The sequence below is a fragment of the Roseovarius sp. MMSF_3281 genome (genome assembly GCF_030733685.1).
Classification (GTDB): Bacteria; Pseudomonadota; Alphaproteobacteria; order Rhodobacterales; family Rhodobacteraceae; genus Roseovarius.
This window is the reverse complement of record NZ_JASHIM010000026.1, coordinates 1-49,331: the sequence shown is the minus strand read 5'-3', so window position 1 is coordinate 49,331 and position 49,331 is coordinate 1. Positions and strand designations below refer to the sequence as shown.

The following is a 49,331-nucleotide window of genomic DNA, read 5'->3' as shown; positions in this document are numbered from 1 at the left end:
GCCCCTCGCGCTCCCCGGAGTACTTGGGGAAAGATGAAATCAGGGACAGGTCAGCGCCGCGTTCAGACTGTCGCGGCCAGCATATTCCGCTATCGGACGGGCTTTGAGCTTTCCGCCCATCAGCCGCGTTGCCGTGATAAACGACCAATCGCCATTGGCGGTGATGATCTCGGGGGCAACCTCGGTAAGGTGTGTTTCCACCGTGATCACCTCGGGCGCGTCATCGCCGTCAAGGTCGGCCAAGCGGGGCGCTGTATCCTCGACACCGAGGGGGCGAGAAATGTCATGGCCAGGCGGCGACCATCGGCAAACCAGGGGCGCAGCGCGCTCCATTCCACCGCATCGCCCAAGACCCCATGGCATAGCGCGTGGCGGGCGCGACATGCCCGGCCTTGGTGATGACCTGGGCACTGGCCTAGGCGCTGGCCCCCTGCGCCAGTAGCCCAAGGCACAACGCCAACCACGCGCGGCAGGCGGGCGCCCGCCCCTCGCGCAACGGAAAACGCCGCGCCTTGGGGCGCATCAGATCTGTTTTTCGGGCATCTGCACGACAAGACCGTCCAATTCATCGGTGACCTTCAACTGGCAGGTCAGGCGCGAACGTTCGGGATCGGGCTCATAGGCGAAGTCCAGCATGTCTTCTTCCATGTCGTCCATGGCCGGGAGCTTTTCCACCCAGGCCGCATCGACATAGACATGGCAGGTGGAACAGGCACAGGCGCCACCGCAATCGGCCTCGATTCCGGGAATGTTGTTGTCTCGCGCGCCCTCCATGACGGTCAGGCCATTGGCGACCTCGACCTCGTGTTTCGTCCCGTTGTGCTCGATATAGGTGATCTTGGCCATCTGCTGCGCACTCCCCTTAACTTACGTGGCGATCTGTTTGAAATCCGGACGACTCCTAGCCAAGCGATATAGGTCAGGCCAGCCCCATTTGCGACGTCTGGGGAAAACAGTTGCGACAAATGCCACATGTTCCACCTTTGTTCGCGGCAAAGGCGATCTCTTCTTATCCAAAAAGCGATTGGCCCGGCCCGCCTGTTGCGTGGCGGCACGATTACACCTGCCCCGCTTTCCCAAAGCGGCAAAACCGGGTAACATGCCGCAAAACAGCCCCCAGAGGCCCGAGCATATGAAATCGCCCCTTGTCCTTCTGCCGCTACTGGCCGGGCTGAGCGCCTGTCAAAACAGCCTGCCCCTGACCGGCCCGAATGAGCCCGAGATCGTGCAAACCCTGCAAGAGGCGCCGCCGGGCGCCGAACCCGGCACCTGTTGGGGCAAGGATGTCACCCCCGCCGTGATCGAAACCGTCACCGAACAGGTGCTGTTGCAGCCCGCCGAAGTCCGCAACGACGGCACAGTTATCGAGCAGGCCATCTATAAAACCGAAACCCGGCAGGCCATCGTGCAAGAGCGCCGGGTGACATGGTTCGAAACCCCCTGCGCCAGAACGCAAACCCCTGAGTTCATCGCGTCGGTTCAACGTGCGCTGAAGGTGCGCGGGCTTTACCGTGGGTCCATCACCGGCGAAATGGACGCCCGCACACGTGCCGCCGTGCGCGCCTATCAAAAGCCCGAGGGGCTGGATTCGGGTATCCTGTCGCTGGCCGCCGCGCGGCGGCTCGGGCTGGTCGCCGTGGATCGCCCCGACACTTCATGACATTGACGTCGCACAAGACACCGGGTGCAACGCGCCACGCGCCTTGGCCCGGTATTCCCCCGGGAAAGGCCCGCCATGACAGATGACGCCAAACTGCACCGCATGATCGCCCGCGCCATTCGCGCGCCTTCAAGCCACAACAGCCAGCCCTGGCTGTTTCGCCCCACCGAAAGCGGTATCGACCTTCTGGCCGACCGCACCCGCGCCCTGCCCGTGACCGACCCCGAGGATCGCGAACTGACCATCAGTTGCGGTTGCGCCCTTTTCGGCCTGCGGGTGGCCGCCGCCGCCGAAGGTCTGGGGGCCGCCGTCACCGCCCTGCCCGACGGACCGGGCGAGGAACGGCTGGCGCATCTGGCCTTCACCGGCCCGGCCGAGCCAGAGCTGCGCGATCTCGCCTCGCTGATCGACCTGCGCCAGACATGGCGCAAAGCCTTCACCGATGACCCCATGGACAAAGATGTCCTCACCACCCTGCAAGAGGCCAGCGCCCGCGAAGGCACATGGTTTGCCCCGCTTGAAGGGGACGCCCCCCGCGAGGCCGCCGCGAAACTGGTGGCCGAAGGCGACGCCGCGCAATGGGCCGATCCACGCTGGCGGCGGGAACTGGCGCAATGGATGCACCCGCGCCGGGCGGGCGACGGCCTTGCCTTGCCCGGACTTGCGGTGCCGGTGGCGCGCATGGTGGTCCGGCGCTTCGATATCGGCGACGGGGTGGCCGCCCATGACGCCGATCTGGCCGATCACTCTCCGCTTCTGGCCGTCCTTGGCACCGAGGGCGATACAGCCGCCGATTGGCTGGCCACGGGGCAGGCCCTGCATCACCTGTTGCTCTTGGGGGTCAAGGCGGGGCTGGGGGCCTCCTATCTCAACCAACCGATCGAGGTGATCCACCTGCGCCCGCGGTTGCAGGCCTTGACCGGGCAAATGGGCTATCCGCAAATCCTTTTGCGGATGGGGCACGCCGCGATGGATCAGACCCCTTCCCCCCGCCGCGCGGTGCAGGACGTGTTGACCGAAGGTCCGTCTTCCGCTGATGCCTCGGGTTAAAGGCGGACCGCTTTAACGCCCCTTGCGCGCCCGCCACAGGCTCAGCGGATAGGCGACCAGAGCCAAGGCCACGCCGATCGCGATCACCGCTTGGCTGATATCCATGGCCCCGATGGGATCAACACGCCGGTAAACCAGGTGAAACACGCCGCCAAAGACCGGCGGCACCCCCAGCACGCTCAGGGCATAACACCCCCAAACCGCCACTTTCCCGCGCCGCGCGGCGAAAAGGGCGCAGGAATAAACGGCAAGGTAGATACATAGAACGGTGATCAGCATGACCTATAGCTAAAGCGTTTCGCGAAAAACCTGAATCACAGATTTTCGCGAAACGCAGTGCTCCGCTCAATCGTTGCACGCGTTCGGCCGCCTTGGGCCAATGCCCCGCGCCCGCCGCCGTTTTCTTCAAAAGAAAACGGCCCGAAATCTTTCAAAGATTTCGGCAACTTAGGCCGATTGTGGAAAGCTTGAACTCCGCCCGTTCGCGCCTGAAACGCTCCCCCGGAGCGTTTCCGAGACGGCTGGGCTCCGCCCGTTCGGCCCTCAATCGCTCCCCCGGAGCGATTGCAAGACGGGCCTCACTCCTCGCCCTGCGCCTCGGCGCGGGATTTGCCCGAAACATCCATGGCCAGTGTCGCCGCCATGAACTGATCCAGATCACCGTCCAACACGCCCTTGGTGTCGCTGGTCTCGACCCCGGTGCGCAGGTCCTTCACCATCTGGTAGGGCTGCAAGACATAAGACCGGATCTGGTTGCCCCAGCCCGCGTCGCCCTTGGATTCATGCGCCTCGTTGATCGCCTCGTTGCGGCGGTCCAACTCCAATTGGTACAGCCGCGATTTCAGCGCCTTCATGGCAATATCGCGGTTCTGGTGCTGGGATTTCTCGGAACTGGTCACCACGATCCCCGTCGGCGCGTGGGTGATCCGCACCGCCGAGTCGGTGGTGTTCACGTGCTGGCCGCCCGCCCCCGAGGACCGATAGGTATCAATCCGGATATCCGCCGGGTTCACTTCGATCTCGATATCGTCGTCCACCACCGGGTACACCCAGACCGAACAGAACGAGGTGTGCCGCTTGGCCGCCGAGTCAAAGGGCGAGATTCGCACCAAGCGATGCACGCCCGATTCGGACTTCAACCAGCCATAGGCGTTATGCCCCGAAATCTTGTAGGCGGCGGATTTGATCCCCGCCTCGTCGCCCGCGCTTTCCGATTGCAGCTCGACGGTATAGCCGCGCTTTTCGGCCCAACGCACATACATCCGCGCCAACATGCTGGCCCAGTCGCAGCTTTCCGTGCCCCCCGCACCGGCGTTGATCTCAAGGAACGTATCGTTGCTGTCGGCCTCACCGTCCAGCAACGCCTCCAACTCCTTGGCGGCGGCGGTCTTGGCCAGGGCCCTCATGGCCTCTTCGGCCTCCTCGACGACATCCTCGTCCTCTTCCATCTCGCCAAGCTCGATCAGGCCCGTCTGGTCCTCGAGTTCCTGACGGATGCGATCATGGGTGTCCAAGGCATCCACAAGGCTTTGACGCTCGCGCATCAGTTTTTGCGCCTTGGCGGGATCGTCCCACAGGTTGGGGTCTTCCACCCGGGCGTTGAATTCCTCAAGCCGGTGCTGGGCCGTTTCCCACCCCATCCGCTGGCGCAACAGCTCCAGCGATTTCTCGATCTCGGTCACAAGGGTCTGAATTTCGGCGCGCATTGCTTGGGGTCCTTGGTCTGCTCAGATGCGGGTGATAACGCAGGCCGCCGGGCCGGGCAAGGTCACCCGGCCTGCGGTCATCGGCTTTTCGGGGTCAATACAGGCCGCCGGAACTCATCGTGCCAAAGTTCGCCTTGTTGCCCACCGTCGCCTTCTGGCCGGTCGAGGTGGTGACCTCCTTGACCTGCTCGGGGTCGCCCGAACGATACAGATCAAGGTTTTCACCCATGGCAAAGCCACCATCGAAGGTAATGCCAAAGATAGGCTCTTCCCCGTCGCGGAAGTACTCGGCCACCACGTGTTCGCCACTGGCGTCGTCCGACAGGCGCGCGCCGGTAAAGCGGTCGATCTTGATGAAACGCCCGCCCGGCGGCACACGGAAGTTGCCGCCACCGTATTTCTTGATGGCCTCTTCCATGAATTCCTGGAACACCGGCCCGCACATCGAGGCGCCAAAGGCCCCGCGCCCAAGGCTGCGCGGCTGGTCATAGCCGATGTAACAGCCCGCCGCGACCGTGCTGGTGAAGCCCACGAACCACACGTCGCGCGCATCGTTGGTGGTGCCCGTCTTACCCGCCACCGGCACCGGCAGGTCGATGGCCCGCGATGCGGTGCCCCGGTCGACCACGCCCTTCATCATCGAGGTCAGCTGATAGGCGGTGATCGCATCCATCACCTGTTCGCGGTCCGACACGATCCGCGGTCCGCGGTTTTGCGGAATCGTCGGATCGCCGCAATCGGCGCATTCGCGCGTGTCGTGCGAATAGACGGTCTTGCCGTAACGGTCCTGGACCCGGTCCACCAAGGTCGGCTCGACCCGCTCACCGCCATTCGCGAACATCGCGTAGGCCGAAACCACCTTGTAAAGCGTGGTCTCTTCCGACCCCAGGGAATTGGCAAGGAACGACCCCATGTTGTCATACACGCCAAAGCGTTCGGCATAATCGGCAACCACATCCATGCCCACCTCCTGGGCCAGGCGAATGGTCATCAGGTTCCGCGACCGTTCGATCCCCGTGCGCAGGGGCGTGGGCCCGTAGAACTTGTTCGACGAATTGCGCGGACGCCACAAGCCCTGCGGCGTATTGATCTCGATCGGCGCATCCACCACGATGGTCGCAGGGGTATACCCGCTGTCCAAAGCCGCCGCGTAAACGAAGGGCTTGAAGCTCGACCCCGGCTGCCGCTTGGCCTGCGTGGCGCGGTTGAAAACCGAATGCTGGTAGGAAAAGCCCCCCTGCATCGCCAGAACCCGGCCGGTCTGCACGTCCATCGCCACGAAACCGCCTTGCGCCTCGGGCACCTGCCGCAGGGTCCAGCGGATGAAATCGCCGCTGCCGTCTTCGGTCATCTTGCGAACATGGACCACCTCGCCCACTTCGAATTCGTCCCGGAAACTGCCGGGCAGCCACGCGATATCGCTGCGCGGCACCACATGCGGCGCGTTCTCGTCCGGCGCGACACCTTCGATGCCCAGACGCATTTCCTGATCGCCGATGTCCAGCACCACCGCCGGATACCACGTGCCGTTCAACTCGATGTCGCGCGCCACCTTGGCCTGTCCCAGGGCCTCGCGCCACGCCTCTTCGCTGGCCAAGGCCTCTTCGGGCAGGACAATCCCCGTCCCGCGCCAACGGCCCCTGCCCCGGTCATAGCGTTCCAGCTGTCGGCGCAGGGCCACGGCGGCCTCTTCCTGCATCTCCGGGTCAATCGTGGCGCGGACACTCAGGCCGCCGGTGAAAAACTCGCCCTCGCCGAAATCGCGGCTCAACTGGCGGCGGATTTCATCGGTAAAGTAATCGCGCGGCGGCAACTCGGCGCTGAACGGTTCGTAATCGCCGTTCTGGACGCTGCGCAGGGGCGCGGCCACCTCTGACTCATAGGTGGCCCGATCCAGATAGCCGTTCTCGAACATCTCCTTCAGCACGAAATTCCGACGGTTCAACAGCCGCTCTTTCTCGCGCACCGGGTGATAATCGCTGGGTGCTTTCGGCATCGAGGCCAGCGTTGCCGCCTCGTGCGGCGCCAACTGGCGCAGGGACTTGTTGAAATAGGTCTGCGCCGCCGCCGTCACACCATAGGAATTCTGGCCAAGGAAAATCTCGTTGAGGTAAAGTTCGAGGATCTTTTCCTTGCTCAGGGTCTCCTCGATCCGGGTGGCAAGGATGATCTCCTTGATCTTGCGCTCGATCCGGCGGTCGCCCGACAGCAGGAAATTCTTCATCACCTGCTGCGTGATGGTCGAGGCCCCGCGCACGTTGCGCCCGCGCGACCGTACCGCCTCGACAATAGCCGCCGCGATCCCCCGCGCGTCATAGCCACCGTGATCATAGAAATTCTTGTCCTCGGCACTGATAAAGGCCTGCTTGACCAGATCGGGGATATCCGCGGCGGGCGTGAACAAGCGCCGCTCGCGGCTGAACTCGTCGATGATACGCCCTTCGCCGGAATAAATCCGGCTGATGGTGGGGGGCGTGTAATTGGCAAGGCTTTCATGGCTGGGCAAGTCCTTGCCATAGATGTGAAAGACCGCGCCGATGCTCAGCGCGATCAGCATCACGCCCAGTGTCAGAAGACTGAACAGCGTGCCGAAAAATGATCCTATCGCCCGAAGCAAAGCGGCCCCCACATTGATTTGACCCTCATATAGGCACGGGGGGTCGCCGCGTCAAAACACAACTGCCGGCCCGCGTCCCATAGGCCGCTCATTGCCGTACCAGATCGGCCGCCGCCGCATCCGCCAAGCGCCATGCCGCGATCGCATCGCGCAGGGCATCGGCCATCCGCGCGCGCCACGCGCCATCGCGCAGGTTGGCCCGGTCCCGTTTGCTCGACAAGAACCCGAGCTCCACCAAAAGCGAGGGAATATCGGGGCTTTTCAACACCGAGAATCCCGCATGGCGCAGGGGCCGCGAATGCAACGGCAGGTTATAGTCCGCAAGGCTCAAGCGCACCGCTTTGGCCAGACGCTCGGCGCGCGGCTGGGTTTCCATCCGCGCAAGATCCATCAGGACATCGGCCACCACGTCATCGCTGCCGCGCAGGTCCACACCGGCCAGCATATCGGCCCGGTTATGCCGCTCGGCCAAGGCCGCACTGGCCGCATCGCTGGCACTGTCCGACAGGGTATAGACCGTGGCCCCATGCGCCCGCCCCTCGCTTAACGCATCGGCATGCAGCGACAGGAAAATATCCGCCTGCACCTGATGGGCAATCGCCACCCGCCGCTCCAGCGACACGAAGGTGTCGTCGTTCCGGGTCAGAACCACCTCCATGCCGCCCGCGCGCAAAAGCACCTCTTTCAACTCGCGGGCAAACTGCAACATCAGATCTTTTTCGGCCAGGCCACCGGCCTCGGCCCCCGGGTCGATCCCGCCATGGCCGGGATCAATTACCACCGTCAACGGGTCTTCGCCACGTTGGCGCGGGCGGCGCTCGGCCTTCACCCCCGCCGACGGCAAAGCCCAGCCCGGCATATCCGGCGCGCCGGAGGCGGCGGCGAATGCCTCGGGGTCACTGGCCTGCAAGACAACCTCCAAGGCCGCGGCACCGGTTTCCGGTGTCACCCGCAAATCCACGGTTTGCGGACGGTAAGGCCCGTCCAGATCCACGACCATCCGCGACCATCCGGGCCGGAACCCGCCCATCCGCAGGGCCAGGGCCCGCTCGCTGCGGTCCAAGGCTTCGGGCGAAACCCCTTGCCAATCCACCTCGCGGAAATCCATCACCAACCGGGCCGGATCATCCAGGGTAAACACCCGGTACGGCACCCCTTGGCTCAGGGCCAGGTCAACCGTCAGGCCCCGGCGCGTATCCTCCACACCGCTCGCCTCGGGCAAAACCCGCGCCAGGCCGCTGAACTCCTGCGCCCCGGCCAAACCGGCCCAAAGGCCAAGAACCATTACCCCAATTGCCCTGATCATCCTGCTCACCGCCGTTTTGGCTCTTTCTTTGCGGCCAAGATACACCAAGGCCAACCCCAATGCACCTGCCCCGGCGCGTCTTCTGGCCGAAAATATCCAAATCCCGCCGTCTCCCGACGGCGCGCCCCGCCAAATTCTATCGGCCCGCCGGCCAAGGCGTTTCGAAACGCCTTGCACAAAGCGCCTTCAAAGGCGCTTTAAAACGCAAATTCGAATTTGCGTGCCCAAGGCCTTTCGAAAGGCCTTGCCCCCTTGCGCGCGCAGTATTCAACGCAAATAGTCCTGCCGCATCCCGCGTAGCACGAAATACTGCCGCGCGGTTTGCACCATCTGGCATTCGGCAAAGGCCGGCCCCGCCGCCGACCCAAAGGGCTTGGCTAGCGCCAGCGCATTGTCACAACTTGCATCGCGGTAAACCATCCACGCCCGCTGCATATCCCGCAGCGCGGTGACCAGCGCGCCGGCCTCATACCCCACGTCCCCCGCCTCGCGCTCGCGCGCCAGATAGACAAGGTGTTGATACGCCCTGTTCAGGGCCGCGTCCCAAAACACCGCCTCGGCCTCATGGCAGGCGGCAAGCACCATGTTCGGCCCGCCACCATTGGCCTCGATGCAGTCATAGGCTTCCCGCCCCACGCACAGCATCGGGTCGTCCTGAATGGCAATGCAGCGATCTATCCGGTGACCATCCACCGCGAAGTCCTGCGCCACCACCGGCAGGGCCGCCGCCATGCCCAGCAAAACCAAAATTACTCGCATCCCACTCCCCCGCCTCTGCACGACCAAGGCCAACGCCCGCCCAGTATCTCATCCAAGATATACCGCGCAGACACAGTGCTTGCATAACCCTTTCGATACGCGCGGCACACATAGCGACGACAACCGGCCATGCCGCTCATGCAAAACGTAAAAAACGCCCGTACGTTTTGCACCGCGCGCCCTGTTTACCCGCCGGGCTGCGGGAAAAAATATCGATGCAATACCGACGCGGTGCAGGATTTTTCGAAGTTAAACCAATGGGTTAACCACGCTCTGCCATGAACCGCTCAAGCCGCGCCAAACCCTCCTCAATATCCGCCGTGCTGCGGGCATAGGAAAACCGGATCGTTCCCGCCCCACGTGCAGGGTCGAAATCCAACCCCGGCGTCACCGCAACGCCCGCCCTCTCCAATATCTCGGCGGCAAAGGCGCGGCTGTCGTCGGTGATGTGGCTGACATCGGCATAAACGTAAAACGCCCCATCCGGCGGCGCGATCCGGTCGAATCCTGCCTTGGGCAGCCCCTCCAGCATCAATTGCCGGTTGGCGCGATAGACGGCCATATTGGCCTCCAACTCCTCGCCGCAGTCCATCGCCGCAAGGGCCGCCACCTGGCTGGCATGCGGCGGGCAAATGAACAGGTTCTGCGCCAGGCGCTCCACCACCCGCACATGATCGTCCGGCACCACCATCCAGCCCACGCGCCAGCCGGTCATGCTGAAATACTTGGAAAACGAGTTGATCACATAGGCCTCGTCGCTGATCTCCAGCGCGGTCACCGCCTTCGCCTCGTACTCGATACCGTGGTAAATCTCGTCGCTGATGAAACTGGCCCCCTGGGCCTGGCAGGCCTCCATGAGCGCGGCCATATCCGCGCGACCCAACATCGTCCCGCTGGGATTCGCCGGGCTGGCCACCATCAGACCCGCCAGATCACGACCCGCAAGGTCGCCCGGCACCGGCTGAAGGCGGTTTTCCGCCGCTGTCTCGATATCCACCGGCACAAGGTCCAGCGCTTTCAGGATCTGGCGGTAACTGGGATACCCGGGGGCCCCGATGCCCACCCGGTCGCCAGTATCGAAAAGCGCCGTGAAGGCCAGGATAAAGGCCCCCGAACTGCCCGGGGTCACCACCACCCGATCGGGGTTCAGATCAACGTCGTACCACTCGCCGTAAAGCCGGGCGATGCGGGTGCGCAGCGCGGGCAGGCCAAGCGCCACGGTATAGCCCATGGCATCCTCGTCCATGGCCCTTGCCAAAGCGTCCCGCGCCCCCTGCGGCGCAGGTGTGCCCGGCTGACCCACCTCCATATGGATGATATGCCGCCCCTCGGCCTCGGCCCGCCGCGCGGCCTCCATCACGTCCATCACAATAAAGGGATCAACGCCGCTTCGGGTTGAGTTCCGCATCGCTTCGCTCCTAAACTGCGCCTGTTACCGCCCGTTTCAACCGGAAAAGGCCCTGCCGTCAATGCACCTTATCAGGCTCTTGACCATCGCGCTCCTGCTTACGATGACGCTGGCAGCACCCCTGCGCGCGCTGACCCTTCTGCGCGATCCCGATATCGAGTATGCGCTCAAGCAATTGGCCGAACCCGTGCTGAAAACCGCGGGCCTCAGCCCGGCGCGCGTGGATATCCTTGTGATCGACGATCGCAACCTCAACGCCTTCGTGGTCGACCGCAACCATATCTTCGTCCACTCCGGCCTTTTGCTGAAAATGGACAATGCCGCGATGCTACAGGCGGTCTTGGCGCATGAGGCCGCCCATATCGCCAATGGCCACCTCGTGCGCCGCCCGATCAACCTGCGCAACGCGCGCACCGCCGCCGGGATCGGGGCGGCACTTGCCGCAGCCGCCGCCGTGGCCGCAGGCTCGGGCGAGGCCGCCGCCGGTGCCGCCCTCGGGGCGCAAACCACCGCGCAACGCCTGTTCTTCGCCCATACAAGGGCCGAGGAAAACGCCGCCGACCAATCCGGCATGCGCTACATGGCCCAAGCGGGGATCGACCCGCAGGGCATGGTCAAGGTCATGGATATCTTCCGTGGTCAGGAAGCCCTCAGCGCCGCGCGCCAAGACCCCTACGCGCGCACCCACCCAATGAGCGCCGACCGCTTCCGCGTCGTCAAACGGCTGGCCGACGCCTATGCGGACAAGGCCCGCAACAGCCAGACCTACGACTACTGGTTCGCCCGCGCCAAGGGTAAGCTTTCGGCCTTTCAACGTAGCCCGAAATGGACATTGCGCCGGGCCGGAGAATCGGGCTTTCGCGATGTCAAACTCATCCGCGAGGCGGTGGCCCACCACCGCCGCTCCAACCTGTCGCGCGCGCTCAAATCCATTGATGCCGCGATCGCCACACGGCCCAAGGACCCTTTCCTTTACGAACTCAAGGGCCAGATCCTGATCGAAAGCCGCCGCTTCGGCGCGGCGGCCTCGGCCTATGGCCGCGCCACGCAGCTCGACCCGAACAACCCGTTGATCCTTGGGGCCTATGGCCGCGCCCTTCTGGCACAGGGCAAGGTCGGGCAAGCCACCCAGTATCTTGAAAAGGCCCGCGCCCGCGATGCCCGCGACAGCCGCGTGATGCGCGATCTGGCACAGGCCTATGCCAAGCAGGGCAATCGCGGCATGGCCTCGTTGCTCACCGCTGAACGCTACGCCATGCAGGGCCGGATGGAAGACGCCGGCCTGCACAGCCAACGCGCCAGCGATATGCTGCCACGTGGCTCGACCGGCTGGCGTCGCGCGCAGGATGTGCTATCTGCGGCGCAACAGGCCGCCAAACAACGCAAACGGAGATAACCCCGCATGAAACGCCGCCCCCTTTTGCCCGCCATGGCCCTTGCCATGGCCTCGCTCACCGCCCTGCCCGCGCAGGCCCTCGACCTCGAGGACATGAGCCAACCCGAGCGCGAGGCCTTCCGCGCCGAGATTCGCGCCTATCTTCTGGACAACCCCGAAGTGATCATGGAAGCCGTGGCCGTCCTCGAACAACGCCAGGCCGAGGCACAGGCGCAAAATGACGTGGATATGGTCCAATCCAATTCCGACGCCATCTTTAACGACGGTCATTCATGGGTCGGCGGCAACCCCAAGGGCGACATCACCCTTGTCGAGTTCATGGATTACAAATGCGGCTACTGCAAACGCGCCTTCCCCGAGGTCAACGACCTGCTGGAATTTGACGGCAACATCAAACTGATCGTCAAGGAATTCCCCATTCTGGGCGAACAATCCGTGCTGTCCGCGCGTTTTGCCATCGCCACGCTGCAAACCCAGGGCGACGAGGCCTATGAACAGGTGCATGACGCGCTGATGGCCTTTTCCGGCGACATCACCAAGACCACGCTTGACCGCATGGCCCAAGGGTTCGGCCTCGATGTCGAGGCGATCACCGCGCATATGGACAGCGACGAGGTCGACACCGTCATCGCCGAAAACCGCGCGCTGGCCCAACGCCTGAATATCTCGGGCACGCCTTCGTTCGTCATGAACGACCAAATGCTGCGCGGCTACCTGCCTCTGGACGAGATGCAGCGCGTCGCCGCCGAGATTCGCGAAGACTGATGCCCGCGGCACGTCAAACCGGCCTGCTGCCCCTGGCGGCAGGCCTTTTCAGTCTGGCCACTCCCGCCGGGGCCGGGACAGATTTCACCGATCTGACCCCGACGGAACGCGCCGTTTTCCACGCGGAAATCCGCGAGGCTCTGCTCGGCCTGCCCGATCTGACCGACAAGATCGCCCCGCCCCCCATCGACCCCTACGCCGATGCCATCGAAGACGATCTGGCCCGGATCGAAGCCAAGGCCGCGCGGCTTTTCGCCCCCGGCCTGCCCGGCTTTGGCCCCAAGGACGCAAGGCAGACCATCGCCCTGATGGTCCGGCCCGACTGCCCCGAGTGCGCCCGCGCCAAGGCCGAGCTGCGCAAGCTTGCCGAAACCCACGACCTGCGGGTGACCCTGATCGACATCACGGAAAACCCCGACTTGGCGCAAGCGCTCGACCTCGACCTTGCGCCCTCATACGTGCTGCCCGACATGATGCTGCGCGGCCATATGCCCGCCATCGTGCTGCAACGCTACCTGGCGGAATAAGGCGCGCGGCTGATCGCTGCCGCGCCGCGCGAAGAAGCCCAAAGGGCTGATAAGCGCGCCCCTTGCGCCCGCCGCGCCCCCAACGCATTCTGCCACGCATGAGCACACCCACATGGGGCCTTGTCGCCACGATCAAGGCCGATAGCACCGATATCCTGAACTTCGCCGCCCATCACCTCGATCTGGGCGCGCATCGCGTGCACATCTACCTCGACGACGACGCGCCACGGGCGCGTGAGGCCCTGATCGGCCACCCCAAATGCCGCGTCATCCTTTGCGACGACGGCTATTGGAAACGCCGCGCCAAACGCAAAGGCCGCCCCGCCAAGCACCAACCCCGCCAGACGATGAACGCCACCCATTGCTACAACCGCAACCCGCAGGTGGATTGGCTGGTGCATCTCGACGTGGATGAGTTTCTCTGGCCGGCCGCCCCCCTGCCCGACCAACTGGCCCCGCTGCCCGCCGATACCCTCTCGGCCCGCGTGCGCCCGATCGAGGCGCTGGCGCCGGACCCCGCCGACCCCCCGCCCGAGGGGCAAATCTGGGCCAAGGGCTGCGCCGAGCGCCTCAAACACCGCCGCGCCCAGACCAACGCCATCTATCCCACCTATGGCGATCACCTGAACGGCGGGTTTCTCAGCCATGTGGCGGGCAAGGTCTTCGTGCGCACCGGGCAGGACGGAATCACCCTGCGTATCCACAATGCCTTTCAGAACGGCGACCAAGACGATAACGCCGCCCCGCTGCCCGACACCCGCCTCGTCCACCTGCACGGCCACGACTGGGACCATTGGCTGAAACACTACCGCTTTCGCCTCGCCCAGGGCTCTTACCGCGACAGCCTCAAACCCGCGCCCATGGCCGATGGTGTGGCCCTGACCATGAACCAACTTTTCACGCTGCTGGAATCCGAAGGCGGCGAGGACGCCCTGCGCGCCTTTTACACCGAGGTCTGCACCGCAACGCCCGACCTGCGCGCCCGCCTCGCCCAACACGACCACCTGCACGCCGTCACCCTCGACCTGGCAGCCAAAAGGGCGCGGCATTTCCCCGACACCCCTTGAATTGTTGATATTTGCGCAACAATACCCATCTCTTGACCTATAACGTCGCGCGTGCGGAGCCTTGGATTGACCAAGCCCCCCATCTTCCGCTACACGCGAGACCACTCGGGTCACCAATGTGACGATTCACGGGGCCAAACGGGCCCGACCCGAACCAGACGCGCGGGCCAAGGTAGTGTCCGCAAAACATGGACACACATGACCAAATTCACTGATCTGAACCTGAACCCCAAGGTCCTCAAGGCCATCACCGAAGCCGGCTATGAAACGCCGACCCCGATTCAGGCCGGGGCCATCCCCCCCGCCCTCGAAGGGCGCGACGTTCTGGGAATCGCCCAAACCGGCACCGGCAAAACCGCCAGCTTCACCCTTCCCATGCTGTCGCTTCTGGCCCGTGGCCGCGCCCGCGCCCGGATGCCGCGCAGCCTTGTGCTCTGCCCGACGCGGGAACTGGCCGCACAGGTGGCCGAAAACTTCGATACCTATTCCAAACACCTCAAGCTGACCAAGGCGCTGCTGATTGGCGGGGTCAGCTTCAAGGAACAGGACAAGCTGATCGACAAGGGCGTCGATGTCCTGATCGCCACACCGGGCCGCCTTCTGGATCACTTCGAGCGCGGCAAGCTTTTGCTGACCGGCGTGCAGATCATGGTGGTGGACGAAGCCGACCGGATGCTCGACATGGGGTTCATCCCCGATATCGAGCGTATCTTCTCGCTCACTCCCTTCACCCGGCAGACCTTCTTCTTCTCGGCCACCATGGCGCCCGAGATCGAACGCATCACCAACACCTTCCTGCAAGCGCCCGAACGCATCGAAGTGGCACGGCAAGCCACCGCGTCCGAGACCATCGAACAGGGCGTGGTGATGTTCAAACCCTCGCGCCGCGACCGCGCCGACAGCGAAAAGCGCAAATTGCTGCGCGCGATGATCGACGGCGAAGGCGACAAATGCACCAACGCCATCATCTTCTGCAACCGCAAGAGCGATGTCGACATCTGCGCCAAGTCGCTCAAGAAATACGGCTATGATGCCGCGCCCATCCATGGCGATCTGGACCAATCGCAACGCACCAAGACGCTGGACGCTTTCCGCAATGGCGAGTTGAAAATCCTCGTCGCCTCCGACGTGGCCGCCCGCGGCCTCGATGTGCCCTCGGTCAGCCATGTGTTCAACTACGATGTGCCGGGCCATGCCGAAGACTACGTCCACCGCATCGGCCGCACCGGCCGCGCGGGCCGCGAAGGCAAGGCAATCACCCTTTGCGGGCCACGTGACGACAAGACATTGGATGCCGTCGAAAAGCTGCTCCAGAAAGATATTCCGCGCCTCGAGAATCCGCTGAAACCCGGCAACCCCGAAAAAGCCGAGGCCAGCGAAGAGGCCAAGCCGAAACCCTCGCGCTCCAAATCGTCCCGCTCGAAATCCGCCAAAGCGGATGACGCCCCGAAGGACGACCAAAGCGCCAAGCAGGATCAGCCGCAGGCCTCCGACACCAAACCGTCGGACGCGAAATCCGAGCGGTCGTCGAAACCCTCGTCCCGCTCGCGCGGGGGCCGTGGCGGCAAGGGCGGCAACGACAAGGCCGTCGTCGGGATGGGCGATCACCTGCCCAGCTTCATCGCGCTCAGCTTCGAAGAACGCCGCGCGGGCTGATCCGGTTCCAAAAGGCGCGGCTGCGCCGCAAAAGGTTTGATTTTGATGAGGGGCCTTGCCCCTCAAACTCCCCAGGATATTTGGAAAAAGAAGAAGGGGTAAGGTGCCCCTGACGCCGCCAGTTTCGTACGACTCGTACGATCCAGTTTGGCCCACCCCCGAATTTCGTACGAAAAACGGGGGGTAAGCGTACGACTCGTACGAAAACTCAGGCGCTCAATCGGCTGATGATGACGCTGACCTCGGGGCGTTTGCCGATCTCGTTCTGGGCGCTTTGCCGGGTGACCTTGCGCAGCCCCTCTTCCAGCTTGTCGTCGTCCAACAAGGTCTTGGATCCGGCCCGGCCCATGAATTGGCTCAGGTCTTCTTCCAGTACGTCCAGAAGCGGTGCGCGGCTTCGGCCTTCTTCTGGTAAGCCCTTGATTTCACACCAAGGTTCGCCAAGCGGTTCGTCGTCTTCATCAAGGATCACATTGACCATGACATGCCCGTTCAACGCCATTCTGATACGGTCACGCACCACGCCATCCAAGGCCCCGATCTTGATGCTGCCATCCAGATAGGTGCGGCCCGTTTCGACGTATTCGGCCACCTCGGCGCGGTCGCCGGTCAGGTCGACCATCGTGCCATTTGGCGCAAGAACACCATGTAAGCCCTTGGCTTTACTGAGTTTTACATGCTCCCGCAGATGCCGGTGCTCGCCGTGCATGGGCACCACGAAATGCGGTTTGACCAGATCATGCAGTTTTTCCAGGTCCGGCCGGTTGGCATGGCCCGACACATGGTAAAGCCCGCTGCTGTCATCCACGACATCGACGCCCATCTCACTGAATTGATTGATAATTCTGATGACGCCGCGTTCGTTTCCCGGGATGGTTTTCGAGGAAAAGAGGAACATGTCCCCCTCTTTCATGGTGATGCCCTGATACTTGCCCTGGGCCAATTGCGCACTGGCCGCGCGCCGTTCACCTTGGCTGCCGGTAACGATCAGCATCAGGTTCTCGCGCGGAATTTCCTTTGCATCTTCGGGACTTATGGTTTTCGGGAACTCCTTGAGAACCCCGGTTTCAACCGCGGCTTCGATCATCCGGCGCATGGCACGGCCCAGAAGGCAGATCGACCGCCCGGCGCGTTTGCCCGCCTCGGCCAGCGTTTTCACCCGCGCCACGTTACTGGCAAAGGTGGTGGTCACGACCATGCCCTTGGCACTTGAGATCAACCCTTCGATATCGCCCGCCAAGGTACTTTCAGAACGGCCTGCATGTGCATTGAAAACATTGGTGGAATCGCACATCAGGGCCTTCACGCCGGGCGCCGCCAAGGAGGCCCAAAGCTCTTCGTCAAATGCCTCGCCCACGACCGGATCATGGTCGATCTTGAAGTCGCCCGAATGCACCAGACGGCCCTTGGGCGTGTCGATGACCAAACCGGAACTCTCTGGAATCGAATGAGAAATCGGCACGAAACCGACCTTGAAAGGGCCGACCTCGGTGACTTCGGGCCAGGCCGAAACCGTGCGCACCGATTTCTCGGTATAGCCCTTCTCGGTCATCTTGCGCCGCGCGATATTGGCCGTGAAGGCGCGGGCATAGATCGGCGCGCCAAGCTCTTCGTGAAACTGCGCCACGGCGCCGACGTGATCCTCGTGCGCATGGGTGATGAAAATCGCCTCCAGACGGTCACGACGCTCTGCAAGCCATTGAATATCCGGGAAAATCAGGTCGACACCGGGGGTTCCATCCATGTCCGGAAAGGTCACGCCAAGGTCAACGAGGATCAAGCGCTCCTTACCCGGCTCTCCGTAGCCATAAACATAGGCGTTCATGCCGATCTCACCGGCGCCCCCGAGGGGCATGTAGATAATTCGTTCGCTGCTCATTGGGCCTCGGCCTTCTTGTTGTACTCATGGATCACGGCCAGGCCGTGCATTGTCAGGTCGTCTTCGATCTCATCGAAAAGCATCTCGCCTTGGGCAAATAGCGTGGCAAGCCCGCCTGTCCCGATGATCCGCATGGGACGATCATATTCCGCGCGGATACGCTCACAGATGCCGTTCACAAGCCCCACGTAGCCCCAGAACACGCCCGACTGCATGCAGTCTACCGTATTGGTTCCAATAACTTTTTGCGGCTTGGTGACATCCACATGCGGCAGGGCGGCGGCGGCCATGTGCAGGGCCTCGAGGCTAAGGTTTACGCCGGGTGCGATAACCCCGCCCAGATAGGCCCCGTCCCTGGCCACCACATCAAAGGTGGTGGCGGTGCCAAAGTCCACAACGATTAAGTCACCGCCGTGCCGATCATAGGCCCCGGCAGTATTGACCAGGCGGTCAGGCCCGACTTGAGTGCCCGGGTCCACGCGCGGCGGATGCGGCAACAGGCATTCGGGCTTGCCCACGACCATCGGGCGGCATCCAAAAAACCGGTCGGCAAAGACGCGCAGGTTGAACACCACGCGCGGCACCGTCGAGGAGATAATCACATCGGTGATGTCCGGGCTGATCCCGTAGTGATTGACCAGCGTCGAGAACCACGTGAAATAGGCATCCGCGGTGCGCGCATGGTGGGTCGAGGTGCGCAGGGTGCACAGGAATTCCTTGCCGTCCCAAATGGAAAACACCGTGTTCGTGTTGCCGCAATCAATCGCCAGAAGCATGCGCCGCCCCTTTTTCAGAAGAACACCTCGGCCGCCGGAATGGCGTGCCGTGTATCGCGCGTTGTTAGAACAAGATTGCCCGCCTCGTCCACCGTCTCGAAGGTGCCGGTCAGTTCCACCCGCGCGGTACGGGCCGTGATCACCTCGCCCAAACGCGCGGCACGATCCAGCCACGCGGTGCGTATCGGGCCGAAACCATAGGTCGTAAATTGTGTTTCATGCCGGGCATAGGCCTGTGCCACGAGGTCCAAGCACACCTCGGGCGAGACATCCGCACCGGTCTCGGACAACAGTGAGACAGGGCGCAAGGCGCCTTCTTCGACCTCGCCCACATCCGGCGCATTGCGCAGGTTCACCCCGATACCGATGGCCAAATGTGAAAGACGCGGCCCGTGGCCCGCACTTTCCAGCAAGATACCCGCCAGTTTGCCACCATTCAAAAGCACATCGTTGGGCCACTTGAGGCTTACCCCCTGCGCACGGCCCGTGGCCGCCACAACCGCGTCATAGAGCGCCAGAGAGGCCACGAAGGACCGCAAGGCCGCCTGTTCGGGTGGCTCGGAGGGGTGCAAAACAAGCGTCGCGGCGAAGTTTCCCACCGGATTGGCCCAGCCCCGCCCCCGCCGCCCGCGCGCGGCGGTCTGGTTGAGGGCCATGATCCACGTGGGGCTGCTCAACTCACCGGCCACGCGTGCGGCCTCGGCGTTGGTGCTGTCCACCTCCGCCAGAACCCGGCGCCCGTACCCTTCAGGCCAATCCGTCATCGCACACCCCCTTTGAACCGTCCCCCAGAACCAAAGCGACGCGCCAGTGGCGCGTCACCCTTTGTCGTGGACTGTGTCAGCAGATCAGTTGACAAGCGTCGCCGCCGCGGCTTGGGCCACGCTGTCGACACCGAACATGTTGATAATTCCCAGGAGCATAAGCGCCGCCGAAGCCATCAGGAACCCCCATTGCACCGGCGATTTGCCGGTTTCCAGCGGTTCGCGCTCTTCCCCGAAGTACATGTAATAGACGATCCGCAGGTAATAGAATGCCCCGATCACCGAGGCGACCACACCGGCCACGGCCAGCCATGCCAGCCCGCCCTCGTAGGCGGCGCGCAGAACGTAAAGCTTACCGAAGAACCCCAGAAGCGGCGGGACACCGGCAAGGCTGAACAAAAGCAGCAGCATGGCAAGCGCCCGGCCCGGATGGGCACGCGAATACATGTTCAGGCTGGCGATATCCGTCACCGGCTTGCCATCCCGTTCCATGCTCAGGATGAAGGCGAAGGTGCCGACGTTCATGGTCACGTAAATCGCCATGTAAACCAGCATCGCTTCAACCCCAAGCGCGGTGCCCGCGGCAAGGCCCATCAGGGCATAGCCCATATGCGCAATCGACGAATAGGCCATCAGGCGCTTGATATCGGTTTGGCCAATGGCGGCAACCGCACCAAGGAACATCGACAGCAGCGAGAGGACCGCAAGGACCTGTTGCCAGTCGCCCACGACACCACCGAAAGCATCATGCACCACGCGGGCGAAAAGCCCCATGGCCGCAACCTTGGGCGCGGTGGCGAAAAACGCGGTGATCGGCGTGGGCGCACCTTCGTAAACATCCGGTGTCCACATGTGGAACGGCACGGCCGATACCTTGAAAGCCAACCCTGCCAATACGAAGACAAGCCCAAGCAGAAGGCCAACAGGCGCTTGGCCTTCGGCGGCTTCGATGATGCCTGAGAACAGCGTCGTACCGGCATAGCCATAGGTCAGCGAGGCCCCGTACAGCAGCAAGCCGGAACTCAGCGCGCCAAGCACGAAGTACTTGAGGCCCGCCTCGGTCGACTTGGCGCTGTCCCGGCGCAGCGAGGCGACGACGTAAAGCGCCAGCGACTGCAACTCCAACCCCATGTAAAGCGCCATGAGGTCCCCGGCGCTGACCATCACCATCATACCGACCGCCGACAGGGAGATCAGAAGCGGGTATTCGAAGCGCAAGATCTTGCGCCGGGCCATATACTCCTGCCCCAGCACCAGAACGGCGGAAGCAGACAGCAGGATGGTGACCTTGGCAAACCGGGCAAAGCCATCATCGTTGAACATGCCGCCAAAGGCGGTGCGTGTCCCTTGGCCGGTCGCGCCGATCCACAGTGCCATCGCGGTCAGCAAAGCAGCCGTCAACCAGACCAGCACCCCGGCCATCCGGTCCTTGCCGGTATAGGCCACCAGCAGCAGCGCCGCGAGGGAATAGACCGAGATCAGTATCTCGGGGAGGATAACATTCAGATCTGCCTGCATTGGTCAGGGCCTCCGTTACTGCGTCGCATCGGCGACCTGCGTGGCGGTGTTCGCCTCGGCAAGGGCCGTGTCATAGTTTGAAATCAAGGCTTCGACCGCGGGACCGGTGATATCGGTCACGAGGCTGGGATAGACACCCAAAAGAAGGGTCATCACCACCAAGGGCGCAAAGATCGCCCGCTCGCGCGTGGTCATGTCGGAAATCGACTTGAGGCTTTCCTTGATCAGGTCGCCCAGAACCACCCGGCGATAAAGCCACAGGGCATAGGCCGCCGACAGGATCACGCCGGTTGTCGCCACAAGTGCCACCCATGTGTTCACCTGGAACACCCCGATCAGTGTCAGGAACTCCCCGATGAAACCCGAGGTGCCGGGCAAGCCGACATTGGCCATGGTGAACAGCATGAAGATCAGGGCATAGGCGGGCATCCGGTTCACAAGGCCGCCATAGGCGTCGATCTCGCGCGTGTGCATCCGGTCATAGATCACGCCCACGCAAAGGAAGAGCGCACCCGAGATAAACCCGTGGCTGAGCATCTGGAAGATGGCCCCGTCGATCCCTTGTTGGTTGGCCGCGAAAATCCCCATGGTGACGTATCCCATGTGCGCGACCGAGGAATAGGCGATCAGCTTTTTCATGTCCTCTTGGGCAAGTGCGACCAGCGAGGTGTAGACGATGGCAATCGCCGACATCCACAGAACCAGCGGCGTCAGCACCTCGGCCCCCACCGGGAACATCGGCAGGCTGAACCGCAGGAAGCCATAGCCCCCCATCTTGAGCAGGATCGCCGCCAGAACGACCGAACCCGCCGTGGGCGCCTGCACGTGCGCATCGGGCAGCCATGTGTGCACCGGCCACATCGGCATCTTCACCGCGAAGCTGGCAAAGAAAGCCAAGAACATCAGGGTCTGCATACCGCCGACAACGTGGATACCCAGAACGCTGAAATCTTCCGAGCCGAACTGGTGCCGCATCAACGTGGGAATGTCAGTCGTGCCCGCATCGGTAAACATGGCAACCATAGCGACCAGCATCAAAACCGACCCGAGGAAGGTATAAAGGAAAAACTTGAAGGACGCATAGATACGTTCCTTCCCGCCCCAGATACCGATGATCAGGAACATCGGGATCAACCCGGCCTCGAAGAACAGATAGAACAGCACCAGGTCAAGCGCCATGAACACGCCCAGCATGAGCGTTTCAAGGATCAGGAAGGCGATCATGTATTCCTTGACCCGCACGGTCACGTTCCACGATGCGGCAATCGTGATCGGCATCATGAAGGTGGTCAGCATGACAAAGAGGATGCTGATCCCGTCCACGCCCATCTTGTATTTCAGGCCCAGAAGCCACTCGTGCTCTTCCACGAACTGGAAGCCGGTGTTTTGCGGATCAAAATCGAACAGGATGAAAAGCGACACAAGGAAGGTCACCGAGGTGGCGATCAAGGCCACCCACTTGGCATTGCGCTGTGCCGCTGCATCCTCGCCCCGCAGGAAGACCGCAAGGATCGCCGCCGCGAAGGTGGGGATGAAAGTGACGATGGAAAGAAGGTTATCCATTATTCAGCCCCTCCGGTGAAGGTCATCCAGGTGACAAGCACCGCGATACCGATGACCATGGCAAATGCATAGGTGAAGATGTAGCCGGATTGCGCCCGGCCCGCGAGACGGGTGAAGAAGGGGACAATCCCCATGGCCACCCCGTTGATCGACCCGTCGATCACGTTGCCATCACCGCGCTTCCACAGGAATGCCCCCAGCTTTTTCGCGGGATTGACGAAGATCGCGTTATAGATCTCGTCAAAGTACCACTTGTTGAGCAGGAACAGGTACAGCGGTCGCTGGCTCTCGGCCAGCCGCTTGGGCAGGCTGGGGTTCACGATGTAGAACCAGTAGGCCACGATCAGGCCAAGCACCATGGCAACGAAGGGCGAAAGCTTGACCCACTTGGGAACCCCGTGCGCCTCGTCCAGAACATGATTGTCCGGCCCCACAAAGATCGCCCCCTCGCCCGGCTCACCGGCAAAGACGTAGTGATGCTCGGCGGCCGCGCCGTGGTCGTCGTTGGCATTCCCACCTTCCCCGTGATCGTCAGCGGCAGCATTTTCACCATGCTCACCGGCCTCGGCGTAGGGAATGTTGAAGAACTTGGCCACTTGGTCGGTATGCCCGAAGAAGCTGTTGTACCAGACCATACCGGCAAACACCGCCCCCAGGGCCAGAACGCCAAGCGGGATCAGCATCACCTTGGGGCTTTCATGGGCGTGTTCATGGGTATGCTTGTCGCCGCGCGGCTCGCCCCAGAAGGTGAGGAACATCAACCGCCAGCTATAGAACGAGGTGAACAGCGCCGCGATGACCAGCATCCAGAAGGCATAGCCGCCCTGGCTGCCGACAAAGGCCGACTCAATGACCGCGTCCTTCGAGGCAAAACCGGCGAAACCGATCCAGCCCGTCAGCGGAATACCGACACCGGTGATCGCCAGCGTGCCAATCAGCATCGCGTAGAAAGTCAGCGGCAGTTTCTTACGCAGACCACCATAGTTCCGCATGTCCTGCTCGTGATGCATCCCATGGATGACCGAACCGGCGCCAAGGAACAACATTGCCTTGAAGAAGGCGTGGGTCAGAAGGTGGAACATCGCCACGCTATAGACACCCACACCGGCGGCCACGAACATGTAACCAAGCTGCGAACAGGTGGAATAAGCGATCACGCGCTTGATATCGTTCTGCACAAGGCCCACGGTCGCCGCGAAAAACGCGGTGGTGGCGCCAAGGAAAGTGACAAAGGCCATGGCCTCGGGCGCGTATTCCATTAGCGGCGACATACGGCAGACAAGGAAAACCCCCGCCGTCACCATGGTCGCCGCGTGGATCAGGGCCGACACTGGCGTCGGGCCTTCCATGGCGTCCGGCAACCACGTGTGCAGGAAAAGCTGCGCCGATTTACCCATGGCCCCGACGAACAGCAGGAAGGCAATCAGGTTGGCCGCGTTCCACTCGGTCCAGAGGAAAGTCAGGTTGGTTTCGGCCAGTTCCGGTGCCGCGGCAAAGACCTCATCGAACTGGATCGAGTCGGTGAGGAAAAACAGCGCCATGATGCCAAGCGCGAAACCAAAGTCACCGACCCGGTTGACCACGAAGGCCTTGATCGAGGCCGCGTTTGCGCTTGGCTTGCGAAAGTAAAACCCGATCAGCAGGTACGAGGCAAGGCCCACGCCCTCCCAGCCAAAGAACATCTGGGCAAGGTTATCGGCCGTCACCAGCATCAGCATGGCGAAGGTGAAAAGGCTCAGGTAGGCAAAGAAGCGTGGGCGATAACTTTCCTTCGCATCGTCGAAATTCTCGTCATGCGCCATGTAGCCCATGGAATAAAGGTGCACGAGCGCCGAAACCGTGGTCACCACGATCAACATGGTGGTGGTCAACCGATCCACCCGGATCGACCAAGCGGTATCCAACGTGCCCGATTGAATCCATGTCAGGATATGCACCGGATCGTCCTGATGCGCGCCCTGCAGGAACACGATCCAGCTGAGCAGCGCCGAGAGGAACAACAGGCCCGTGGTCAGCCACTGGGCCCCCTTGTCGCCGATGACGCGCCAGCCAAAGCCGGCAATGATCGCGCCGATGAGAGGCGCAAAGAGGATAATCTTGAAAATCATCGGCTCAGCCTTTCATCACGTTGATGTCTTCCACGGCGATGGTGCCGCGATTGCGGAAGAAGCAGACGAGGATAGCGAGACCGATGGCCGCCTCGGCCGCCGCGACCGTAAGGACAAACAGGGTAAAGACCTGCCCCACCAGATCGCCAAGGAACGACGAGAAGGCCACCAGATTGATATTCACCGCAAGCAGCATCAATTCGATGCTCATCAGCAGGATGATCACGTTCTTCCGGTTAAGGAAAAGCCCGAAAATCCCGATGACGAAGAGCGCCGCCGCGACCGTCAAATAATGTTCAAGTCCAATCATGCGTGTCCCTCCGGGCCGTGCCCGTTCGTCTTTCTATTCTTCGCATCCCGGGCCTGACCCGGAACCTCTTGGTCTTTGCCCCGGCGCGCATGGCCGGGAGGCCCCGGATCAGGTCCGGGGCGGGTCAGACGCTCAGAGCCCCTGCCCCGGTTTCACGTCTTTCAATTCCATTGCCTTGGCCGGATCGCGATACATCTGCGCCAATACATCCTGACGCTTGACGTCCGAACGGTGCCGCAGCGTCAGAACAATCGCCCCGATCATCGCCACCAGCAGGATCAGCCCCGCCAATTGGAACAGAAGGAAGTATTTATCATAAAGCAGCAGGCCAAGGGCGGCGGTATTCTGCACGCCCTCCGGGGCAACAGCGCCACGCGCCGCTTCGGCCCCTTCGGCCATGGTCCAGTTGCCAAAGGCCAAACCGAACTGCATCAGCAGGATCACCCCGATCAGAAGGGCAAGCGGCATGTATCTTGCCATTTCCGCCTTCAACTCGGCGAAATCCACGTCCAGCATCATAACCACGAAAAGGAACAGCACCGCCACGGCGCCAACGTAGACGATGATCAACAACATCGCCACGAACTCTGCCCCCAGCAGAACGAACAGACCCGCCGCGCTGATGAAGGACAGGATCAACCACAGCACCGAATGCACGGGGTTGCGGCTGATCACCGTGAACAGCCCCCCGGTCAGCGCCGAGATCGCAAACAGGTAAAACGACATCGCTGCGATGGTCATGTGTCTTTGTCCTTTTCCTCAGTCTCGTCCAGAACCTCTTGCGCGAATTCCATCGCGCGGGTCATCGACGGAACGCCAGCAAACATCGCCATCTGGGCGATGGTTTCGGCAATCTCATCCTTGGTTGCCCCGGCCTCAAGCGCGTGGCGCACCGTCATCCGGATTTGCGTATCGCTCTGCGCGCCAAGCATGGTCAGCCCCGCCAGCGTCAGCAAAAGCCGTGTCTTGGCATCAAGACCGTCCTTGCTGACCCCTTTGCCAAAAGTCATCTCCATGATGTCCTTGGGCATGGTCGGCCACAGGCTTTCGAACCCCTTGGGCGAGAAGGACTCAAGCGCAGGATTCATGGCCTTGGCCATCTCCTGTGCCTGCGCCATCATCATCTCGAAGGGGTTCTTGGGGTCGGTCATCTGTAAGGTGCATCCAGTTCAAGGTTGCGGGCAATCTCGGCTTCCCATCGGTCGCCGTTCTCCAGAAGCTTTGCCTTGTCGTAAAACAGCTCTTCGCGGGTTTCGGTGGCGAACTCGAAATTCGGACCTTCGACAATGGCGTCCACCGGGCAGGCCTCTTGGCAGAAACCACAGTAGATGCACTTGGTCATGTCGATGTCATAGCGCGTGGTCCGGCGGCTGCCGTCGTCGCGCGGCTCGGCGTCGATGGTGATCGCCTGCGCCGGGCAAATCGCCTCGCACAGCTTACAGGCAATGCAACGCTCTTCGCCGTTGGGATACCGGCGTAGCGCGTGCTCACCCCGGAACCGCGGCGACAGCGGGCCTTTTTCGTGCGGGTAGTTCAGCGTCGCTTTCGGCGCAAAGAAATACTTCAGGCCCAGTTTGAAGCCTTTGAAGAAATCCTTGAGCAGGAAATACCCCGCCGCGCGCCCATAGTCGATATTCGCCATCGGTTAGCCTCCCATCGCCCAGCGGGCCCAAAAGCCGCCAAGCACTTCGAATTTCGCAAGGAACGACACCACCACGACCCAGGCCAGCGACAGCGGCAGGAACACCTTCCAGCCGATGCGCATCAACTGGTCATAGCGGTAGCGCGGTGTAATGGCCTTCACCATCGCGAAGATGAAGAAGAAGAAGGCCATCTTGGCAATCATCCAGAACACCCCGTCGGGCAGGCCCGGAATGGGCGACAACCACCCGCCGAAGAACAACAGCGAGGTCAGAGCGCACATCAGGAAAATCGCGATATACTCGCCCGCCATGAACAACAGGAAGGGCGTTGCCGAATATTCCACTTGGTAACCCGCAACCAGTTCCGATTCCGCTTCCGGCAGGTCAAATGGCGGGCGGTTGGTTTCGGCAAGGCACGAAATGAAAAACAAGAACACCATCGGCAGATGCGGCAGCCAGTACCAGCCGAAGAAACCATAGGCGGTGTCCTGCGCGGCCACGATGTTTCCAAAGTTCAAGCTGCCGGTGGAAATGATCACCCCGATAATGATCAGGCCGATGCTGACCTCATAGGAAATCATCTGCGCGGCAGAGCGTAGCGAACCAAGGAACGGGTATTTCGAGTTCGAGGCCCAACCGCCCATGATCACGCCGTAAACCTCCAGCGAGGACACCGCGAAGACGAACAGGATCGCCACGTTGATATCCGACAGAACCCAGCCTTCGTTCATCGGGATCACCGCCCAGGCAAGGATCGCAAGAACGAAACTGGTCATCGGCGCAAGAATGAACACCGCCTTGTCTGCCCCGGCGGGCACGACCACCTCTTTCAGCACGTATTTCAAGGCATCGGCGACCGATTGCAGCAGGCCGTAAACCCCAACCACGTTCGGTCCGCGCCGCATCTGAACCGCGGCCCAGATCTTGCGGTCGCCATACACCAAGAACAGCAGCGAGATCATGACAAAGCCCACGACGGCCAAACACTGCGCCACGATTAGCACCGCGATTCCAAGCGGGGTTGTAAAGAATTCAGCCATCAGGTCCTCACACCATCGGTATTCCGTTTTCCGCACAATCGGCGGCGACGACTTCAGCGTCGATCGTTTTCAATCCTCGGGGCAGAGCCGGCGAAATGGTATAAACCGCATCGCCGCGCCAGATGCCACCCTCTTCGTCCACATTCGTCCGAAGATGCCGCGCAAATCCGTATCCCCGGATCAAAGTATATTGCGCTGCCGCGCATTCGGCATAGCGGTCAACATCTTCCGCCGTCCGCGCACCGGCCATCCGCACGTGGAAATTCACAAGATCCCCGTCCAGCAGCCGTGTTTCGATTCCCTGATAGTCCGGGGAAAACCGCGACACCTCACCGCCTGCCTCGCAGCCTGAAACAGCGCCGGCGCAAACAAGCGCCACAGGGGATATGATGGCGGCACGCAGCATTACTCGGCGGCCACCGGGGCCTCACGGCGCGCCTTTGCATTGGCGCTCAGTTCCGCCATCAACTCGCTGGCCCGCGCGACCGGGTTCGTCAGGAAGAAGTCATTGATCGCCACGCGGAAATCGGCCTTGCCCAGTTTGCCCTTGGTCAGGGCATCACCGGAATTGCCCGGGACCTGATCCACCTTGGCCAGAACCGGCGCCACCTCGACCAATTGCTTGCGCAACCGAACGATGGAGTCGAAAGGCAACGCCTGCCCCATCTCACCCGACAGCGCCCGCAGAATGGCCCAGTTTTCCTTGGCCTCACCCGGCGGGAACCCCGCGCGCAATGCCAATTGCGGGCGGCCTTCGGTATTGACGAAAAGGCCCTGTTCCTCGGTATAGGCGGCCCCCGGCAGGATCACGTCGGCACGATGCGCGCCTCGGTCGCCATGGCTGCCTTGGTAGATCACGAAGGCGCCAGCGTCGATTTCCACCTCGTCCGCGCCGAGATTGTAAATCACATCCGCCCCGTCGATCGCGGCCTCAAGCCCGCCTTCGGTGGTACAGCCCGCATCCATCGCCCCAACACGGCTGGCAGCCGTGTGAAGAACCATCATCCGGCCGCTCAGGGCCTGCGCCGCGGCCAGAACCGCCGCGCCATCGGCCTCTTGCAAGGCGCCTTGGCCGACGATCACGATAGCCTCATCGCTTACCTTCAGCTTCGACAGCGCATCGCGCCCGGTGCCTGCATGGGTATGCTCATAGGTCAGGTCCATGGTCGGCCCGACCACCGTGACCTCGGCCCCCTTCAGCCACGCCTTGCGGATGCGCGCATTCAGAACCGGCGCTTCGATCGCCGGGTTGGTGCCGATCAGGACAACTTCTTTCGCGGTATCCAGGTCTTCGACGGCCACATTGCCGACATAACCGGCGCGGTTGCCCTCGGGCAGCTTGGCCTTGTCGGTCCGGCATTCCACGGCACCGCCCTGCCCCTCAACCAGTTGCTTGAGTGCAAAGGCCGCCTCGACCGCGGCCAAATCGCCCACGAGGCCGGCCACCTTGCTGGCCCCCTTGATCGCCTCGGCCGCCTTTGCCAAAGCCTCATCCCAGCCTGCCGGGCGCAGCTTGCCGCCTTCGCGGACGTAGGGCCGGTCCAGACGCTGACGGCGCAGACCATCCCAGACAAAACGCGTCTTGTCGGAAATCCATTCCTCGTTCACGCCATCATGGTTGCGCGGCAGGATACGCATGACCTCGCGGCCCTTGGTATCCACACGAATGTTGCTGCCAAGCGCATCCATCACGTCGATGGTTTCGGTCTTGGTCAACTCCCATGGCCGCGCGGTGAAGGCATAGGGCTTGGACACAAGTGCCCCCACCGGGCACAGGTCAATGATGTTGCCTTGCAGATTGCTGTCTAGCGTTTCACCCAGGTAAGCCGTAATCTCGGCATCTTCGCCGCGACCCGTCTGGCCCATCTGGTGAATGCCCGCCACCTCGGTCGTGAAGCGCACGCAGCGGGTGCAGGAAATGCAACGCGTCATGTGGGTTTCGACAAGCGGCCCAAGGTCCAGATCGTCCACCGCGCGCTTGGGTTCTCGGTAGCGGCTGAAATCCACGCCATAGGCCATGGCCTGATCCTGCAGATCGCACTCCCCGCCTTGGTCACAAATCGGGCAATCCAGCGGGTGGTTGATCAACAGGAATTCCATCACCCCTTCGCGGGCCTTCTTGACCATCGGGCTGTTGGTCTTGACGACCGGCGGCTGGCCTTCCGGCCCGGGCCGCAGGTCGCGCACCTGCATCGCGCAGGAGGCCGCCGGTTTCGGCGGCCCGCCGACGACCTCGACAAGACACATCCGGCAATTCCCGGCAATCGACAGCCGTTCGTGGTAGCAAAAACGCGGCACCTCGATCCCGGCTTGTTCACAAGCCTGAATCAGGGTCATCGCCCCCTCTACTTCCAATTCCTGATCGTCGATGATGATCTTGCGCAGGTCAGACATTTTTTCTCACTTTGCTCTCAGTAGCGAGCCGATCTGGCTGTTTTTTCGAATTTCTTCGCGGCCCAGCACACACAGGCTTTCAGGGTCCAGATTGCTGGCCCCCTTGGATTTGAAATAGGCGTTGCGCTTGGCGCGCATCTTGTCCTGTTCCGCATCGTTGTTGACATAGGCATCGATCTCGGCCTCGGTATAGCCGCGCTCAAGCGCCAAGTCCTTTAGGTCATTCACATAGCCACGCGCCCGGAAGAACCGGCCGTAAATGCTGTCGCAGGCACGCCGGATCTTATCCGCCGCGGCAACCGCCAACAGACCGCTATTGATATCAGTCTCGTTCTGCAAACCGGGTTTGGTGCTGGCGCTGCCGGCCATGGCCGCGCTTGCAAGGGTCGCACTCAGAACAAGGGTGGTCATCATACGCATGGGGTGTCTCCTTTTCTCACCACAGCAGAGGCCGCAGGTTTTGCGCCTCCATCTGCTGCGCAGATGGCTTTCGCAGGGAGTGATATGCAATAACACCCCGCGCAAACCATTGATATGAAAAGGAAAGTCACCATGTCACACAGGCCCCGCTCAGGCTCAGCCTGCCATTGGAAATACTAAGGCGCCCATCTTCGGCATCCGGTCCATTGACCCAATCGATGTTCGAGGTTCCGAACTCTTTCAGACAATAGCGCGTGGCCGCATAGCGCCCCGCTTCGCGTGCGCCCAAAAGGCCCCGATCCACGCGGCGCACAGACACTTGAAACTGCTTGCGCGTGTCGCGGTCGCGGCTGACTTTCGCCGGGTAATACTCACCGTTGAAACGCACCCGCTCGGCCCGGTCGCCACAGGCGGACAGCCCCATCGTCGCCGCAAGGGCGACCAAGGCAAGGATCCGGCCCAGGCCGCGTCCCGAATTCTGAGTGGTCATGTCCACGGCTCCGCGCCCCCTGTTATTCTGCCGCAACCGCGCTGACGCGGCCGGTCTTCTGGGCCTTGATACGGTCCTCGATTTCATCGCGGAAATTGCGGATCAGGCCCTGAATGGGCCATGCCGCCGCATCGCCAAGCGCGCAGATGGTGTGGCCTTCGACCTGCTTGGTCACATCGAACAGCATGTCGATCTCCTCGACGTCCGCTTCGCCGCGCACAAGCCGATCCATGACCCGCATCATCCATCCGGTCCCCTCACGGCAGGGCGTACACTGGCCACAGCTTTCGTGCTTGTAGAACTTCGACAACCGCCAGATCGCCTTGATGATGTCGGTATCCTTGTCCATGACGATCACCGCCGCCGTGCCAAGGCTTGACCCCACTTCGCGCAGGGCGTCGAAATCCATCACCGCGTCTTTCATCTTTTCGCCACGCACGCACGGCACCGAAGACCCCCCGGGGATCACCGCCTTGAGGTTATCCCAACCACCGCGAATGCCACCGCAGTGTTTGTCGATCAATTCCTCGAAACTGATCGACATGCTGTCTTCGACCACGCAGGGGTTGTTCACATGGCCCGAGATGGCGAAAATCTTGGTGCCGGTATTGTTGGGCCGCCCGAACCCCGCGAACCATTCCGGCCCACGGCGAAGGATGGTCGGCACAACGGCAATCGATTCCACGTTGTTCACCGTGCTCGGACAACCATAAAGCCCGGCCATCGCCGGGAAGGGCGGCTTCATCCGCGGCATCCCCTTCTTGCCTTCAAGGCTTTCCAGAAGGGCGGTTTCCTCGCCACAGATATAGGCCCCTGCCCCGTGGTGCAGGTAAAGGTCAAAGTCCCAGCCCGATTTGCAGGCATTCTTGCCGATCAAACCGGCCTCATAGGCCTCGTCAATCGCGGCCTGAAGCGCCTCGCGCTCCCGGATGTATTCGCCGCGAATATAGATATAGCAGGCATGCGCGTTCATCGCGAAACTGGCGATCAGACACCCCTCGATCAGGGTATGCGGATCGTGGCGCATGATCTCGCGGTCCTTGCAGGTGCCCGGCTCGGACTCGTCGGCATTGACCACAAGGTATGCAGGCCGCCCATCGCTTTCCTTGGGCATGAACGACCACTTGAGGCCCGTGGGGAAGCCCGCGCCGCCCCGGCCCCGCAAACCACTGGCTTTCATCTGTTCGATGATCCAGTCGCGGCCGTTTTGCAAGATTTTCGCCGTGCCATCCCAATGCCCACGCGCCTTGGCCCCCTTCAGGGTCCGGTCGTGCATGCCGTAGAGATTGGTAAAGATACGGTCCTGGTCTTTCAGCATCCGCTTGTCACCCTCGGTTGTCCTGGCGCGCGCGCCAGATTTGATACGTCACCACCAACGCCCAGATCAGGGCGGCGATGGCAGCCAGATCGAACAGAAAGACAAACCGCACCGGCCATCCCATCTGAGCACCCAGCCATTGCGCCCCCATCCAGACCAACATGGTCATCGCAATCACCACACCCACGGTGCGGCCCTTGCGTGCCAGATGCATTTCGTCCGAACGGTTGCTCATCGTCTTTTGCATTCCCTAGTAAACGCTGCCGCCTTCGACGCGCTTGGAAAATTCGGTTTCCCCGCCACTGGCAAGGATCTTGGCCTGTTCGACCCAGTTGTCGCGGCTCACCCGGCCTTTGAACCCCTTGAGGTTTGCATCGACCCAAGCCACCTCATCGGGGCCCCAACCGGCGATCTGGTCGAAGTGATAAAAGCCCTTTTCGTTGCACAGCTTCTCAAGCTTCGGACCGACCCCCTTGATCTGTTTAAGGTCATCCGCCTGCCCGTCACGCGGCCCCGACAGCGCCTCGGGGCGCGTGCCTTCATCGCTTCCTTCGCGAACGCCATCGGCATCGTAATCCGGCGTTGCGGTCTCAGCACCGCCTTTGTTGTAGGCCCATTCGCCCTTGCGATTGGCCAGTTCTTCTTCACCCTGCAAAAGGGTCCCGGATGTCACCTTGTCCCCGGCGTCTTCCGCCGCAGCTTTCGCCTCATCGGCAAGATCCTTGCCGCCTGCAACAGCGTCCTGGGCCGCATCCTTTGCCGACTCCCCGGCATCGGTTGCCTTGTCCTTCACCGCGGCAACGGCATCCTTGCCCTTGTCGGCCACGTCCTTGGCCATATCACCCGCGCTGCTGGCAGCTGACCTCGCGGCATCCGCTGTCGCGCTTGCTGCGCCCGATGCCTTTTCGGCCACCGCCGATGCCATGCCCCCGGCGGAACCAGTTTCGCTGGCGCTTTCGGCCGTGCCCTCAACCGAAGCCTTCCCGCCCGAACAAAACAGGCGCGTTGCCACAAGACCGATGAATACCGCCAAGGCCGCCGCTGCCATGAACGCCGCAATAAAGCCGACGCCATCCCAAATGCTCAACAGCAAAACCAGGCCGATCAAAGCGGCCAGTCCCCAGCACACGATACGGCATGGGCTAAACGAAGCAGTATTCGACATCACAAGTACCCCCTGTTATCTCAGACCAGCGCCCTTAATAGACGCCCCCTTTCTTGGCTTTGGCCGAGAACTCAGTCTCTTTGCCATCCGCCAGAAGTTTTGCCTGTTCGACCCAGTTGTCGCGGCTGACCCGGCCCTTGAAACCTTCAAGGTTCTGGTCAACCCACTGCACCTCCTCGTCGCTCCACTTCGCCACTTGATCGAAATGGAAGAAACCCAAATTATGAAGCAGTTGTTCAAGCTTCGGCCCAACCCCCTTGATCATTTTCAGATCATCTGGCCCGGCCTTGCGCGGGGCCTTCATGGTCCTGGGTTTTTTGCCTTCGCCAGACGCCACCGCAGGCTCGGCCGGTTTTTTCACCGGCGCGGGTGCGGCTTTCGCGGTCGGCTTGGCCTTGGTCTTGGCCTGCGCCTCTTCCTTGCTCACGCCGGTTTTGTCCACCTTGGCATTCTTGGCAGGCTTGGGCGCATCCGTCTTGATCTCGGCAGGCGTCTTGCGCACTTTCACCGCCGGATCGGCGGGGCGATGCATCGCCCCCTTGTCGCGCCACGGCGCCAGAAGCGGCACCTCGGTGCCGTCGATCCGCTTTACGGTATCGCCAATCTCGGAGGCCAGTGTCACGCTGGCATTGTATTGCGCCTTGCCGCTGTCAAAATCGGTCAACGCGGTCAGACCCGTCTTCGGCTCCGACGCATAGCGCCCGTTCTGCGGCCCCGGGGTGGGCACCTTGCCCGCCGCCAATTCATCCAGGATCTCGCCCAACCGCGCGGCGGTCAGATCTTCGTAATAGTCCTTGCCGATCTGCGCCATCGGCGCATTGGCACAGGCCCCGAGGCATTCCACCTCTTCCCAGCTGAACTTGCCGTCGGCGGACACCTCGTGCGGGTTCGCGGCAATCTTTTCCTTGCAGACACCGACCAAATCCTCGGCGCCGCAGATCATGCAGGACGTGGTGCCGCAAATCTGGATATGCGCCACGCTGCCAACCGGCTGAAGCTGGAACATGAAATAGAACGATGCCACTTCAAGCGCGCGGATATAGGCAAGGCCCAGCATATCGGCCACCGCTTCGATCGCCGGACGGCTTAGCCACCCCTCTTGCTCCTGCGCGCGCCACAGCAACGGGATAATCGCGCTGGCCTCGCGGCCCTCGGGGTACTTGGCAATCTGCGCCTCGGCCCATGCCTGGTTGGCTTGGGTAAAGGCAAAGCTTTCGGGCTGCTCGTGATGGAGACGTCTCAGCATTCTTAAGCACAGGCTCCTGTGGTCAATTTGACGCCGCTGTCCGGCAGGCGTTCGGCCTTGCCAGTGGTCAGCATGTAAGAGGTGATCGCGGTCGATTGCTCACGGGTCAGGCCCGCCTGAAACTCAACCGGCAAATAATCGGATTCGCCCACCAGTTCACAGCCGATGCTGGCCACGGCAATCTCGTACTCGGCGATATTCTCGGGCGTGGTGCCTTCGGGCGGAATATCACAAGCGGCAAGCGTCAGCAGGCCCAAACCGGCCAAGGCAGGAACAAGAACTTTCTTCACCGGTCAATCTCCCCAAAGACAACATCCATGGTTCCGATAATCGCCGCCACATCGGCCAACTGGTGCCCGCCGGCCACGTAATCCATCGCCTGAAGATGCAAGAACCCCGGCGCCCGCAGCTTGGCGCGATAAGGCCGGTTGGTGCCATCGGCCACCAAGTATACCCCGAACTCGCCCTTGGGGGCCTCGACGGCGGCATAAACCTCGCCTTCGGGAACGTGGAAGCCTTCAGTATAAAGCTTGAAGTGATGGATCAGTGCCTCCATCGAGCGCTTCATCTCACCGCGTTTCGGCGGCGTCACCTTGCCACGGGACAGGATATCGCCCTGCCCCTCGGGCGCACGCAGCTTTTCAATTGCCTGATGGATGATGTGCAGCGATTGGCGCATTTCCTCCATCCGGCACAGGTAACGATCATAGCAATCGCCGTTCTTGCCTACCGGAATCTGGAACTCGAACTCGTCATAGCATTCATAGGGCTGGGCGCGGCGCAAATCCCACGCCATGCCGCTGCCGCGTACCATGACGCCCGAAAAGCCCCATTCCTGAATATCCTGCTCGTTCACCACGCCGATGTCGCAGTTACGCTGCTTGAAAATCCGGTTTTCCGTCAAAAGCCCGTCGATATCATCCAGAACGCGGGGGAAATCCTTTGCCCATTCCTCGATATCGTCCAGCAATTCGGGCGGCAGGTCTTGGTGCACGCCGCCGGGACGGAAATAAGCCGCGTGCAGGCGCGCGCCACAGGCCCGCTCGTAGAACACCATCAGCTTTTCGCGCTCTTCAAAGCCCCAAAGCGGCGGGGTCAGCGCGCCCACGTCCATCGCCTGCGTTGTCACGTTCAGCAGATGGTTCAGGATACGGCCAATCTCGGAATAAAGCACCCGGATCAGGCTGGCGCGGCGCGGCACCTCGACCCCGGTCAGCTTTTCAATGGCCAGACACCAGGCATGTTCCTGGTTCATCGGCGCCACGTAGTCCAGCCGGTCGAAATAAGGCAGGTTCTGCAGGTAGGTGCGGCTTTCCATCAATTTCTCGGTGCCGCGGTGCAACAGGCCGATATGCGGGTCGCACCGCTCGACAATCTCGCCGTCCAGCTCAAGCACAAGGCGCAACACGCCGTGCGCCGCCGGGTGCTGCGGCCCGAAATTGATGTTAAAATTACGGATTTGCTGTTCGCCCGTCAGGGCATCATCGAATTTGGAGCCGTCCATCATGCGTGACCTCCGCCGATCTTGTCACGAAACGCCATGACCCATAGCAGGACAAGCGCCCCAAGCGGAATAATCGCCGCAAGCGCGACCCAATTCGGAATACCGAACTTCGGCAAAAGCCGCCAAAACGGGATGACCAGCAGTACAGCCATGACAATGACAAATAACAAACCGCCCATTACTTCGCCTCCTCGGTCTTCTCATCGCCCGGAAGGATGTATTCGGCACCCTCCCACGGGCTCATGAAATCAAACTGCCGATACTCCTGCACAAGGCTCACGGGTTCATAGACCACCCGCTTTTGCACCTCGTCGTAACGCACCTCGGTATAGCCCGTGGTCGGGAAATCCTTGCGCAGCGGATAGCCCCGGAAGCCATAGTCGGTCAGGATGCGGCGCAAATCGGGGTGCCCGGTGAACAGGATGCCGAACATGTCGAACACTTCCCGCTCGAACCAGTTGGCACTGGGATGAAGACCCGTGATCGAGGGCACCATGTCTTCCTCGCGGCAGGCCACCCGCAGGCGGATGCGCTGGTTCTGGTACATGCTCAGGAAATGATAGACCACGTCAAAACGCTTGGCGCGTTCGGGGTAATCCACCCCGGTAATATCCACCAGCGTTGTGAACCGGCAGGTCGAGTCCGTTTTCAGGAACTCCACCAAGCCCACGATATTAGGCAGCGCCACATGCACGTTCAATTCGCCATGGGTCACATCCCAAGACAGCACACAATCGGGCCGCTTCGCCTCGATATGGGCACCCAGTTCCTTAAGTGCGTTGCTCATCTCTATCGTCCTTTCGCGCGCCCATGCTTCGGCGCGCCGCAAAATTGGCGCGCCTTAGCGCACGATCGTTCCCGTCCGGCGAATTTTCCGCTGCAATTGCATAACGCCGTAAACAAGCGCTTCGGCGGTCGGGGGGCAGCCGGGCACGTAAATGTCCACCGGCACGACCCGGTCACAGCCGCGCACAACACTATAGCTATAGTGGTAATAGCCACCGCCATTGGCACAGGACCCCATCGAGATCACGTAACGCGGCTCGGGCATCTGGTCGTAAACCTTGCGCAGTGCCGGGGCCATCTTGTTGGTCAGCGTACCCGCCACGATCATCAGGTCCGACTGGCGCGGGCTGGCGCGCGGCGCGGTGCCGTACCGCTCAAGGTCATAGCGCGGCATCGAGGTATGCATCATCTCGACCGCACAACAGGCCAGGCCAAAGGTCATCCAGTGCAGGCTGCCCGTCCGGGCCCAGTTGATGATGTCCTCGGTCGACGTGACAAGGAATCCCTTGTCCTGCAACTCGCGATTCAGGGCCTGCGTGGCATGTTCACGATCACCGTCCGCGGTATTCAGTCCGGTCGCTACTCCCATTCCATCGCCCCTTTCTTCCACTCATAGGCAAAGCCTGCCGTCAGCACGCCCAGGAACACCATCATCGACCAAAAGCCCACCATCGAGACATCCTTGAACGCCACGGCCCAAGGAAAGAGCATGGCAATCTCAAGGTCAAAGATGATGAACAGGATCGACACGAGGTAGAATCGCACGTCGAATTTCATCCGTGCGTCATCGAACGCGTTGAACCCGCATTCATAGGCACTCAGCTTCTCGGGGTCCGGGTGACGAACGGCCAACACAACGGCGGCCAGAATAAGAACAAGGCCCAGTCCGATGGCAATCGCCAAGAGGACAAGGATGGGAAGGTATTCCCTCAGCATCTCTTCCACGGGGTGGCTCCTTCCATGCACGCGGCTTGGCGCACATCAAAATGGCTGCGTTCACGTTCCACGGTTTACCCCTGCCCCCCGGTGGGGTCAACCAACGGCAAACACATTCAAAGACGTGAAGGGGTGGATTAATGCACAATGTATGCACTTGTATACAGATTGCGGCACTCCAAAGGGCAATTCACCCGCCCCTCAACCGTGGACACGTCTGTCACGATCCTAATATTAGGACGATTCCCCGGCCTGTCATCCCCCGAATTCGTATCGGATTAACGGATCCACGCTGGCTTGCGTTTGTCGAAAAAGGCGCCGATTCCCTCTGGCGCCTCATCGCCCTCCCAGCAACGGGCCAATTCTGCCACCGTATGGGCGATCAATTCCTCGTCGATCTGCGGCCCCATGTGCCGCAAAAGCGCCTTGGCCCGCGCCACCGCGCCGGGGGCACAGTCCATGTAAGGCGCAACCTCGGCTTCAACCGCGTCGTCCAGCGCCTCGGTGGGCACGGCCCGCGCCAACAGGCCCAGCTCCACCGCCTCCTGCGCATCGAAGCGACGACCCGACATGAAGACCCGCCGCGCCTTGGCCTCTCCCATACGTGCACAAACATAAGGTCCGATGGTCGCCGGGATCAGGCCCAACCGCGTTTCGGTCAACCCCATCAGGATCGCATCGGCCCCAACCGCCACATCGCAAACACTGGCCAACCCGACACCACCACCAAAGGCATTGCCGTGCAAACGGCCAATCAAGGGCTTGGGCATGGTATTAAGCGCCTGCAACATATGCGCCAGTTTTGCCGCCTCGGTCGACCGTACCGCGGGGTCCGCCTCGAACTGCTCGCGCATCCAGCCCAGATCGCCCCCGGCGCAGAAGGTTTTGCCCTCGGCCGCCAGTACGACCACGCGCACGGTATCGTCCGCGCCCAGCTCCTTCGCGGCCGCATGCAACTCCGCGATCATCTGCGCCGACATGGCATTATGCTTTTCCGACCGCGCAAGCCAAAGCGTGGCCACACCCCGCGCATCGCGCTCAATCCTGATTGTCTCGTACATCACGCCTCTCCCTCGGCCCGCATGGCCCGCGCCTTATCCGCCGCCTTTTCCAATACATCCCGGTCAAGCCCGGTCTCATAGCCCAGCGCGATCAGCCGGTCATGCACCGCCTCGGTGGCCACGTTGCCCGCGGCCCCCGGCGCATAGGGGCACCCGCCCAAACCGCCGACCGCCGCATCAAACACCCGCAGGCCCCGCGCCAGCGACGCCTCGATATTGTCCAGCGCCCGGCCTGCCGTGTCGTGAAAATGCCCGGCCAAACGCTGCGCCGGCATGACCTCCAGAACCGCACCAAGCATCGCGTCCACGCGCTCGGGGTGTCCCTGGCCGACGGTGTCGCCAAGGCTCACCTCGTAACAGCCCATTTCGAAAAGCGCCCCGGCCACCCGCGCCACGGCCTCGGGCGCGACCTCGCCGTCATAAGGGCAATCCGTCACGCAGGAGACATAGCCGCGCACCGGAATCCCCGCCGCCTTCGCGGCCTCGGCAACCGGCGCGAACCGCTCAAGGCTTTCCTCGATCGTCGCGTTGATATTGGCGCGTGAAAACCCTTCCGAGGCCGACCCGAAAATCGCCACCTCGTCGGCCTTGGCCGCCCTTGCCCCGTCAAAGCCACGCATATTCGGCGTCAAGGCCGCGTAAGAGACCCCCGGCGCCCGGATGATCCCGGCCAATACCTCGGCGCTATCGGCCATCTGCGGCACCCATTTGGGGCTGACGAAACTCGCCACTTCAATGCGTGAAAACCCCGCGCCGCTCAGGCAATCCACCAAGGCGATCTTTTCCGCCGTGGGAATCTGCCGCGCCTCGTTTTGCAGCCCATCGCGCGGACCGACTTCGAATATCTCAACCCGCTCAGCCATCCCAAACCTCATAAAATTCCTGTTCGTAAATCAACGCGCTTTCCGGCCCCGGCCAGCACTTGGCGAATGTCTCGCGCTCGGTGATCCGCTCGTACCACGCTTGCACCTCCGCAAAGCCCTCCAGCGGTGCAAAACGCTTGGCCATGTAAACGGCCTGCCCCACCGCGATGTCACAGGCCGAAAAACCGCTGGTCAAAAGGTAATCGCGGTTTTCCACCGGCGTCGACAACCGCGCCTCGATCGCCTCGTAACATTTTCGCAGGCGCGACGCCTCAAGTTTCATGATGATCGGGCTGCGCATGGCATCTTCATAAAGCATGATATGCTGCTGCGTCAGCGCCGCGACGTGCTGACTCACCGTCTCGGCAAAATGCACCCAAACCAACCAGGCCATCCGGTCCATATCTCCCGGCGCCCGGCCAAGGCCCCGCTCGGGGAAACGCTCGCAAAGGTATTCGATCATGGCGCCCGACTCGAACATCCGCTCGCCCTCGATCTCCAGCGCCGGCACCCGCCCCGCGGGCGACAGCGTCAGGAACTCCGGCTGGCGCAAACTCTTGTCAAAGGCATGTTCCACGACCTGGAAGTCGACCTCCAATTCATGCAACAGCCAAAGCACTCTCATCGAGCGGCTTTGCGGAACGTGGTGAAGCGTGATCATGCCGCCGCCTCCCCGTCTTCGGCCAGCTTGATCAAGGCCGCACCGGCCTCCACCTGCGCGCCTTCCTCGACCAGCACCGCCTCGACCGTTCCGTCGCGCGCCGCCAGAAGCGAATGCTCCATCTTCATCGCCTCCAACACCGCCAGCCTGTCGCCCTCGGCCACCTGCTGCCCCGGTTGCGCCAGAACGGCCTTCACCAGCCCCGGCATCGGTGCCTCGATCAAATCCATGTCGCCACCGGCCATGGCATCACGCACCAGCGGGTCAATCACCTCGAAGGCCAACCCGTATTGCGAAAAGACCGTCACCAGTTCACCGGTCACCGCAACGTCCGGGGCAACCTGATCGCCCAGCATCCAGCGCCCGCCGATCCGGCGCGCTTCGATAAGCTCACCGCCCACTTCGACGTCATGGGCATTCGCCCCCCGGCCATGCACGTATACGGTCACATCCTCGCCCTCGTGCCGCAATTGCACCGCCCGGCGCAGTGGGGCCCAAAGGGCAAACCCCGTGGCAGGGGCCTGTACCTCCAGCAACCCAAGGGCGGCCAACCCGGCCAAAGCCACCTCATGCGCCCCGGCCTGCGGGGCCACGACCAATGCCTCCAGGTCCCGGGCAATCAGCCCGGTGTCCACATTGCCCTTGGCAAAACCCGCATGCCCCGCCAAGGCCCCAAGAAAGGCCAGGTTGGTCACCGTGCCCGCCACCTCGCAACGCTCAAGCGCACGCGCCAGCTTGCGCAGGGCCGCGGCCCGGCTTGGCCCATGGGTGATCAACTTGGCGATCATCGGGTCGTAAAAGGGCGAGATTTCATCGCCCGTCCGCACCCCGCTGTCCGACCGTGTCCCCCCGGGGAACGCCAGGTGCGCCAAACGCCCCGTGGCGGGCAGGAACCCCTTCGGCACATCCTCGGCATAAAGCCGCGCCTCGAAGGCATGGCCGGTGATCCGCAACTCATCCTGCCGCTTGGGCAGGCCCTCCCCACTGGCCACACGCAACTGCCATTCCACAAGGTCAACACCGGTGATCGCCTCGGTCACCGGGTGTTCCACCTGCAACCGCGTGTTCATTTCCATGAACCAAAAGCCGTCAGGCCGCAGGCCCCCGCTGCCATCCACGATAAACTCGACCGTGCCAGCACCCTTGTAGCCAATGGCCTCGGCTGCGCGCACCGCCGCGTCCCCCATGGCCGCGCGCATCTCCCCGGTCATCCCCGGCGCCGGGGCCTCCTCGATCACCTTCTGGTGCCGCCGCTGCAACGAGCAATCCCGCTCGAACAGGTGCACGGCGCGTTCACCGTCGCCAAACACCTGCACCTCGATATGGCGCGGCTGCTGCACGAATTTCTCGATCAGGACATCGGAGTTGCCAAAGGCCGTTGCCGCCTCGCCCTGCGCACTCGCCAAGGCATCGGCAAAATCTTCGGGCTTTTCGACAAGGCGCATGCCCTTGCCGCCGCCGCCCGCCACGGCCTTGATCAACACCGGATAGCCAATCGCCCCGGCCTGCTCGGCCAAATACCCGGGCTCCTGGTTTTCGCCGTGATAGCCGGGCACCACCGGCACGCCTGCCTCCTCCATCAAGGCCTTGGCCGCATCCTTGAGGCCCATGGCCCGAATGGCCTCTGCCGAAGGCCCGATAAAGATCAGCCCAGCCGCCTCAACGTCCGCCACGAACTCCGGGTTCTCCGACAGGAACCCATAGCCCGGATGGATCGCCTGCGCGCCCGTCTCAAGCGCCGCCGCGATGATCGCCTCCCCGCGCAAGTAACTCTCTGCCGGGGCCGAGCCGCCGATATGGATCGCCACATCGGCCATCTGCACATGCTTGGCGCCCCGATCCGCATCCGAGTAAACCGCCACCACGCGTACCCCCATGTCCCGCGCGGTCTCCATCACCCGGCAGGCAATCTCGCCCCGGTTGGCAATCAGGATCGTGTCAAACATCTCGTCTCTCCCATCCGCCAAGGCCATTCAGCCCCGCTTCATCTTTCCCAAAATACTCCCGCCGGAGGCATCCGGGGCGCGCCAAGGGCACCACCGGCCCGATCACTCCGCCCAGCCCTACCATCGGTCCAACGCCACCCGCGCCTCTTGCACCATGGCCGCGACAATCTCCGCCGCAGGCTGGACGCTACGGATCAACCCCACGGCCTCTCCCGCAATCGCCGGCGCGCCCTCGGCATCGCCCTCGGCCACGGATTTGGCATAAGCCGCCCGCGCCTCATCGGTGGCCGGCCCGCCCGGCACGGCCTCCCAGTCACGCAGCCACGTATTGCGCAGGGTGCGAATGGTAAAAGGCTTGGGCCAATCCAGCCCCCGGGCGATATCGGGCAGGCTGCTGCGCTGCGTGGCATCGCCCGTCGCCTCCAGTGCGGCACGCTGGAAACCCTCCGCCACAAGGGCCTCTTCGGCGGCCCAGAACCGCGTGCCCACAAGCACCCCGTCGGCCCCCAGCATCAAGGCCGCGGCCAGGCCCCGGCCATCGGCAATCCCGCCCGCGGCCAGAACCAGCGCATCGGCGCCCACGGCATCTGCCACTTCGGGGACCAAGCTCATGGTTCCGCGCGTCGCCCCATGGCCCCCGGCCTCGGTGCCTTGGGCAACGATCACCTCGGCGCCCGCATCGCGCGCCGCCTTCGCCCCGGCCAGGTCTTGGACTTGCACGAAACTCGGCACCCCCGCCGCCTTGGCCCGCGCCACGTAGGGCGCGGCCTCGCCAAAGGACAAGAACACCGCCGCAGGCCCGCGCGCCAAGACACTGTCGAACAGGCCCGGGTCCGCCTGATCCAGGGCCCAGGTGATAAAGCCACAGCCAACAGGCCGGTTGCCCGCCTCGGAAAACTGCGCCGCGATCCAATCGGCATCGCAATAGCCGCCACCGATGAAGCCAAGCCCCCCGGCCTCGCTCACCGCGCCCGCCAGACGCCCACCCGCCGCCATGGCCATGGGCGCACTGACGATCGGGGCTGTTAGGCCAAATTTCTCGGTCAGACGTGTTTGCACGGCCTCTGCTCCCTTACATCCGGAACACGCCAAACCGCGTGTCTTCAATCGGCGCATTCAAGGCCGCCCGCAGGCTCAGGTTCAACACCTCCCGGCTTTTGCGCGGATCGACGATCCCATCGTCCCACAACCGCGCACTGGCATACAATGGATGGCTTTGGCGTTCGAACATCTCAACCGTGGGCCGCTTGAACTCGGCCTCCTCCTCGGCTGACCATTCCCCGCCCTTGCGCTCGATCGCATCGCGCTTGACGGTGGCCAGAACCCCCGCCGCCTGTTCGCCGCCCATCACCGAAATCCGGCTATTGGGCCATGTCCACATAAAGCGCGGCTGATAGGCACGACCGGCCATGCCATAGTTGCCCGCACCGAAACTGCCGCCGACAACCATGGTCACCTTGGGTACATTGGTGGTCGCCACCGCCGTTACCATCTTCGCGCCATGCCGGGCGATGCCTTCGTTCTCGTACCGGCGCCCAACCATGAAGCCGGTGATATTCTGCAGGAATACCAAGGGGATATGCCGCTGACTGCACAGTTCCACGAAATGCGCGCCCTTCTGCGCCGCCTCGCTGAAAAGCACGCCGTTGTTGGCAATGATCCCCACCGGGCAGCCCTCCACATGGGCAAAGCCACAGACCAAGGTTTCGCCGAACCGCGCCTTGAACTCGTCAAAGCGTGACCCATCGACGACGCGTGCGATCACCTCGCGAATGTCATAGGGCGTGCGCAGGTCCGCCGGCACCACGCCAAACAGCTCTTCGGGGTCATAGGCCGGGGCCTCGGGGGTCTGAAACTGAACGCCCGCCTGATTGGCCACGCCCAGATTGCCCACCGCCCGCCGTGCCAGCGCCAGCGCATGCGCATCATCCTCGGCCAGGTAATCCGCGACACCCGACAGGCGCGTATGCACATCGCCGCCGCCCAAGTCCTCGGCGCTCACCACCTCGCCGGTGGCGGCCTTCACCAAGGGCGGCCCGGCCAGGAAAATAGTGCCCTGTTCCTTCACGATGATTGTCACATCGCTCATCGCGGGCACATAGGCCCCGCCCGCGGTACAAGACCCCATGACAACGGCAATCTGCGGAATGCCCTTGGCGCTCATCTGCGCCTGGTTGTAGAAAATCCGCCCGAAATGATCGCGGTCCGGGAATACCTCGTCTTGGTTGGGCAGGTTCGCCCCGCCGCTATCCACCAGGTAAATGCACGGCAGGTGGCATTCCTCGGCGATCTCCTGCGCGCGCAGGTGCTTCTTGACCGTCATCGGGTAATAGGTGCCGCCCTTTACCGTGGCGTCATTGCAAACAACCATCACGTCACGGCCCTGCACCCGGCCCACACCGGCGATCACCCCGGCACAGGGCGCGGCCCCGTCATAAAGCCCATGCGCCGCCGTGGCGCCGACCTCCAGAAACGGGCTTCCCGGATCCAGCAGGTTCGCCACCCGCTCGCGCGGCAGCATCTTACCGCGCCCGACATGCCGCTCCCGCGCGGCCTCACCGCCCCCGGCAGCGGCCAATGCGGCGGCCTCTTCGGCCACGCGCAGGGCTTCAAGATGCCCCTCGCGGTTGGCCTTGAACTCATCTGATGCCGGAATCGCCTTCGATTGCAGTTTCATCCCGTTCCTCGCTTGCTCTGGCCGCCCTCGGCCCACCAATATGTTGTATTTTTGCCGCAGCGCAGCACGGCCCGCACAACTTGACCCAAATCAAGGCGACTCGTCCACCTCGGGCGCACAACCCGCCGTGAAGGACGCGCATGAATAGAAAGAAAAAGACCATGAAGACGATCACAGCCCTCACTCTCGCCACGGCGCTCACCGCTGTCGCCGCCCCGGCCCTCGCGCAGGAAAAAGGCGATATGACCCTCGGTCTGGGTCTGCACTACATCCAGCCGACCGATAGCTACAGCACCACCGCCGCAGGCAACCTGCGGGTCGACGGGGCCGCGCGCCCCACGCTGACCTTCGAGTACTTCATCGCCGATAACGTCGGGGTCGAGGTTCTGGCCGCCACGCCCTTCGAACATGACATCGAACTGCAAGGCACCGGCGACGTTGCCAAAACCAAGCACCTGCCGCCCACGATCTCGCTGCAATACCACTTCACCAACAATTCCAGCATGACCCCCTTCATCGGTGCGGGTATCAACTACACCCACTTCTGGGATGAGGCCGGCACCGGCGCCCTCACCGGCACGCCCGTCAGCCTTGACAGCAGCTGGGGCTATGCCCTGCACGCCGGCGTCGACTTCGCAGTCAGTGAAAAGGCCGCCATCCGGGCCGACATCCGTTACATGGACATCGAAACCGATGCCACCGTCGGCGGCGCGGCCATCGGCAAGGTCAAGATCGACCCGATCGTCGTGGGCATGGCCTACGTGATGAAATTCTGATCTCTTACCGGGGACAGTAAGCAAGGGGCCGACCATCGCGTCGGCCCTTTTTTCATGCAATCGCCCCATCATGGGCGGGCCTCATCCATCGCCCGCGCCTTCAATTCCTTGCGGATCACCTTTCCGGTAACCGTCATCGGCAAGGCCTCCAGAAACTCGATCTCACGCGGATAGGAATACTGCGCCAAGCGCGCCTTGACATAATCGCGCAAGGCCGCGGCCAAATCCTCGCTGGCCTCATGCCCGGTTTTCAACACGACATAGGCCTTCACAACCTCGGTCCGCAGCGGGTCGGGCTTGCCAACAACACCCACCGTCGCCACGGCCTCGTGGGTCATCAGGCAATCTTCGATTTCCCCCGGGCCAATCCGATAGCCCGCCGAGGTGATGACATCATCCTCGCGCCCCACGAACCGCAGATAGCCTTCGTCCCAAGTCCCGCGATCCCCAGTCAGCATCCAATCGCCGCGAAACTTCTCTGCTGTCGCCTCGGGCTTGTTCCAGTATTCAAGCATCATGCTGGCCGCACCGCGCCGAATGGCGATATCGCCCTCGCCATCGGTTACCGCGCCAGTCTCGTCAATAATTCCAATCTCGAAGCCCGGCACCGGCTTGCCAATACAGCCCGGGCGCGGCGCGAACAGGTCATTGCAGCTGCTGGCCACCATGTTGCACTCGGTCTGGCCGTAAAACTCGTTGATCGTCACGCCAAAGGCACCCCGGCCCCATTGCAACATTTCCGCCCCCAAAGGCTCACCGCCGCTGGCCACGCTGCGCAATCCTTCGATCCGCAGGTCCGCGGCCTTCAACATCCGCAAGGCGGTGGGCGGGAAAAACACGTTGCGCACCGCTCCTTCGCGCACGATCCGGGCGCACTCTTCCGGCGTGAACTTGGCCAGCCGCGCCGCCACCACCGGCACGCCCAGCGCCAGCCCCGGCATCAGCACATCGAACAACCCACCGATCCACGCCCAATCCGCCGGGGTCCAAAGGCAATCGCCCTCTTGGCCAAGGAAATCATGGCTCATCTCGACCCCGGGCAAATGCCCGGTCAACATCCGATGGCCGTGCAGGGCCCCCTTGGGGCTGCCGGTGGTGCCGCTGGTATAGATCAAAACCGCCGGATCCTCCGGGCCGGTCTGCGCGGGCTCGAACGAACGATCATCAAGCGTCAGGTCTTCGGGCAACAGGGGCTTTGCCGTCATACCTTCCAGCATCGCCGCACCCGCCGCATCGCTCACAACCCATGCCGCCCCGGCATCGCCCAAACGGCTTTCCAGGGCATCATGCCGAAACAGCTTGAACAACGGGATCGAGATCGCCCCCAGCTTCCAGATGGCAATATGTGCGGCGGCACACCAGGCATCCTGGCTGCGCAAGACACCCACCCGGTCCCCGCGCACCACGCCGCGCGCCTGCAATTCGCGGGCCAGCCCATCGGCCATCCGGCGCAACCGGCCATAGGTGACCTCTTCACGCCCTTCACCCAGGTCGATGATCGCCACACGATCCGGGTCACGCGCGGCCCAGTCGTCGCAAGACTGCACGGCCATGTTCAACCGCCCGGGCACATCCCAACGAAACCGCGCCGTCAGCACGTCATAGGTTTCGCCCCGGTTCAGCATGGCCGCCCCGCCAAAACTACTTGTTGAGTGCGTAATAGAATTCCACCGCACGCTTCGCCGTGAGGTCGCGCTGACATTCGGCCGCGAATATCACCCGGATCGTTCCGCCGCGCCACTCGTCGTAAACGCGCTGACACTCCGCATCCCGCTCCTTGATCCATTGCCGTTGCGCGTCCAACAACCGGTTCCAGCTTCCATCGGCCTGCGCCCGCTCTTTCATCGGTTTCCACCACGCATTGAGCAGATGATCCCACGCCGCCGTTTCCCGCATGATACAGTCGGCGATTTCTATGGTCGTCTTGCTGCGGCAGGCGCCGTCGATGATCCCGACACACCCGCCGATCACGCGCTCCTGCGGGGCGCCTTTTGAATAATTGCGAACGCATTCCTCGATTTGCGCAACGTCCGACCGGCTCGCGGTTTGCGCATGGGCCATCAAAGGCAAGATCAGGGTGAAACAAAGCGTAATCCAGCGCATGGCAATCTCCTTGGCAGTGCGGCACGACAGGCCGCAAAGTACCACGGATCGCGTCCCGCACACAGATGCGATGCGGTTGGATCACGCCATGGCTCCCATCAATTCGCGGCCCACCAGCATACGGCGAATCTCGCTGGTGCCCGCGCCGATCTCCATCAGCTTGGCATCGCGGAAAATCCGTGCCACCGGCGCATCGTTCAGGAACCCGGCGCCGCCCATGGCCTGCACCGCCTGATGCGCCTGCACCATGGCCTGCTCGCTGGCATAAAGACAGCAGGCCGCGGCATCCTGCCGTGTCACATCGCCCCGGTCACAGGCCTTGGCCACCTCGTAGACATAGGCCCGCGCGCTGTTCATCGCCGTGTACATATCGGCGATCTTGCCCTGCATAAGCTGGAAATTCCCGATCGGCTGCCCGAACTGCTTGCGCTCGGCCATATAGGGCATGATCTCGTCCAGACAGGCGGCCATGATGCCCGTCCCGATCCCGGCCAGAACCACGCGCTCGTAATCCAGGCCCGACATCAGAACGCGCACGCCCTTGCCTTCCTCGCCCAGCACGTTTTCAAACGGCACGTCCACATCGTCGAAAATCAACTCGGCGGTGTTGCTGCCCCGCATGCCCAGCTTGTCGAAATGCGGGCTGGTCGAAAACCCGGTCATCTCCTTCTCGATCAGGAAGGCGGTGATCCCCTTGGCCCCGGCCTCCGGGTCGGTCTTGGCATAAACCACCAGGGTATCGGCATCCGGCCCGTTGGTGATCCAGTACTTGTTGCCATTCAACTTGTAATGATCGTTGCGCTTTTCCGCGCGCAGCTTCATCGACACCACGTCGCTGCCCGCGCCCGCCTCGGACATGGCCAAGGCGCCCACATGCTCACCGCTGATCAGCTTGGGAAGATACTTGGCCTTTTGCTCGTCATTGCCATTCAGCTTGATCTGATTGACGCAAAGGTTCGAATGCGCCCCATAAGATAGCGACACACTGGCCGAGGCCCGCGCGATCTCCTCCACCGCGATGACATGCGCCAGGTAAGACATTTCCGCCCCGCCATATTCCTCGGGCGAGGTAATCCCCAAAAGTCCCAGCTCGCCCATCTCGGTCCACAGCTCGTTGGGAAAGACGTTCTTGTCGTCGATCTCGGCGGCCATGGGCTTCACCCGCTCCTGCGCCCACCGATGAACCATCTCCCGCAGGGCGTTCACATCCTCGCCCAAATCAAATTGCATCACCGCGTTGAACATCGCGCCCCGCCTCCCGCTTCTGGCATTTATTGAACACTTGTTCATTTTATAGCCACAATCAGCGAGTCGGGTCAATCCCGCGCGCAAACAGCCTGCCCGCCCTCACCCGGGCAGGCATGCGGCCCCGGCCCTTCTTCTTTTTCATAAATATCCAGTCCGTCGCTGACGTGTAAGTATGTTTGCGGGCGGGAGCTCGTAAGTATCCGGATGCTCTGATTGCTC

General features: G+C 62.4%; 50 protein-coding genes. 8 read left to right on the top strand and 42 right to left on the bottom strand.

The window, feature by feature from the left end; genetic code table 11:
- Window positions 1-39: 39 nt before the first annotated feature.
- Window positions 40-243 carry a hypothetical protein gene (locus tag RBB32_RS18905; RefSeq protein ID WP_306154986.1) on the bottom strand — a complete coding sequence of 68 codons (204 nt, stop codon included), beginning with the start codon at window positions 241-243 and terminating at the stop codon, window positions 40-42.
- Between the two features lie 279 nt (window positions 244-522).
- Complete coding sequence (locus RBB32_RS18900; protein WP_306154984.1) at window positions 523-846, bottom strand: 2Fe-2S iron-sulfur cluster-binding protein; 324 nt, start codon at window positions 844-846, stop codon at window positions 523-525.
- A gap of 253 nt (window positions 847-1,099) precedes the next feature.
- Between RBB32_RS18900 and RBB32_RS18895 the strand changes: the two genes are divergently transcribed.
- Both RBB32_RS18895 and RBB32_RS18890 read left to right on the top strand, forming a co-directional pair.
- A complete protein-coding gene (locus tag RBB32_RS18895) occupies window positions 1,100-1,660 on the top strand; it encodes a peptidoglycan-binding protein (RefSeq protein ID WP_306154982.1) in 561 nt (186 codons plus the stop codon).
- Window positions 1,661-1,735: 75 nt separating this feature from the next.
- Complete coding sequence (locus RBB32_RS18890) at window positions 1,736-2,710, top strand: hypothetical protein (protein WP_306154979.1); 975 nt, start codon at window positions 1,736-1,738, stop codon at window positions 2,708-2,710.
- 12 nt (window positions 2,711-2,722) lie between these two features.
- Here RBB32_RS18890 and RBB32_RS18885 read toward each other — a convergent pair whose 3' ends face one another.
- The 6 genes from RBB32_RS18885 to RBB32_RS18860 form a co-directional block, all read right to left on the bottom strand.
- Entirely contained in the window at window positions 2,723-2,989 is a 267-nt protein-coding gene (locus tag RBB32_RS18885; protein WP_306154978.1) for a hypothetical protein, read from the bottom strand.
- Window positions 2,990-3,288: 299 nt separating this feature from the next.
- Window positions 3,289-4,416, bottom strand: coding sequence for a peptide chain release factor 2 (gene prfB / locus RBB32_RS18880; RefSeq protein ID WP_306154975.1), 1,128 nt, complete (start codon window positions 4,414-4,416; stop codon window positions 3,289-3,291).
- A gap of 94 nt (window positions 4,417-4,510) precedes the next feature.
- Window positions 4,511-7,033 (bottom strand): penicillin-binding protein 1A, encoded by a 2,523-nt coding sequence (locus RBB32_RS18875; RefSeq protein WP_306154973.1) that lies wholly within the window; start codon window positions 7,031-7,033, stop codon window positions 4,511-4,513.
- Window positions 7,034-7,121: 88 nt separating this feature from the next.
- Entirely contained in the window at window positions 7,122-8,339 is a 1,218-nt protein-coding gene (locus RBB32_RS18870; RefSeq protein ID WP_306154971.1) for an N-acetylmuramoyl-L-alanine amidase, read from the bottom strand.
- A 267-nt stretch (window positions 8,340-8,606) separates the two neighbouring features.
- Complete coding sequence (locus RBB32_RS18865) at window positions 8,607-9,098, bottom strand: lysozyme inhibitor LprI family protein (protein ID WP_306154969.1); 492 nt, start codon at window positions 9,096-9,098, stop codon at window positions 8,607-8,609.
- A gap of 262 nt (window positions 9,099-9,360) precedes the next feature.
- Window positions 9,361-10,506 carry a pyridoxal phosphate-dependent aminotransferase gene (locus RBB32_RS18860; RefSeq protein ID WP_306154968.1) on the bottom strand — a complete coding sequence of 382 codons (1,146 nt, stop codon included), beginning with the start codon at window positions 10,504-10,506 and terminating at the stop codon, window positions 9,361-9,363.
- A 61-nt stretch (window positions 10,507-10,567) separates the two neighbouring features.
- Between RBB32_RS18860 and RBB32_RS18855 the strand changes: the two genes are divergently transcribed.
- The 5 genes from RBB32_RS18855 to RBB32_RS18835 all read left to right on the top strand — a co-directional run bounded on the left by RBB32_RS18855 (window position 10,568) and on the right by RBB32_RS18835 (window position 15,917).
- Window positions 10,568-11,902: a M48 family metalloprotease gene (locus RBB32_RS18855; RefSeq protein ID WP_371931084.1), complete on the top strand. Its 1,335-nt coding sequence runs from the start codon at window positions 10,568-10,570 to the stop codon at window positions 11,900-11,902.
- Between the two features lie 6 nt (window positions 11,903-11,908).
- Complete coding sequence (locus RBB32_RS18850; RefSeq protein ID WP_306154966.1) at window positions 11,909-12,667, top strand: DsbA family protein; 759 nt, start codon at window positions 11,909-11,911, stop codon at window positions 12,665-12,667.
- Window positions 12,667-13,194, top strand: coding sequence for a glutaredoxin family protein (locus tag RBB32_RS18845; RefSeq protein WP_306154965.1), 528 nt, complete (start codon window positions 12,667-12,669; stop codon window positions 13,192-13,194). The genes RBB32_RS18850 and RBB32_RS18845 overlap by 1 nt, the downstream gene beginning before the upstream one ends.
- A gap of 98 nt (window positions 13,195-13,292) precedes the next feature.
- The gene (locus RBB32_RS18840) at window positions 13,293-14,261 is read left to right on the top strand and encodes a glycosyltransferase family 2 protein (protein ID WP_306154964.1); all 969 of its coding nucleotides are present in this window, start codon (window positions 13,293-13,295) and stop codon (window positions 14,259-14,261) included.
- A 198-nt stretch (window positions 14,262-14,459) separates the two neighbouring features.
- The gene (locus RBB32_RS18835; RefSeq protein WP_306154963.1) at window positions 14,460-15,917 is read left to right on the top strand and encodes a DEAD/DEAH box helicase; all 1,458 of its coding nucleotides are present in this window, start codon (window positions 14,460-14,462) and stop codon (window positions 15,915-15,917) included.
- Between the two features lie 208 nt (window positions 15,918-16,125).
- On the opposite strand, the gene RBB32_RS18830 is transcribed toward RBB32_RS18835, so the two are convergent.
- From RBB32_RS18830 to RBB32_RS18680, 31 genes are all read right to left on the bottom strand, one after another.
- Window positions 16,126-17,796: a ribonuclease J gene (locus tag RBB32_RS18830; protein ID WP_306154962.1), complete on the bottom strand. Its 1,671-nt coding sequence runs from the start codon at window positions 17,794-17,796 to the stop codon at window positions 16,126-16,128.
- Window positions 17,793-18,572, bottom strand: coding sequence for a type III pantothenate kinase (locus RBB32_RS18825; protein ID WP_306154961.1), 780 nt, complete (start codon window positions 18,570-18,572; stop codon window positions 17,793-17,795). The genes RBB32_RS18830 and RBB32_RS18825 overlap by 4 nt, the downstream gene beginning before the upstream one ends.
- A 14-nt stretch (window positions 18,573-18,586) precedes the next feature.
- Window positions 18,587-19,336, bottom strand: a complete 750-nt coding sequence (locus tag RBB32_RS18820; protein ID WP_306154960.1) for a biotin--[acetyl-CoA-carboxylase] ligase — start codon at window positions 19,334-19,336, stop codon at window positions 18,587-18,589.
- Between the two features lie 84 nt (window positions 19,337-19,420).
- Window positions 19,421-20,854, bottom strand: coding sequence for an NADH-quinone oxidoreductase subunit NuoN (gene nuoN / locus RBB32_RS18815; RefSeq protein WP_306154959.1), 1,434 nt, complete (start codon window positions 20,852-20,854; stop codon window positions 19,421-19,423).
- Window positions 20,855-20,869: 15 nt separating this feature from the next.
- Complete coding sequence (locus RBB32_RS18810) at window positions 20,870-22,417, bottom strand: NADH-quinone oxidoreductase subunit M (protein WP_306154958.1); 1,548 nt, start codon at window positions 22,415-22,417, stop codon at window positions 20,870-20,872.
- The gene (nuoL, locus tag RBB32_RS18805) at window positions 22,417-24,522 is read right to left on the bottom strand and encodes an NADH-quinone oxidoreductase subunit L (protein ID WP_306154991.1); all 2,106 of its coding nucleotides are present in this window, start codon (window positions 24,520-24,522) and stop codon (window positions 22,417-22,419) included. The genes RBB32_RS18810 and nuoL overlap by 1 nt, the downstream gene beginning before the upstream one ends.
- A gap of 7 nt (window positions 24,523-24,529) precedes the next feature.
- Window positions 24,530-24,835 carry an NADH-quinone oxidoreductase subunit NuoK gene (gene nuoK / locus RBB32_RS18800; protein ID WP_037262521.1) on the bottom strand — a complete coding sequence of 102 codons (306 nt, stop codon included), beginning with the start codon at window positions 24,833-24,835 and terminating at the stop codon, window positions 24,530-24,532.
- Between the two features lie 132 nt (window positions 24,836-24,967).
- Window positions 24,968-25,576, bottom strand: coding sequence for an NADH-quinone oxidoreductase subunit J (locus RBB32_RS18795; protein WP_306154957.1), 609 nt, complete (start codon window positions 25,574-25,576; stop codon window positions 24,968-24,970).
- Complete coding sequence (locus RBB32_RS18790) at window positions 25,573-25,986, bottom strand: carboxymuconolactone decarboxylase family protein (protein WP_306154956.1); 414 nt, start codon at window positions 25,984-25,986, stop codon at window positions 25,573-25,575. The genes RBB32_RS18795 and RBB32_RS18790 overlap by 4 nt, the downstream gene beginning before the upstream one ends.
- The gene (gene nuoI / locus RBB32_RS18785) at window positions 25,983-26,477 is read right to left on the bottom strand and encodes an NADH-quinone oxidoreductase subunit NuoI (protein WP_306154955.1); all 495 of its coding nucleotides are present in this window, start codon (window positions 26,475-26,477) and stop codon (window positions 25,983-25,985) included. Before nuoI ends, RBB32_RS18790 begins: the two co-directional genes overlap by 4 nt.
- Window positions 26,478-26,480: 3 nt before the next feature.
- Window positions 26,481-27,518 carry an NADH-quinone oxidoreductase subunit NuoH gene (gene nuoH / locus RBB32_RS18780; RefSeq protein WP_306154954.1) on the bottom strand — a complete coding sequence of 346 codons (1,038 nt, stop codon included), beginning with the start codon at window positions 27,516-27,518 and terminating at the stop codon, window positions 26,481-26,483.
- A 7-nt stretch (window positions 27,519-27,525) separates the two neighbouring features.
- Window positions 27,526-27,924, bottom strand: coding sequence for a hypothetical protein (locus tag RBB32_RS18775; RefSeq protein WP_306154953.1), 399 nt, complete (start codon window positions 27,922-27,924; stop codon window positions 27,526-27,528).
- Complete coding sequence (nuoG, locus tag RBB32_RS18770) at window positions 27,924-29,912, bottom strand: NADH-quinone oxidoreductase subunit NuoG (protein ID WP_306154951.1); 1,989 nt, start codon at window positions 29,910-29,912, stop codon at window positions 27,924-27,926. The genes RBB32_RS18775 and nuoG overlap by 1 nt, the downstream gene beginning before the upstream one ends.
- 6 nt (window positions 29,913-29,918) lie before the next feature.
- Window positions 29,919-30,332 (bottom strand): DUF5333 domain-containing protein, encoded by a 414-nt coding sequence (locus RBB32_RS18765; RefSeq protein ID WP_306154949.1) that lies wholly within the window; start codon window positions 30,330-30,332, stop codon window positions 29,919-29,921.
- A gap of 127 nt (window positions 30,333-30,459) precedes the next feature.
- Window positions 30,460-30,822, bottom strand: a complete 363-nt coding sequence (locus tag RBB32_RS18760; RefSeq protein ID WP_306154947.1) for a hypothetical protein — start codon at window positions 30,820-30,822, stop codon at window positions 30,460-30,462.
- Window positions 30,823-30,844: 22 nt separating this feature from the next.
- Window positions 30,845-32,140: an NADH-quinone oxidoreductase subunit NuoF gene (gene nuoF, locus RBB32_RS18755; protein ID WP_306154945.1), complete on the bottom strand. Its 1,296-nt coding sequence runs from the start codon at window positions 32,138-32,140 to the stop codon at window positions 30,845-30,847.
- 7 nt (window positions 32,141-32,147) lie between these two features.
- On the bottom strand, window positions 32,148-32,375 hold the full coding sequence (locus tag RBB32_RS18750; RefSeq protein ID WP_306154943.1) for a DUF5337 domain-containing protein: 228 nt from the start codon (window positions 32,373-32,375) through the stop codon (window positions 32,148-32,150).
- A gap of 15 nt (window positions 32,376-32,390) precedes the next feature.
- A complete protein-coding gene (locus RBB32_RS18745) occupies window positions 32,391-33,305 on the bottom strand; it encodes a hypothetical protein (RefSeq protein ID WP_306154940.1) in 915 nt (304 codons plus the stop codon).
- A gap of 34 nt (window positions 33,306-33,339) precedes the next feature.
- Window positions 33,340-34,551 carry an NADH-quinone oxidoreductase subunit E gene (locus tag RBB32_RS18740; RefSeq protein ID WP_306154938.1) on the bottom strand — a complete coding sequence of 404 codons (1,212 nt, stop codon included), beginning with the start codon at window positions 34,549-34,551 and terminating at the stop codon, window positions 33,340-33,342.
- A 2-nt stretch (window positions 34,552-34,553) separates the two neighbouring features.
- Window positions 34,554-34,841, bottom strand: a complete 288-nt coding sequence (locus RBB32_RS18735) for a hypothetical protein (RefSeq protein WP_306154936.1) — start codon at window positions 34,839-34,841, stop codon at window positions 34,554-34,556.
- Window positions 34,838-36,055 carry an NADH-quinone oxidoreductase subunit D gene (locus RBB32_RS18730; RefSeq protein ID WP_306154988.1) on the bottom strand — a complete coding sequence of 406 codons (1,218 nt, stop codon included), beginning with the start codon at window positions 36,053-36,055 and terminating at the stop codon, window positions 34,838-34,840. Before RBB32_RS18730 ends, RBB32_RS18735 begins: the two co-directional genes overlap by 4 nt.
- Complete coding sequence (locus RBB32_RS18725; RefSeq protein WP_306154934.1) at window positions 36,055-36,234, bottom strand: hypothetical protein; 180 nt, start codon at window positions 36,232-36,234, stop codon at window positions 36,055-36,057. Before RBB32_RS18725 ends, RBB32_RS18730 begins: the two co-directional genes overlap by 1 nt.
- A complete protein-coding gene (locus RBB32_RS18720) occupies window positions 36,234-36,842 on the bottom strand; it encodes an NADH-quinone oxidoreductase subunit C (protein ID WP_306154932.1) in 609 nt (202 codons plus the stop codon). The genes RBB32_RS18725 and RBB32_RS18720 overlap by 1 nt, the downstream gene beginning before the upstream one ends.
- A 54-nt stretch (window positions 36,843-36,896) precedes the next feature.
- Window positions 36,897-37,430 (bottom strand): NADH-quinone oxidoreductase subunit B family protein, encoded by a 534-nt coding sequence (locus RBB32_RS18715; RefSeq protein WP_306154930.1) that lies wholly within the window; start codon window positions 37,428-37,430, stop codon window positions 36,897-36,899.
- Complete coding sequence (locus tag RBB32_RS18710) at window positions 37,421-37,786, bottom strand: NADH-quinone oxidoreductase subunit A (protein ID WP_306154928.1); 366 nt, start codon at window positions 37,784-37,786, stop codon at window positions 37,421-37,423. The genes RBB32_RS18715 and RBB32_RS18710 overlap by 10 nt, the downstream gene beginning before the upstream one ends.
- Window positions 37,787-38,055: 269 nt before the next feature.
- Window positions 38,056-38,838 carry a crotonase/enoyl-CoA hydratase family protein gene (locus RBB32_RS18705; RefSeq protein WP_306154926.1) on the bottom strand — a complete coding sequence of 261 codons (783 nt, stop codon included), beginning with the start codon at window positions 38,836-38,838 and terminating at the stop codon, window positions 38,056-38,058.
- On the bottom strand, window positions 38,838-39,701 hold the full coding sequence (locus RBB32_RS18700) for a hydroxymethylglutaryl-CoA lyase (protein ID WP_306154924.1): 864 nt from the start codon (window positions 39,699-39,701) through the stop codon (window positions 38,838-38,840). The genes RBB32_RS18705 and RBB32_RS18700 overlap by 1 nt, the downstream gene beginning before the upstream one ends.
- Window positions 39,694-40,362: a glutathione S-transferase family protein gene (locus RBB32_RS18695; RefSeq protein WP_306154922.1), complete on the bottom strand. Its 669-nt coding sequence runs from the start codon at window positions 40,360-40,362 to the stop codon at window positions 39,694-39,696. The genes RBB32_RS18700 and RBB32_RS18695 overlap by 8 nt, the downstream gene beginning before the upstream one ends.
- On the bottom strand, window positions 40,359-42,308 hold the full coding sequence (locus RBB32_RS18690) for a biotin carboxylase N-terminal domain-containing protein (protein ID WP_306154919.1): 1,950 nt from the start codon (window positions 42,306-42,308) through the stop codon (window positions 40,359-40,361). The genes RBB32_RS18695 and RBB32_RS18690 overlap by 4 nt, the downstream gene beginning before the upstream one ends.
- A 117-nt stretch (window positions 42,309-42,425) precedes the next feature.
- Window positions 42,426-43,367, bottom strand: a complete 942-nt coding sequence (locus RBB32_RS18685) for a nitronate monooxygenase family protein (RefSeq protein WP_306154918.1) — start codon at window positions 43,365-43,367, stop codon at window positions 42,426-42,428.
- A 13-nt stretch (window positions 43,368-43,380) separates the two neighbouring features.
- Window positions 43,381-44,985 (bottom strand): carboxyl transferase domain-containing protein, encoded by a 1,605-nt coding sequence (locus RBB32_RS18680; RefSeq protein WP_306154916.1) that lies wholly within the window; start codon window positions 44,983-44,985, stop codon window positions 43,381-43,383.
- Window positions 44,986-45,146: 161 nt separating this feature from the next.
- Here RBB32_RS18680 and RBB32_RS18675 point away from each other — a divergent pair, with 161 nt between their 5' ends.
- The gene (locus tag RBB32_RS18675; RefSeq protein WP_306154914.1) at window positions 45,147-45,761 is read left to right on the top strand and encodes an OmpW family protein; all 615 of its coding nucleotides are present in this window, start codon (window positions 45,147-45,149) and stop codon (window positions 45,759-45,761) included.
- A gap of 68 nt (window positions 45,762-45,829) precedes the next feature.
- Here the strand turns inward: RBB32_RS18675 and RBB32_RS18670 are convergent, their stop codons facing one another.
- The 3 genes from RBB32_RS18670 to RBB32_RS18660 all read right to left on the bottom strand — a co-directional run bounded on the left by RBB32_RS18670 (window position 45,830) and on the right by RBB32_RS18660 (window position 49,109).
- Window positions 45,830-47,386: an AMP-binding protein gene (locus RBB32_RS18670; RefSeq protein WP_306154913.1), complete on the bottom strand. Its 1,557-nt coding sequence runs from the start codon at window positions 47,384-47,386 to the stop codon at window positions 45,830-45,832.
- Window positions 47,387-47,402: 16 nt separating this feature from the next.
- Window positions 47,403-47,864: a lysozyme inhibitor LprI family protein gene (locus RBB32_RS18665; RefSeq protein ID WP_306154911.1), complete on the bottom strand. Its 462-nt coding sequence runs from the start codon at window positions 47,862-47,864 to the stop codon at window positions 47,403-47,405.
- 81 nt (window positions 47,865-47,945) lie between these two features.
- Window positions 47,946-49,109 carry an isovaleryl-CoA dehydrogenase gene (locus RBB32_RS18660; RefSeq protein WP_306154908.1) on the bottom strand — a complete coding sequence of 388 codons (1,164 nt, stop codon included), beginning with the start codon at window positions 49,107-49,109 and terminating at the stop codon, window positions 47,946-47,948.
- Between the last annotated feature and the right edge of the window lie 222 nt (window positions 49,110-49,331).

Bases quoted from the DNA above. Each gene is read 5' to 3' on its own strand.
- RBB32_RS18900 (WP_306154984.1), bottom strand. From the start codon at position 846: ATGGCCAAGATCACCTATATCGAGCACAACGGGACGAAACACGAGGTC.
- RBB32_RS18795 (WP_306154957.1), bottom strand. From the start codon at position 25,576: ATGACCATCGCAGCGATGTCGTTTTACCTGTTTGCGATCTCGGCGCTG.
- RBB32_RS18705 (WP_306154926.1), bottom strand. From the start codon at position 38,838: ATGTACGAGACAATCAGGATTGAGCGCGATGCGCGGGGTGTGGCCACG.
- RBB32_RS18670 (WP_306154913.1), bottom strand. From the start codon at position 47,386: ATGCTGAACCGGGGCGAAACCTATGACGTGCTGACGGCGCGGTTTCGT.
- RBB32_RS18825 (WP_306154961.1), bottom strand. From the start codon at position 18,572: ATGCTTCTGGCGATTGATTGCGGCAACACGAACACGGTGTTTTCCATT.
- RBB32_RS18845 (WP_306154965.1), top strand. From the start codon at position 12,667: ATGCCCGCGGCACGTCAAACCGGCCTGCTGCCCCTGGCGGCAGGCCTT.
- RBB32_RS18730 (WP_306154988.1), bottom strand. From the start codon at position 36,055: ATGGACGGCTCCAAATTCGATGATGCCCTGACGGGCGAACAGCAAATC.
- RBB32_RS18830 (WP_306154962.1), bottom strand. From the start codon at position 17,796: ATGAGCAGCGAACGAATTATCTACATGCCCCTCGGGGGCGCCGGTGAG.
- RBB32_RS18740 (WP_306154938.1), bottom strand. From the start codon at position 34,551: ATGCTGAGACGTCTCCATCACGAGCAGCCCGAAAGCTTTGCCTTTACC.
- RBB32_RS18890 (WP_306154979.1), top strand. From the start codon at position 1,736: ATGACAGATGACGCCAAACTGCACCGCATGATCGCCCGCGCCATTCGC.
- RBB32_RS18750 (WP_306154943.1), bottom strand. From the start codon at position 32,375: ATGAGCAACCGTTCGGACGAAATGCATCTGGCACGCAAGGGCCGCACC.
- RBB32_RS18860 (WP_306154968.1), bottom strand. From the start codon at position 10,506: ATGCGGAACTCAACCCGAAGCGGCGTTGATCCCTTTATTGTGATGGAC.
- nuoN (WP_306154959.1), bottom strand. From the start codon at position 20,854: ATGCAGGCAGATCTGAATGTTATCCTCCCCGAGATACTGATCTCGGTC.
- RBB32_RS18765 (WP_306154949.1), bottom strand. From the start codon at position 30,332: ATGCGTATGATGACCACCCTTGTTCTGAGTGCGACCCTTGCAAGCGCG.
- RBB32_RS18810 (WP_306154958.1), bottom strand. From the start codon at position 22,417: ATGGATAACCTTCTTTCCATCGTCACTTTCATCCCCACCTTCGCGGCG.
- RBB32_RS18865 (WP_306154969.1), bottom strand. From the start codon at position 9,098: ATGCGAGTAATTTTGGTTTTGCTGGGCATGGCGGCGGCCCTGCCGGTG.
- nuoF (WP_306154945.1), bottom strand. From the start codon at position 32,140: ATGCTGAAAGACCAGGACCGTATCTTTACCAATCTCTACGGCATGCAC.
- RBB32_RS18870 (WP_306154971.1), bottom strand. From the start codon at position 8,339: ATGATCAGGGCAATTGGGGTAATGGTTCTTGGCCTTTGGGCCGGTTTG.
- nuoH (WP_306154954.1), bottom strand. From the start codon at position 27,518: ATGGCTGAATTCTTTACAACCCCGCTTGGAATCGCGGTGCTAATCGTG.
- RBB32_RS18775 (WP_306154953.1), bottom strand. From the start codon at position 27,924: ATGCTGCGTGCCGCCATCATATCCCCTGTGGCGCTTGTTTGCGCCGGC.
- RBB32_RS18760 (WP_306154947.1), bottom strand. From the start codon at position 30,822: ATGACCACTCAGAATTCGGGACGCGGCCTGGGCCGGATCCTTGCCTTG.
- RBB32_RS18745 (WP_306154940.1), bottom strand. From the start codon at position 33,305: ATGTCGAATACTGCTTCGTTTAGCCCATGCCGTATCGTGTGCTGGGGA.
- RBB32_RS18720 (WP_306154932.1), bottom strand. From the start codon at position 36,842: ATGAGCAACGCACTTAAGGAACTGGGTGCCCATATCGAGGCGAAGCGG.
- RBB32_RS18895 (WP_306154982.1), top strand. From the start codon at position 1,100: ATGCCGCAAAACAGCCCCCAGAGGCCCGAGCATATGAAATCGCCCCTT.
- RBB32_RS18885 (WP_306154978.1), bottom strand. From the start codon at position 2,989: ATGCTGATCACCGTTCTATGTATCTACCTTGCCGTTTATTCCTGCGCC.
- RBB32_RS18665 (WP_306154911.1), bottom strand. From the start codon at position 47,864: ATGCGCTGGATTACGCTTTGTTTCACCCTGATCTTGCCTTTGATGGCC.
- RBB32_RS18725 (WP_306154934.1), bottom strand. From the start codon at position 36,234: ATGGGCGGTTTGTTATTTGTCATTGTCATGGCTGTACTGCTGGTCATC.
- RBB32_RS18675 (WP_306154914.1), top strand. From the start codon at position 45,147: ATGAAGACGATCACAGCCCTCACTCTCGCCACGGCGCTCACCGCTGTC.
- RBB32_RS18820 (WP_306154960.1), bottom strand. From the start codon at position 19,336: ATGACGGATTGGCCTGAAGGGTACGGGCGCCGGGTTCTGGCGGAGGTG.
- RBB32_RS18840 (WP_306154964.1), top strand. From the start codon at position 13,293: ATGAGCACACCCACATGGGGCCTTGTCGCCACGATCAAGGCCGATAGC.
- RBB32_RS18700 (WP_306154924.1), bottom strand. From the start codon at position 39,701: ATGGCTGAGCGGGTTGAGATATTCGAAGTCGGTCCGCGCGATGGGCTG.
- RBB32_RS18690 (WP_306154919.1), bottom strand. From the start codon at position 42,308: ATGTTTGACACGATCCTGATTGCCAACCGGGGCGAGATTGCCTGCCGG.
- RBB32_RS18835 (WP_306154963.1), top strand. From the start codon at position 14,460: ATGACCAAATTCACTGATCTGAACCTGAACCCCAAGGTCCTCAAGGCC.
- prfB (WP_306154975.1), bottom strand. From the start codon at position 4,416: ATGCGCGCCGAAATTCAGACCCTTGTGACCGAGATCGAGAAATCGCTG.
- RBB32_RS18790 (WP_306154956.1), bottom strand. From the start codon at position 25,986: ATGACCGACCCCAAGAACCCCTTCGAGATGATGATGGCGCAGGCACAG.
- nuoI (WP_306154955.1), bottom strand. From the start codon at position 26,477: ATGGCGAATATCGACTATGGGCGCGCGGCGGGGTATTTCCTGCTCAAG.
- RBB32_RS18850 (WP_306154966.1), top strand. From the start codon at position 11,909: ATGAAACGCCGCCCCCTTTTGCCCGCCATGGCCCTTGCCATGGCCTCG.
- RBB32_RS18680 (WP_306154916.1), bottom strand. From the start codon at position 44,985: ATGAAACTGCAATCGAAGGCGATTCCGGCATCAGATGAGTTCAAGGCC.
- nuoG (WP_306154951.1), bottom strand. From the start codon at position 29,912: ATGTCTGACCTGCGCAAGATCATCATCGACGATCAGGAATTGGAAGTA.
- RBB32_RS18715 (WP_306154930.1), bottom strand. From the start codon at position 37,430: ATGGGAGTAGCGACCGGACTGAATACCGCGGACGGTGATCGTGAACAT.
- nuoK (WP_037262521.1), bottom strand. From the start codon at position 24,835: ATGATTGGACTTGAACATTATTTGACGGTCGCGGCGGCGCTCTTCGTC.
- RBB32_RS18695 (WP_306154922.1), bottom strand. From the start codon at position 40,362: ATGATCACGCTTCACCACGTTCCGCAAAGCCGCTCGATGAGAGTGCTT.
- RBB32_RS18855 (WP_371931084.1), top strand. From the start codon at position 10,568: ATGCACCTTATCAGGCTCTTGACCATCGCGCTCCTGCTTACGATGACG.
- RBB32_RS18660 (WP_306154908.1), bottom strand. From the start codon at position 49,109: ATGTTCAACGCGGTGATGCAATTTGATTTGGGCGAGGATGTGAACGCC.